Raw genomic sequence first — 48,499 nt, 5'->3', positions numbered from 1 at the left:
CAGCGTTCATCCTGAGCCAGGATCAAACTCTCCAATAAAGTTAGTTTGTCTAGCATCTAAAAATAAAAATTGACGTTCACGTTGTTTGTTTCGTTCAGTTTTCAAAGAACTACTTGGTCGCTCATTTGCGACTTCCTTATGTTAACATCTTCGTTTTTCGATGTCAACTAAGTTTTTCAATTTCTTTTTTGTCGTTTTCTGCGTTTCCGCATCAGCGACGGTTATTAATATATCATGGCGAAAAATGAAATGCAACACCTTTTATAAACTTTTTTAAAAACCACCCACATTTCTTTTTTAATATCATATACTTAAACGAAATATCTCTTTCATGTATAAGTAATTCCTACATATATTCTATATAAAGTTACTCTATCCCAAAACGTTTCTTTCTATATAAATGTTTTATCCCTATATCATACAAGGAGGAATATATATGGACTACGCCGATTTATTACTCAAACTAGGTCTCTCAGCTATTTTAGGATTCGCCATCGGTTTAGAGCGTGAATTAAAACGGAAACCACTCGGTTTAAAAACCTGTTTAGTTATTTCTATAATTAGTTGCCTCCTGACAATTGTTTCTATTAAAGCAGCTTACAACTTACCTCATACCGATCATATGAATATGGATCCGCTTCGACTCGCCGCTCAAATTGTATCAGGAATCGGTTTTTTAGGTGCCGGCGTTATTTTACGAAGAGGAAATGATAGTATTGCAGGACTAACAACTGCAGCTATGATTTGGGGTGCTTCTGGTATTGGTATTGCCGTTGGAGCTGGTTTCTATATCGAGGCTACTTTCGGAATGTGTTTCCTTATGATAAGTGTAGAACTTATACCATTAACGATGAAATTTATAGGCCCTAGATCATTTCGTCAACGTGATATCGCAGTGAAACTCGTTGTGCGCGAGATGGACAATATCCCCGTTGTAATTGAAGAGATAAAAGAAATGGATATAAAAGTTAAGAATATGAAGCTCAAAACATTAGAAAATGGCGCTCACTATTTACACCTTAAATTATCTATCGATCAAAAAAGACATACTGCTGATGTTTATTATGCTCTTCAGCATCTTGAAAGTGTTCAACAAACTGAAGTTGAAAGTATGTAATATGAAAAAACTCTCTTTTTAATTAGAGAGTTTTTCTTTTTTCTATAATGGTAACAATGAATGTAGTCCTGCAAAGTAAGGAGGAATAGGAAATTGAAATCCCGTCCAAATTTAGTAGATACATTTCGTGATTCCATTATTTTTCGTTTAATTTGTTTTATTATTGTACTTACTGCTTTTTCTGGATTTCTTATACATAAATTAGAGCCAGCACACTTCACCACGTGGTTTGACGGAATTTGGTGGTCAATTGTTACTATTTTCACAGTTGGATACGGAGATTTTGCCCCCCATACAACAATAGGCAAGCTGATTGGTATAGGCATTATTTTATTAGGAACTGGATTTTGTTCTTATTATATGGTTCTATTCGCTACCGACATGATTAATAAACAATATATGAAAATAAAAGGAGAAGAAGCTGCAACAGCTAACGGTCATATGATTATCGTCGGCTGGAATGAGCGTGCAAAACATGTAGTAAAACAAATGCACATATTACAACCAAACCTTGATATCGTTTTAATTGATGAAACACTTTCTTTACTCCCAAAGCCATTTCATCATTTAGAGTTTATAAAAGGTTGTCCACATCACGACCAAACTTTATTAAAAGCTAATATTACAACCGCTCACACTATATTAATAACAGCCGATAAAGAAAAAAACGAAAGCTTAGCGGACACAGAGTCCATTTTAAATATTTTAACTGCAACAGGACTGAATCAAAACATTTACTGCATCGCTGAACTTCTTACTACTGAACAAATCCAAAATGCAATGAGAGCTGGCGCCTCAGAAATTATAGAAGGAAATAAATTAACGAGCTATGTATTTACCGCATCTCTTTTATTCCCTTCCATTTCAGGTGTATTCTTCTCACTTTACGATGAAATCTCTGATAACAAATTACAACTGATGGAGCTTCCCCCATCCTGCACTGGACAATCCTTTGCAAATTGTAGCTACACTCTTTTAAAACAAAACATTCTCTTACTAGGTATAAAGCGTGACGATCAATATATGATTAATCCAGTCCATTCCTTCATTCTTATCGGAGGCGATATACTCATTGTTATTCACCATTAATAAAATGTTTCTCTAGTTCCTGCATGAGCACTTTCCCAATATTAATATACTTTCTTTTTACATTTCCATCTGGATCTTTCGGTTCAGCAAATTGATCCATCCCACTCGTTCCTGCGGTTAAAGTGTTTACATTATCATCTAGTTCGTCTTGATATACGTGCGAAAGAATATACGGCGTTTCAAGACGGACTACTACACCAGGTACATCTAGTTCACCATCTACCGCTGTAAACGGCACTCGTAAAAATTGATACCCATCTTCTTCATCGATTTTGTAATCGAAGCATCCTTTATTATAATCCCAATTACCACCTATACTATATCCAAGTGGTTTCATAACCTCTTCTAACTTATATAACGCATATGTATGTCCTTCTAAATTTGATTGAATCGGAATCAAGCCCATCCCTCCTAGACTTTTCCTTTAGCATACCCATTCTAGTTTGAATATACCGATGGACATTTCAGTAAAATAATAAAAAGCGACCGGAAACCCGGTCGCTTTTTATTATTTTAAACGCTCTTCTAATTCTGCTTTTAATTCTTCAAATCCTGGTTTACCAAGTAAAGCAAACATGTTTTTCTTGTATGCTTCTACTCCTGGTTGGTCAAATGGATTTACGCCTAATAAGTAGCCGCTCATCGCACATGCTTTTTCGAAGAAGTATACAAGGTAACCGAATGTGTACTCATTTAATTCAGGAATATTTACGATTAAGTTTGGTACTCCGCCATCGCTATGTGCAAGTAATGTACCTTCGTATGCTTTTGTGTTTACGAAGTCTACAGTTTCACCAGCAAGGTAGTTTAATCCATCTAAATCGTTGTCTTCTGATTCGATTTTTAGTTCATGTGTAGATTTACCTACTTTAAGAACTGTTTCAAATAAGTCACGACGACCTTCTTGAATGTATTGACCTAATGAGTGTAAGTCAGTTGAGAAGTTTGCTGAAGATGGGAAAATACCTTTTTGATCTTTTCCTTCACTTTCACCAAATAACTGTTTCCACCATTCAGAGAAGTATTGAAGTGCTGGCTCATAGTTAACAAGCATTTCAATTGTTTTTCCTTTATTGTATAAAGCGTTACGAACTACTGCGTATTGGTAAGCTGGGTTTTCTTCTAGTTCTGATGTCCCGAAGTCGTCATGACCAGCAGCTGCACCTTTCATCATCTCTTCAATATTTAAGCCACTTACTGCGATTGGTAATAAACCAACTGGCGTTAATACAGAGAAACGTCCTCCAACATCATCTGGAATTACGAATGTTTCGTAGCCTTCGTTATCAGCTAATGTTTTTAATGCACCACGCGCTTTATCTGTAGTTGCATAAATACGTTTGCGAGCTTCTTCTTTTCCATACTTCTCTTCTAATAACTTACGGAAAATACGGAATGCGAGTGCCGGCTCTGTTGTTGTACCTGATTTAGAAATAACGTTAATAGAGAAGTCTTTACCCTCTAATACATCCATTAAATCTTTCATGTAAGTGGAGCTAATGTTTTGTCCAACAAATAGCACTTGTGGAGTTTTACGTTGTTCTTTAGAAAGCGTGTTGTAGAAAGAATGGTTTAACATTTCGATTGCTGCGCGTGCTCCCAGGTAAGAACCACCGATACCTACAACAAGTAAAATGTCAGAGTCATTTTTAATTTTTTCTGCGCATTTTTGAATGCGAGCAAATTCTTCTTTGTCATATTGAAGCGGAAGCTCTACCCAACCAAGGAAATCGTTCCCAGCCCCAGTTTTTTCGTGGATTGCATGATGTGTTACTTTCACTGCATCACGTAAATAAGTGATTTCATGTTCACCGATGAAGGATAACGCTTTAGAATAGTCGAACGTTACATGTGTACTCATCTTTTTCCCTCCAATTATGGATATGTATTTCTGTATTCACTTTAGCGAAACTGAAGTTGTAAATCAAGCGATTCAACCAGTGTAAACGTAACCAATATATATTTTTTAGAAAAAGTTCATTTTTTGCATAAAAATTCGCATTTTTCGGTATAGATGTATATACATCCTTTTTTCACACATTTTTTATGTATAAAAACAACATAACTGCACCATTCTATAAAAGAGTTGATTAACTCAGCGCTTGCTCATGCTTCACAATTAAGGGGGGCTTTTTCATGAGTACATTGCAACGTATCGCATTAGTCTTTACTGTAATTGGTGCAGTAAACTGGGGACTAATCGGGTTCTTCCAGTTTGACTTAGTAGCAGCCATTTTCGGCGGACAAAACTCAGCTCTCGCACGTATTATTTACGGCATCGTTGGTATATCTGGGCTTATCAATCTTGGTTTACTCTTTAAACCATCTGAAAATCTTGGTACACACCCAGAAACAAACGAAATTCGATAACCAGTATGTCCTCTTCACCTCCGACATACGAATATGATTGCATGCAATCATATTTGCAAATATATATCATAAGATAAAGTAAAAGAGGAACGCTCATATGCGTTCCTCTTTTACTTTGTTAACTCGGACTCTTCAATCCATTCTGTCAGCTTTTCTCGCAACGTATTAAATCCGTCCTTAGATGGATTCGGTATAAGAATCCTTCCTTGTTTTCTTTTCGCCGCTTTTAACGATAAACTCATTTTTCTGTGCTCTTCATCAATCGAAAGTACTTTTACTTCTACTGTATCGCCGACTTTCAAAAAGTCATGAATATCCTTTACATATCCATTTGTAATTTCAGATATATGCACAAGTCCTTGTGTTTCTGCATCTAACGCTACAAATGCACCGTAATCTTGAATTCCAGTCACTTTCCCTGTTACAACCACTCCTGTTGTATATTGTTCTGACATATGAAACACTCCCATACGTTTACCATTTTCTCTACAAATGTAGATTGCAAAACAGATGTACTTATTATTAAATATCCGATTGGTGAATAAGTACCTTAAATAAAATACCGAGGATACTCACACCTTATATTAGTAAATTATACCACTATGATAGAACTCATTCAAAATTCACGAAAAAATTTCCTGCAATACGTATAATTCTCCAATATTGGGATAGAATACTAACACATGGCTTTCTAGTATTCCCCCCCTTTTATGGACAAAACGTATTATGTTTTGTCCTTTTTTTATTCTCTATGAACCGTTCCATTCTCTTCATCGCTTCCATAAGCTGTTCAAGCGATGTTGCATATGAGCAGCGAATAAATCCTTCACCACTCTCACCAAACACACTTCCAGGAACAACAGCCACTTGTTCTTCTAATAATAATTGTTCTGCAAATTCTGCTGAAGATAGTCCGGTTGATGCTATAGAAGGGAAAACATAAAATGCCCCACCTGGTACATGACATGTTAAGCCCATTTCATTGAAAGATGTCGCCATAAAGTTACGACGTTTTTTATAGCTATCTCTCATTCGAATTACTTCATCATTTCCCCCGCGCAATGCTTCAAGTGCAGCAAATTGAGACATCGTTGGTGCACACATCATTGAATATTGATGGATTTTGAGTATTAATTCTGAAAATTGAACAGGGGCTGCAATCATCCCGAGGCGCCATCCTGTCATCGCAAATCCTTTTGAAAATCCTGAAATTAATATCGTATGTTCACGCATGTTTTGAATGCTCGCGAAGCTTGTATACACTTCGTCATATACAAGCTCTGCATAAATTTCATCAGATAACACGATTAAATTATACTTCTCAACAATAACTGCCAGCTTTTCTAATTCGGATTTGTTTAACGTTGCACCTGTTGGATTATTGGGGGAGCAAAGTAATATTGCCTTTGTTTTCGCTGTAATAGCCGCTTCAATTTTTTCTGGTTGTACTTTAAACTCGTTTTCTAAAGTAGTCACTACAGGAACTGGAACTCCTCCAGCCAATGATACAAGCGGTGCATAAGAAACGAAGCTTGGTTCAATAATGAGCACTTCATCATCAGGATTTATAATGGCGCGCATCGCTACATCTAACGCCTGGCTTGCTCCAACCGTAACGATGATTTCATCGTTTGGATCATAAGATACTGCAAATTGTTTTTTTAGATACTTTGCTATTTCTCGGCGGAGCTCCAATAATCCTGCATTTGCTGTATATGACGTATATCCTTGTTCTAAAGAACGAATACATGCTTGCCTTACATTCCAAGGTGTAACAAAGTCTGGCTCTCCTACCCCAAGAGAAATAACACCTTTCATATTTGCTGCTAAATCGAAAAACTTTCGAATACCAGATGGTTGTAAAGATTCTGCCGCTCTAGATAGTTTAAATTGCTTCATGGTGTCACCACAATTCGCTTATCATCATCGTTTTTTTCATAAATAATTCCTTCATGTTTATACTTCTTCAAAATGAAATGTGTTGTCGTAGAAACGACAGATTCAATCGTTGCTAATTTCTCAGAAACAAACATCGCTACTTCTCCCATTGTCTTCCCTTCTAATGTAATAGAAAGATCATATGTCCCTGACATTAAATACACTGATTTCACTTCTGAATAACGATAAATTTGTTCAGCAACCGCATCAAACCCCACGCCGTGCTTTGGCGTAACTTTCACATCAATCATCGCTGTTAAACCAGTATGTTCTTTCACTTTTGTCCAATCAATATGTGTTACATAGTCCACAATAATCTTTTCACTTTCTAATTTTGCAACAATCTTCTTCACTTCTTCTACTTCTATATTTAACAGCTTCGCTAATGTATCTACAGATAAACGACTATTCTTTTCAAGACAAGCTAATAACTCTAATTCTTTCTCTGTCACCATATAAATCATCCTTCCTTTTAGTTTGTGTCTAAATTATACAAATACTTTTTCATGTTTGGAAAGAAGCTTTTTTTAGAGAATTATGTCAAAATAAAGTGAAACTTTAATCAGCGGGGGTTTTGTTCATCCCCACTGATTATTAGCTGTACCAATCGGGATAAAGAGGAAAGGGGATGGAACCGTGAAACCAAAAGTATATATTGCCGAACCAGTTCCAACATTTGTAGAAAACTATTTATCAAAACACTGTGATTTTGAAAAATGGGATCAAAACGAGAAAGTACCTCGTGATGTTCTATTGGAAAAAATAAAAGATAAAGATGGGTTATTAAATTTCGGATCTGCTATTAATGACGAATTGTTAGATGTAGCTCCTAACTTAAAAGTGGTGAGTAACATTTCTGTTGGCTACGATAATTTTGATTTAACAGCGATGGAAAAGCGAAATGTCATCGGAACGAATACACCATATGTATTAGATGATACAGTAGCAGATCTCGTTTTCGCTCTTATGTTATCTGCTGGTCGCCGTGTTTGCGAACTCAATTCCTATGTAAAAAATGGTGAATGGAACGCTGAAATCGGAAAAGAACACTTCGGACTAGATGTACATCATAGTACGATCGGTATTATCGGAATGGGACGAATTGGAGAAGCTGTCGCAAAACGAGCGAAATTCGGATTTGATATGAATGTCCTTTACTATAACCGTCGCCGTAAAGAAGAAGCTGAGCAAAAATTTGATGCTACATATTGTGATTTACAAACTCTAATCAAGCAATCTGATTTTATTATTCTTCTTACTCCATTAACAGATGAAACGTATCATCTTATCGGTGAAAAGGAATTTTCACTAATGAAGGAAACAGCAATTTTCATTAATGCTTCTCGCGGGAAAACAGTAGATGAAGCTGCATTAATTCATGCCTTAACAGAAAAGAAAATATTTGCAGCAGGCATTGATACCTTTACACAAGAGCCGGTTCAAAAAGATAATCCGCTCTTATCATTACAAAACGTTGTAACTTTACCGCACATCGGATCTGCAACATTAAAAACTCGGCAGCAAATGGCAATGACAGCTGCTGAAAATTTAGTGGCAGGATTACAAGGAAAAACACCACCAAATATTGTTCGTGGGTAATTATAAATAAACGAAAGGCAAGATGACGATGTCATCTTGCCTTTTTTTGTTAACATATTTTTTTCGCCCTTGGAGATGATATGAACAAAAATCAATGGAGTGAAAAAAAATGAACCATGAATGCAAATGCCCTTACTTCACTTTTTCCACTCGCGGCACTACTATTCATTACGAATTGTATGAACATAATAATAAAAAAGAGCGACCTACTTTCGTACTCGTTCACGGCTTCCTATCTTCCTCATTTAGCTATCGACGACTCATTCCTTTACTAACAAAGGAAGGTACAGTAATCGCCCTTGATTTACCACCATTCGGAAAAAGTGATAAATCTCATCTCTTTAAGTATTCTTATCACAATTTAGCAACGATTATTATCGATTTAATTGAACATTTATCTCTCTCAAATATTGTATTAGTTGGTCATTCTATGGGTGGGCAAATTTCTCTCTATGTAAACCGTATACGTCCTGAACTAATCTCAAAGACGATTTTACTATGTAGCTCTAGCTATTTAGCACGCGCAAACTTACCTTTAATGTATTCTTCTTATTTACCGTTCTTTCATTTATACGTAAAGAACTGGATTATACGGCGCGGTATTGTTCACAACTTAATGAATGTCGTTCATGATCACTCATTAATTGACGATGAAATGAAAGAAGGTTACTCCGCCCCTTTTTATGATGATCGTATATTCCCTGCCCTAACTCGAATGATAAGAGACCGTGAAGGTGACCTATCTTCAACTGAATTACAAAAAATCGAAACACCAGTATTACTCATTTGGGGTGAAAAAGATCGCGTCGTCCCTGTACATGTAGGACACCGTCTCCATAAAGATTTACCTAATTCAACATTTATCTCTTACGAAAATACAGGGCACTTACTACCAGAAGAAAAGCCCGAGCATGTTTATGAAGAAATCATGACGTTTTCCGCACTGTGAAGCGCAACTTTAATCAATCCGAACGAACTAAAATAAACAAAAAGGCTGTCGTAAATTCCGACAGCCTACAATGAACAACTTCCGCCTTCTTTTATTACAAGTAATTCCACAGCTAACTTCTCACATTTTTCAAGCGCTGGTACTTCCTCAAAAGACATAAAGTATATATGTTGAATCTTTTTGGCGATGTATTTTGGATCGTCAAACACACTTACGACGTTCACAACATCGCTCGCTTCTGTTTCATAAAACTCCGGCCCCATTTGAAACGGATCCCAATTCTTCACAAACTCTATCATCTTTTCATATGTACCCATTCGCTTCCCGCCTTTTCACTTTTTAATACTTTTCTTTATCCTATCACATCAGCTATTCTATAAGAAGAGAGAGAACTTTCATAACTTTAACGGTTTTACAGAAGAAGGGGGCAAACATATGCAACTATTTCATAAAACGGTAAATCGGCGTGGTACACACAGTACAAAATGGGATACATATAAAAACGAGGAACTTCTCCATGCCTGGATTGCAGATATGGATTTTGAAGTACCAAAACCAATTCAAACTGCATTACGACAGCGTATAGAACATCCTATTTTCGGCTATACAATTCCTCCAGAAAATATTGGGGATATTATTTGCGATTGGACAAAAAGCCAATACAATTGGGATATAAAAAAAGAGTGGATTGTATTTAGTGCAGGCATCGTTCCAGCTCTTAGTACGAGCATACAAGCATTAACGCAAGAAGGAGAATCTGTACTCGTACAACCTCCTATTTATCCACCATTTTTTGAAATGGTCAAAACAAATAATAGACAATTATGTGAGAGTCCCTTATTTAAACAAAATGGCACATATAAGATAGACTTCGAACATCTAGAAACTCAATTTAAACAAGGTGTAAAACTAATGCTTCTTTGTAGCCCTCACAATCCTATTGGACGTGTTTGGACGAAAGATGAACTAACAAAACTCGGTTCGTTATGTACGCAATATAATGTAACCGTTGTCGCCGATGAAATTCACGCCGATATTATTTATAAAGGCCATACTCATACACCGTTTGCTTCTTTATCTGAAGAATTAGCAGCATGCACTATTACTTGTATGGCTCCGAGCAAAACATTTAATATCGCTGGATTACAAGCATCAATCATTATTATTCCGAATGAAAATCTCCGTAATGCCTTTATGTCTATCCAACATAGACAAGGATTCCACGGATTAAATACATTTGCTTATACAGCAATGCAAAGCGCGTATACAGAATGTAATGATTGGCTAAATGAAATTCGATTGTACGTTGAAGATAATGCTCAATTTGCTTGTGAGTATATTCAAAATCACATACCAGCTCTTTCTGTAATTAAACCAGAAGGCAGTTTTTTACTGTGGATTGATTGTTCCCGCTTGAACCTTTCTCAAGATGAACGAACAGCATTACTTGAAGACAAAGGTAAAATCATCGTTGAACCTGGTGAGAAATACGGGACAGGCGGGGAAACCCATATCCGAATTAACATCGGCTGCCCAAGATCTGTTTTAGAAGAAATTTTAAACAGACTACACCATACATTCTCATAACAACAAAAGCTACCTTTCACGGTAGCTTCTACTTTTTCTTCATATCCGACGCTTTTTTAACAATAACACCACAAGCAATTCGGTCACCAGATTTTCCTACTGGTTGTGTCATGCCATCATCAGCGTTTTCTGTAATAATAATAGACGCCCCATCTTTTCTATGAATCGTCGTTTTTCCTTCTTCAAGCGTTATATGCGGCGCATCGATTTCTGCTTTAATCTTCCCGGAACCATCCGCCACTACATTCGGTAAATCACCATTTTCCGCACCTTTTGGATTGAGAAGCCCATGTTTTTTATTATCTGGATTAAAATGATTCCCAGATGATTCGAAACTAGGCGCTTTACACTCTCCGATTTCGTGTACATGTAGCCCGTGTGGCCCTGGTGTAAACCCTTCCGCTTTGATCGTAATTTTCACTCCACTTGTTTGCTGAGCTACTTTTGCAGTCCCAACTTCATCACCTGAAGCATTATGTAATTTCACATCAATTTCTTTCGGCTTCCCTTGGTCACAACCCGCCATTAGAAATAATAAACAAAAACTGAAAAAAAGCCGTTTTTTCATTCTATTCCCTCCAAAATACTTTCTGCCTTTAGATTGTCCGAGCATAGAGGGAAACATACAAAAATGAATTACTGTTTCTTTTCAGCTAAAAGCTTTTCTTCTACTTTCTGCAATCGCTCTGCTTCTCGTTTTGATACACGAATAAACATACGCCACGTAACAACCGCACCGACGATAAATAGAACGCAAACAATCCCTGGAATAATATATTCTGTTTTATCTTCCGGAAAATATAAAGGCATCATATGAAACACTCCTTATTATAGGATTTAAAAATCATCGGAATTTTCTGTTATATCACTTTAAATTATAGTTGAACCCCTTCACATTCTCAAGGACATTCCTTAAGCGAATGATTTCTTTGACTCCTTCGCGCACTTTCCTTACTATAAACTTGAGGTGAAAAATATGAGAGAAACATTTGAAATTGGTGAAATCGTTACGGGTATTTATAAAACGGGAAAATACATAGGCGAAATTACAAATAGCCGTCCTGGCAGTTACGTCGTAAAAGTATTAGCTGTTTTAAAGCATCCGGTGCAAGGTGATTTACATAATGTAAAACAAGCTGACGTACCATTCTTCCATGAAAGACGCGCTTTAGCTTTTCGTGAACAGACGAACATTCCAGAGCAAATGGTGAAGAAATATGAAGGAGAAATTCCGGATTATACAGAGTCACTAAAATTAGCATTAGAAACACAAATGAATTCATTTTCTGAAGATGATTCACCTTTTGCGGGGCGTAGTCTAGAAACACTTCAGCAATTGAAGCAAGATTACAAGCTTTAAAAAACAAAACGACCAAATTACATGTTGTGCAATTTGGTCGTTACTGTGTACTCACCTTCTTTAACACTTTCGAAAAATCAACAAGTTCTCCTAATGTCGGAGGTGCTGGTTTGACTAAATACTCTTTATCTTTTTCTACTAACTTAAAAATATTATATGTCGTCATCGCATCATCAAGCGCACAATGATGCTTTCCTGTTCCTGCTTTTCCATACGCCTCAATTGCTTTCCATAGTCCTGTTTGATTTCTCTCTCCAAAAAACTTCTTATACTCAAGCGATAAATCACGACACTGTCCAAAGAATGGAAATTCTAAGCCCGCCATTTCACAGTTATGCTTTAAGACTTTCATATCCATATTTCCCCACGTTACAATTGTCGGTTTACACCTCTTTTCATATTCTGCAAGTTTCTCAACAAGTTCATGAAAAGAAATTCCTTTGTCCACTACTTCCTGTTTAATTCCTAAAAATTTTTTACATCGATCCGTTAAAGACGGAAATGTTTTTGGCCTGACATGTGATGCATACGTATCTTCCACCTTACAACCAACAACTGAAACGAGTCCTACCTCAATAATTTCCGGGAAAAAACCTTTTGGCTTTTTTCTATGCTGGGGCATCGTAAACTCAAAGTCTAAAAACAAAAATCGTTGTTCATCCATACGATCCCTTCCTTATCATCTTTGTCATTCCTTTCTATTTGACACTCTTACACGAACAAGCTCGAATGCTGATTCCATTTGAAATATTCAGATTGGATGTATCTTATATATATGTCAAATGCCCACAAATATTTTTAAAAATAAGAAAAAATGACCTATGCAGAAAATATGACAAAATAAACCCTTTCATTTACATCCGCCATTTTTCTACTTTATAATGACGTTATGTGTGTTTCATCTAGTTAATTTTTTGACACACTAAGAAAAGTGAATGAAAGGAGATGAGAGTTTTGCACGAAACAACGCAAGAGCTCGCAAACTGGCAGTATTATTTCGCTATCGCAGTCTTTTTAATTACATATGCCATTATTATTTCTGAAAAAATTAACCGCGCTGTCATCGCACTTCTTGGTGCAGCATTCATGGTGATTGCAGGGGTCGTTGACTTACACAATGCCTTTACGAAACATATTGAATGGGGAACTATTACGTTACTCATCGGTATGATGATACTGGTAAACATTACAAGTAAGTCAGGTGTCTTCCAATACGTTGCCATTAAAGCCGCAAAAGGAGCACAAGGAAATCCAATTAAAATTTTAATTTCACTTTCCTTACTTACCGCGCTTGGCTCCGCATTTTTAGATAACGTTACAACAGTACTTCTTGTTGTTCCAGTTACTTTATCTATTACGCGCATCTTGCAAGTAAATCCTGTTCCGTATTTACTTTCTGAAATTATTTTTTCAAATATCGGAGGAACAGCAACATTAATTGGTGACCCACCGAATATTATGATTGGTTCTGCAAATAAGCATTTAGATTTCAATGCTTTCTTACTAAACTTAGCACCAATCGTAATTATTATCATTGCAGTAACAGCAACAATGCTTTACTTCATGTACCGTAAACAATTAATTGCTGATCCTGTACAAATTAAGAAATTAATGAGCTTAGATGAAAAACAATACATTAAAGACCCAGTATTAATGAAAAAATCTTTAACAGTACTTGGACTTACAATTGTAGGTTTCATGACTCATTCTATTTTCCATATTGATGCAGCTATCATCGCCTTAACTGGCGCTACTGTCCTTATGTTAATCGGTGTGAAAGAACATGAAATTGAAGAAGTATTCGCTAGCGTAGAATGGGTAACAATTTTCTTCTTCGCGGGACTATTCGTACTCGTTGGAGGACTTATCGATATCGGTCTTATCAAAACGTTAGCTCAAAAAGTAATCGGAATAACAGGCGGAGATATTTCTCAAGCCTCTATCCTTATTCTATGGGTATCTGGTATCGCCTCTGCAACAATCGATAACATTCCATTCGTTGCAACAATGATCCCACTTATTAACGATATGGCAGTTGGGCTAGGTTTATCACCTTCTGACGCACAAATCGACGTACTATGGTGGGCATTAGCATTAGGTGCTTGCCTAGGTGGAAACGGAACATTAATCGGCGCTTCTGCTAACGTAATCGTAGCCGGAATCGCAAGTCGTGAAGGACATAAATTTAGCTACATGGAATTCCTTAAAGTCGGCTTCCCGATTATGATCGTTTCATTAATCATTTCTCATATTTATATTTATTTACGCTATCTTATGTAGTAGAAAAAGGGCTGTCCATGTGGCAGCCCTTTTTCTCTTGGTAAATGAGATTATATTAACGATTCTTCGAATATATCTATCACAACTTACAATATATCAACGATTTTAAACGAAATATCGATTTACTGACAAAGAGCGACAAAGAGCCGTTCCAAAAAACCTTTGGAACAGCTCCCCACATATATCTACTCGTTATATCTCACCGGCTCATTCCGAATAATGAACAAATGAATCGGCAAGAAAACCGAAAACGTGATTGTATGAATAATTGTAAATAATATAGAGTTCGTTCCGTATCTGTCTAAAATAGCGTAGATGAGATAAATGGACAACACAATCGATACAGCTGTTGCTAGTAAACTTATAATTGGTACGAAATTAAAAATAAAACATGCGACATATATACCGAATACTTTCCACCCTGCTTCTTCTTTTAAGAAATCTGGTAATTTGTCTTTTGCCAAGTCCCCCCACGTTTTACTATTTAAAAAAGGAATAAAAGCAAGAACACCATCAGTTGCACCATCATTTTTCGCCATCGTATAAAGTGCAAAAGCCGTTAACAAATACGAAATAATTGCCCAAATTAATATAACAACAATAAACGCAAAACTAAGAGCAAAGAAACCTGCTAGTACGCTTTGATCTTCCATCTTATCCTCTCCTCTCTACTCTCAACATATTTCATTACATTGCAAGTTATGTTTTAAAATTCACCCAAACTCTCTGTATAATAAAATAAGAAAGATAATAAGAGAGGAGAACGTACTTATGCATCCATTTGTAAAAGCATTACAAGAGCACTTCACAGCAAATCAAAACCCAGAAAAAGCAGAACCAATGGCACGTTATATGAAAAATCACTTCCCGTTTCTCGGTATTCAAACACCTGAAAGAAGGCAATTATTGAAAGACGTTATTCAAATACATACTCTCCCAGATAAAAAAGACTTCCAAATTATCGTACGTGAGCTTTGGGACTTACCAGAACGAGAATTTCAAGCTGCTGCACTCGATATCATGCAAAAATATAAAAAGCATATAAACGAAACTCATATCCCATTTCTAGAAGAACTTATTGTCACAAAATCTTGGTGGGATTCTGTTGATAGCATCGTCCCTACCTTTTTAGGTGGTATCTTTTTAAAACATCCAGAATTAATTTCTGCCTATATTCCAAAATGGATTGCATCAGACAACATATGGTTACAACGCGCTGCAATTTTATTCCAGCTAAAATACAAACAAAAAATGGACGAAGAACTTCTTTTCTGGATTATCGGACAACTCCACACCTCAAAAGAATTTTTCATTCAAAAAGCAATCGGCTGGGTCCTTCGTGAATACGCAAAAACAAAGCCAGATGTCGTTTGGGAATACGTTCAAACTAACGAGCTTGCCTCGCTTAGTAAACGCGAAGCAATTAAACATATTAAACAAAACTACGGAATAAATAACGAAAAAATAGGCGAGACTCTATCATAGATAGACGCGTTCCTCTATTGAGATTTAAAAAAGAACGTGTTAGAATATGTTCATTATTATTAATATAAGTAGCGATGACGGACTTATAAGTACTTGCACAAAAAGCGATTCAGGGGTAGTGAAAGCCTGAAGCCGCAAGGAAACGGCAGTCTCGAGCAATACGTGATAAAGTGGATGCACCTTTTGTGTATCAACTAGGGTGGAACCGCGGGCAAACGCTCGTCCCTAGGCAATTAAGCCTTGGGATGAGCGTTTTTTTATGTTTTTCAAAGCATATACTGCTCGTTTCACAAGTACCCATCACGTCATCGCCAATACGTTAACTTTCAAAAGGAGGATTTTATTATGTACTCAATGGAACAAGTTGTAAACTTAGCGAAACATCGCGGTTTCGTTTTCCCTGGTTCTGAAATTTACGGTGGTCTTGCAAACACTTGGGATTACGGTCCACTTGGAATCGAATTAAAAAATAACGTTAAAAAAGCTTGGTGGAAAAAATTCATTCAAGAATCTCCACACAACGTTGGTTTAGACGCTGCTATTTTAATGAACCCTAAAACTTGGATCGCTTCTGGTCACGTTGGTAACTTCAACGATCCAATGATCGACTGTAAAAAGTGTAAAGCTCGTCACCGTGCTGACAAATTAATTGAAGATGCATTAGATGCAAAAGGCATCGAAATGGTTGTTGATGGTCTTACTTTCGAACAAATGGCTGATTTAATGAAAGAACATGAAGTAAAATGTCCTGATTGCGGCAGTGAAGAGTTCACTGAAATCCGTCAGTTCAACTTAATGTTCAAAACATTCCAAGGTGTTACAGAGTCTAGCACAAACGAAATCTTCCTTCGTCCTGAAACAGCACAAGGTATTTTCGTAAACTTCAAAAACGTACAACGCTCTATGCGTAAAAAACTTCCATTTGGTATTGGCCAAATTGGTAAGAGTTTCCGTAACGAAATCACGCCTGGTAACTTCACATTCCGTACACGTGAATTCGAACAAATGGAACTTGAATTCTTCTGTAAGCCTGGTGAAGATTTAGAGTGGTTCGCATTCTGGCGTGAAACTTGTAAAAACTGGTTACTTTCACTTGGTATGCATGAAGAGAGCATGCGCCTTCGTGACCACGGTGAAGAAGAGTTATCTCACTACAGTAACGCAACAACTGACATTGAATTCAAATTCCCATTCGGTTGGGGCGAACTATGGGGCGTTGCATCTCGTACAGACTTCGACTTAAAACGTCACATGGAACACTCTAACGAAGACTTTAACTATATCGATCCACAAACGAACGAGCGTTACGTACCATACTGCATCGAGCCATCTTTAGGCGCAGACCGCGTAACATTAGCGTTCTTATGTGATGCATATGAAGAAGAGCAATTAGAAAACGATTCTCGTACAGTTCTTCGTTTCCACCCTGCTTTAGCACCATACAAAGCAGCAATCTTACCATTATCTAAAAAGCTATCTGAAGGTGCTACTGAAGTATTCGCAGAACTAGCTAAAGACTTCATGGTAGACTTTGATGAAACTGGTTCTATCGGTAAACGTTACCGTCGTCAAGACGAAATCGGTACACCATTCTGTATCACATACGACTTCGACTCTGTTGAAGACAAAGCTGTTACAGTACGTGACCGTGACACAATGGAACAAGTTCGTATGCCAATTAGCGAACTAAAAGGTTTCTTAGAAAAGAAAATCCAGTTCTAATTATAAAAAAGAGGCTGCTCTAATGAGCAGCCTCTTTTCTATTTTTCACGCTTTTCTTTAATTGCTACTGTACATCTTGAAATACATATTAAATCATCATTTTCATCAATGATACGAATATCCCAAACCATCGTTGAATTTCCTCTATGTATCGGTGTCCCGATTGCTGTTACGATTCCATCTTTCTTTGAGCGAATATGATTTGCATTAATCTCTAGACCGAAGCAAATACATTTCTCTTGATCAATTAAATTATATGATCCAACACTTGCTACCGTTTCTGCTAATGCAACAGATGCACCACCGTGTAAAAATCCAAATGGCTGGTGCGTGCGCTCATCAACAGGCATCGTAGCAACCACCTTATCTTCTGTCATCTCTAACAACTCAATTCCAAGTGAATCCATTAAAGTTTTTGACATATCGTTTCCCCCTTTTCCTCACTTTTAATTAAATGTATATTTTTACCTATTTACTTTCAAACTACCTATAACACTTATATAAGGAGGTTTCACCTAAATGAAACAGAAATTTTGTATACTACTGCTTATGTTCTCCTTGCTCACTATTGTACCAAATTGTGCACTAGCAGCCAAAGCATCTAACCTGACAATCGATGTTCAGACTGTAACGCAAAAAGGTAAGAAACCTTATATAGAATATCAAATTAATAGGCCTTCCTTTCACAACTTTTCTGACTCGAAATTTCAAAATAAGCTGAATTCCTATTACAAAAACTCTACTGCCAAATTTAAAAGTAAATTAGAAAAAGAAGCGAAGAAATATTATAAAGAAACAGAAGGGTCTAGTACACCTTTCCATCCATACGTTGCAAATGTTGACTATAAAGTAGCTTTAAACAAACTACCTTTCCTAAGTCTATATGTGAATTACTATCAATATACAGGCGGAGCACACGGTCTTTATACGTGGAAGGCACATACATTTGATTTGAATGAGAGAAAATTATTACACTTAGACGACCTATTCCAACAAGAGGATAAATATAAAGAAATAATTCGCACAGAGATTGTAGGGCAAATTAAACAAAATGAAAGCATTTATTTTCCTGATGCAGTCGAAAAAGTAACGAGCGCGAAAAAGTTTCACTACTTTTTAGAGCCCGATAATCTCGTTATTTATTTTCCATTATATGAAATTGCTCCTTATTCAAGCGGAATCCCGCAATTTCGTATTCCATATACGTTGCTAAGAGACTATTTAAAGCCTTCTTATCAAAATATTTTGATTGACAACAAGTAAATATTTTCGCTACGATAATGTTAACATAAAAACAACAGGAGGTTAACATTATGAGAAGATTTCATGTTTTAGATTTAGCATTAGCTGCCATGTTCGTCGCTCTTATGGCTATTGGTGCAAATATTGTATCTTGGGCACCATTCTTACAAATAGCGGGCGTTCCATTATCTATGCAACCATTTTTCGCAATTTTAGCAGGGCTTCTTCTTGGAAGTAGACTTGGCGCATTATCAATGACTGTTTACATGCTTGTTGGAGTAGCAGGTGCGCCAATCTTCGCTAACTTCAAAGCTGGATTTGGAGCACTTTTAGATCCTACTGGTGGTTTTATTATCGCATTTATTATCGTTGCTTACGTATCAGGAAAAATAGTAGAACAAAAAGAACGCCCAACATTCAGCACCTTTGCAATTGCTTCTTTCGCCGGAATCATTTTAACGTATATTATCGGTACTACTTACATGTACGGAGCAGTCAATATTTTCATGGGTGGTAATATGAGCTATAAAGCTGCTTGGATGATTATGATGTGGTTCGCAGTAAAAGATATTACATTTACAATTATCGGCGCTATTATCGCACCTCGCATATACTATGCTGTACGTCGCTCGGCTTATCAGCATTCTCATTCGACGATTTCATAATAAAAAAGGAGCTGTTCCTATAGGAACAGCTCCTTTTTTATTATGTTAAGACTCTTGCTTCATTTGCTCGTCTAAAATTTTCTTCATCATTACTATCATATCATCACGTAATTCTTCGTGTTGCAACGCCATTTCAATTGTTGTTTGAACAAATCCTAATTTTTCACCAACGTCATAACGCTTTCCTTCGAAATCATATGCAAATACACGTTGAATTTCATTTAAGCTTTGAATTGCATCCGTTAACTGAATTTCGCCACCTGCTCCAACTTGTTGCTGTTCCAAGAACATAAAGATTTCAGGAGTTAAAATGTAACGTCCCATAATCGCTAAGTTTGAAGGCGCAGTACCTTGCGCTGGTTTTTCAACGAAATTACGAACTTGATAACGACGTCCCTCTTGCTCTAACGGATCAATAATTCCGTAGCGATGTGTTTCTGCTTCAGGAACAGTTTGTACACCAATAACAGAAGAAAGTGTTTTGTCATACTCGTCCATTAATTGACGTAAACATGGTTTTTCAGCTTGAACGATATCATCGCCTAATAATACTGCAAACGGCTCATCACCAATGAATTTACGCGCGCACCAAACAGCATGTCCTAATCCTTTTGGTTCTTTTTGACGAATGTAATGGATATCTACCATTTTAGAAGAAGCTTGTACTTTTTCAAGTAACTCATACTTTTTCTTCTCTAATAAGTTTTGCTCTAATTCAAATGCGTTATCAAAATGATCTTCGATAGAGCGCTTTCCTTTACCAGTAACGATAATAATATCTTCGATGCCTGATTTTACTGCTTCTTCTACGATGTATTGAATTGTTGGTTTATCTACAATTGGAAGCATTTCTTTTGGCATTGCTTTCGTTGCTGGTAAAAAGCGTGTTCCTAATCCCGCTGCCGGGATAATTGCTTTTCTCACTTTTTTCATGACAAATACCCTCGCTTTTCATTCTAATTCTCTTAGTAAGGTGCAAATTTATAACATTAGCTCATAATAATCCTCTACATCAAACAAAACTACAAGAAAAGAGGAGGCCGTTCTCCGTTCTCCCCTTTTCCTATCAGTAGCACTCTATTCTATTATAAACGATTCATAATATCTTCTTTAATAGTAAGTAACTTTTGTTCACTATTTTGTAAGGAATCATCTTGTACACCAAAGTAGAATTTAATTTTTGGCTCTGTTCCAGATGGACGTAAGCAGAACCAAGAACCATCTTCTAATTGATATTTTAACACATTTGATTTCGGTAAGTGAATCTCTTCCTTATTTCCATCTTGTAACGTTGTAATGATACTTTCCTTATAATCCTCAACTGCAACGACTGTTAAACCAGCTACTTCTTTCGGAGGATTCCCGCGGAATGTTGCCATCATCTTTTGAATCTGTTCGGCACCGTCTTTTCCTTTTAACGTTAACGATACAAGGTCCTCACGGAAGAACCCATACTTCTTAAATACTTCTAATAGACCATCATATAACGTTTTACCTTGTGATTTGTAGTACGCAGCTACTTCACATGCAAATAGAACAGATTGCACCGCATCTTTATCACGGCAGAATGGACGGATTAAATAACCGTAGCTTTCCTCATAACCGAATTGGAATTCATATTGTCCGCTTTCTTCATACTGTTTAATTTTCTCACCGATAAATTTAAATCCAGTTAACGTATCAACTGTATCTAAACCGTATGCTTTTGCGATTGTACGGCCAATTTCAGACGTTACGATTGTTTTTAAAACAACACCGTTTTCTGGAAGCGTTCCGTTTTCTTTCTTTTGTGATAATAAGTAATCAAGCATTAACGCACCTGTTTGGTTACCAGTTAACACTTGGAACTCACCATCGTGATTGCGAACTGCTACACCTAGACGGTCTGCATCAGGATCTGTTGCGATTAACACGTCTGCGCCTACTTTTTCACCGTCGCGAATTGCATACTCAAACGCTGCATGCTCTTCTGGGTTTGGTGATTTTACTGTAGAGAAGTTTGGATCTGGTAACTCTTGCTCTTTTACAACTGTTACATCTGTAAATCCAACTTCTTCTAAACCACGGCGTACCGAAATGTTTGATGTTCCATGTAATGGTGTAAAGACGATTTTTAAATCTTTTCCTACTTCTTTCACCATCTCTTTATTAATAATGACATTGTTCAATTCTGCCGCATATGCATCATCTACTTCTTGTCCAATTATATGTAATAAACCGTCAGCTTTTAATTGCTCAACATCAGCAACTTCAACTGTTAATTCATTTTCTACTGCATTTACGTAGCTAATTAACTCATCAGCTTCCTTTGGAGGCAACTGGCCACCATCTTCACCATATACTTTATAACCGTTATATTCGGGCGGATTATGGCTTGCCGTAAGAACGATTCCACTTGCTGTATGTAAATGACGAACTGCGAAAGAAAGCACTGGTGTTGGACGTAAGCTTTCAAACACATATGTTGTAATACCGTGTGCACCCAGCGTAGCAGCTACTTCCATTGCGAATTCAGGTGATTTATGACGAGAATCATACGCGACAACTACACCGCGTTTTTTCGCTTCTTCACCTAATTTTTCAATAAACATAGCTAGTCCTTTTGTTGCTTTACGAACTGTATATACATTTAAACGGTTCGTACCAGCACCAAGTTCACCACGCATACCACCTGTGCCGAACTCTAGATTTTTATAAAAGCTATCCTCGATTTTCTTCTCATCTTGCTTCATGTTTTCTAGCTGTTCTTTTAATTCTGCGTCTAATTCTGCATATGAAAGCCAGCGACTAAATTCTTGTTTCCAATTCATACTTCCATCTCCTCTCGCCTGTCATACCTTCATTATATGAAAAAAACAACCTGCATCTCAATATTTTTTAAAATCTAGCAGGATTTTACTATAAATTTTTGTGTACACTATGGTTAAATACTCCACCAAAGGGAATGAGGATTATGCAAGAATGGGGCTTGTCAGAAGAGCTCAAAATACAAACAAAACAAATGATTGAAATTGCTGAAAAAGAATTATCAATTATGAGACAGGCAATTGATAAAGAAGATGAATGTATTTTATGCAAAATGGAAGATATTCATCATATGTTAGCAAATGTACAAACATTGGCAGCTACATACTATATTCAGGCTTATTTATCACCTTATACGGAAAGCTCACAGTTTATCACAAGAGCTGTCCAACATTTAAGCGCCCGAAAGCACGGTGCCCTAATCGTTGTAGAGCGAAACGAGACACTCGAATCTTTCATTCAAACTGGTACAACATTAAATGCTCATTTAACTGCACCGTTACTTGAATCAATTTTTTATCCAGGTAACCCTCTTCATGATGGAGCCATTCTCGTGAAAAATAATCATATTGTCTCAGCTGCTAATATTCTTCCGTTAACGAAAAGTGCAGATATTGATCCTGAGCTAGGAACACGTCACAGGGCAGCAATTGGCTTATCAGAAAAAAGTGATGCACTTATATTAGTTGTCTCTGAAGAAACAGGTCGTACTTCATTCGCTTTAAATGGTACGTTATATACGATTTCTTTATAAGGCGAATCTTTCACTATGTAACACTTTTTTTGAACAGTACAATAATAAATGAATGATATCGACTTACCGAAAAAAATTGACAATAATCGTACCATGTCAATAATAAAGGGCTGCCTCAAAAAAATTTGAGACAGCCTTTTTCAAAAATTATTCTTCTCCAAAACGTTCAACAAGTGTTGCAAGTGTACGAACCATTGCACCTGTTGCTCCAGATGGGCCTAAATCATGCGCTCCTGTTGTTTCAGATGTTCCAGCGATATCTAAGTGTACCCATGGTGTGTCTTCAGCGAATTCACCTAGGAATGTCCCAGCCATAACCGCATGTCCTTCGCGGCCTGGTGAGTTATTTAAATCAGCAAATTTACTGTTTTTGACACGTTCTTTATCGCGCTCGAAAATCGGTAATTGCCAAATTGGCTCATCCGTTTCCATTGATGCTTCTAATACTTGTTCAAACAACTCTTCATTATTTGTCATCGCGCCTGTTGTATGATTTCCAAGTGCAACAATTACACCACCTGTTAATGTTGCAACATCAACTAAGTAATTTGCACCAAGCTTCTTCGCATACGTAATACCGTCAGCTAACGCTAGACGACCTTCTGCATCTGTATTTAATACTTCGATTGTTTTTCCGCTCATAGATGTAATCACATCATCTGGCTTGAATGCAGTACCACTTACAACGTTATCCGTTGATGGAATTACAGCGATAACATTTTGCTCTGGGCGAAGTTCACCAATAATTTCCATCGCACCAAGAACAGCTGCTGCACCGCCCATATCACCTTTCATACCAACCATGCCTTCACGTGGTTTTAAAGAGTAGCCGCCTGTATCGTATGTAATCCCTTTTCCAACGAATCCAATTACATCTGTCCACTCTTCTTTTCCTTTATAAATAAGAGCGATCATTTTTGGTGGCTCTGTACTACCTTGGTTTACTGCAAGTAGCGCTCCCATACCAAGGTCTTCCATTTCTTCTTTCTCAAGAACTTTATAGTCCATATCGTATTTTTCCGCTAATTCAACCGCATACTCAGCAAGTTTTGTCGCTGTTAATACGTTTGGCGGCATATTTACAAGTGTACGAGCTGAATTTGTTGCACGTCCATGTACGTATCCTACTGTTAATGCAGCTTCAATTTCTTGTGCATCTTCTGCTGTAATAGCCGTGAACTTCTCTAGCTCTACACGTTCCTTTTTATCTGATTTATACGTTTGTAATTCATATGTACCAAGACCTTGTACCTCTGCTGCAATATGGGCAACATCAATCGCGTCTAACTTCTCTGTTACGAAAGAATCAAGTAAGATTGCTGCATCTTGTACTTTTGCTGCCTGCAGTGTTTTAAACGCCTTGCCAAGAGCCGCACGTAATGTTTCCGTCGTATAAGATTCTTTCTTTCCTAAACCAACGAAATAATAACGTTTCACATTTGTTTTCCCTAAACTATGGACTTTTGAAATAGCTTTCTTCTTAGTAGACAGTTCTCTCTCTTCTAATAAAACTTGTAATTGTCCTTCAAACGCTTTGTCCAGTTCTTGTACAAAACTACTCGTTTGTTCTTCTTCAAATAAGGCAACAATCACCGCTTCATGGCTTGCTAATTCTTTTTGTACTTGAAACATGTTCAGACCCCCTAAATTTCTCTACTCTACCTTTATTATAACTTTATTTTCGATAAAATGCGACAATTCTAACTTCTGTTACATCCTTTATAATCCATCTTTCTGCCATTTCTTCTATTATAAAATAAAAAAGTCTAGCGTTATTACCACTAGACTATCTTTGCTTTAAATATTGGCCACGAAACACTTGCATCGTTTGGTCTTCATTTAACATCGTTAACTCTTCTTCTGTAAACTTACCATTTCCTACCTTAACTACATATACATTTACTTTTTTTTTACCCCATTGGCTATAAACATCTTTCACCGTATCATAATATAAATCGAGACGATTTCCTTTTATAGCACCGCCCTTATCAGCGACAACCCCATATCCGTAATCTGGCACGAATAGAATCGTTCCAATCGGGAATACACGTAAATCCGCAGCAATTGTAGAATATAAATCCCTTTTCGCTTTAACACCTGAATATGTAATACCATACTCTGGATGTCCTGGACTCTTACCAGTTGACTCCACTCCTGACGTATAACCAGTTGCTGTCATTTCAATTGAACGATATTTAGACCAGTCGTTTGCCTGCTCTAAAGCATTTATCACTTCTTTACTCGGAGCAACATTTCTCTTAACTTGTGCTGCATGTACTTCTTTTGCACTCGTTCCCTCATATTTCTTTACAATCTCTAATAAAGAAACTCCTGTGAAAGCATTCCATGTTACGCATAATGCGGATACAAGTAAACAAGTCATCATAATGCGAATACAATATCGTTTTAACATTTTTATATTCCACACTCCTTCATCGTTAATCATTCCCTATACAATGAAGGAATATGCAAAAAAATAATCTCCAAATGAATTGGAGATTAAAACATTTGATATCCGCTTTTCCGAAGTTTCTTAATTACGATTCCTGCTAAAGCAGCACCTACTAACCCAGTAGATAGAATAAACATATCTGCTTGCCCTAAATGCGATACACTTGTCCCAAATGAAGAAAATGTTTCTTTTGGCTTTGAAAAATAATCCCACACACTCGCCTTATTAATAATAAGCATACAAACAATCGGATACACAATAACCATTACCCATGTCGCTCGCAATATCATGTTGAGTAAAAATCCAATTCCAAAAAACAAAATAAAAAATAACATCATTGAAATAAGCAGTACCGGTATACTCACTCTTTCTCCCTCTCCTTCTCATGCGCCGTAAATACGTGGTAAGCCGTATAACCAAATTGTTCTCCTGGATTTAATGTTTTGTCCATTTCAAGATGGAATTCTGATTTTCTTTCTAACAAATATTTAATAAGTACAGACGTATTTGGATCGTCTGCAATCGTATCTGGATGTAGAAACGCTACTTCAGACAATTCCTTCTCCTGTACAATAATATTTTCCCCTTCAGGTTCCAAAAGGAAAATAATCATATTATCACTAATTTCATTGCGAATCACGCCCGATCGAACGCCAATAATTCCCTTCACATGAGCGACAATACCTGTCTCTTCTAACACTTCACGTTTCACAGCTTCATCAACCGTCTCACCTTCATTTACAAAACCAGCCGGCAAAGACCATTTCCCCTTTAATCCACTGTATTTCTTCTTAACGAATAGCCACCTGCCATCTTTTGTAGCTACTAGGCCACTAACAGCTAACCATACTTTCCCTCGCTTCTCCATGATGCAACCTCCTCTACTAGAGAGAACAGAATATTCTTTCTTTTTTATATATTATACTATATTTTTAAGTACACTGTGATTTTTCCTTTCTTAGGGCAATGCCCCATTGCCATCAACTTAAAAAATTGGCATTTCCCCATATCGAAAAAATGTGCTGAATTATTATAAATAACTCTGGAAAGATAAAATTTTCATTTTGGGGATACTTCAAAATATTAGCCTGATGGACATAGGTATCACCACATGTCCATCGATTAAAGAAAGAGCCTATTATTAAACTGTGCCCTACTCTTTGGGTCGGAAGAGGTGCTATAGATGAATATAAAAACATATAGGGCTCAAGTGTTTTCTTGGTCTAAGGAGGCCAAGGTAGAAATAGTAGAACTCATTTCCGCCGGCATAGGTATGGCCGGACCTGTTCTGTTCGCCACAGTTCTAGGCTATACCGCTCTTGGTTTTGCTGCATCGGTCGGCAGTTTGGCAGTCAGTAGCGTGAAAGTCGGTTCAAGTTTTATAAATCACGGGGAAAAGTTGGCGTCAGCGCTCATATCAGTAGCACTCGCTGCAATTGCTGCTGGTCTCTCTTTCGGACAAGGCTACCTGACATTCGGAGTCTTGACCCTGCTGGTAATCCTTGCTACGTTAATTGGCGGATATAGTCGGGCTTTGGCCGTGGCAACAACACGCTTTGTCATATTCCTGATCATCATCCTCAATATGTTAGACCAGACGGAGTACCCGATGGCACTAATTTTTTCAATCTTAGCAGGAGCGATTTGGACCATCAGTATCAGCTTGGTACTAGGCATCTGGGTACACCGCTGTTTTAAATCATCGCTGGATGGAGCTATGAAAGGGCCAACATCGAAAAAAATCATTCTATGGTGGAATTCTCTTGCACACCTATCCAGTTGGCAATTCCCAATCAGGCTCGCATTATGTCTAGTTATAGCTGAGGGATTACGAATACTTTGGCCCGAGCACCACTTCTATTGGATTGCAATTACTGTAGCGATCCTTACTCAGCGGAAAATAGAATTCTTTCCAATCAAAACAACACAACGAGTGCTTGGTACAATAATCGGTGTGATTGTTGCGAGCTTGCTTCTCGCAACTAGTCTACCAATTTGGGGATTAGTTATAAGTATCGGTCTATTCGCAAGTGTTCGACCTCTTCTAAAGGTTCGAAATTACCTTGTATACTCTGCAACCATGATTCCGCTCATTATTTTGATCATGGAAGCCGGCAAGCCGTTCCAGTTTATCATTCTGTTCGACCGTGTATTTGCAACCCTTATCGGTGCAGTCATCGTGATTGCAGTGAACCTGATATTCAGTAGAGCGATGGCGAAATCAGTGTAAAGGTGGTTATCTAGCGAAAGATTCTTTAATATTTCAGGTATCTTTTCCAGTTGAACAAAATCCCCCCAAAAATGAAAAAATTCGCCATCCTTTCTGTAGAATCATAAGAAAGGATGGCGTTTTTGTATGTCTATTTCTGTATCTGATGAATTACAACTATTTGCTAAAGAACTATATGGAAGGGAAAGTAAGTATGAAGAAAACGAAACAGTGGCCTCGCGAATCTGCATTTCTTTCTTCGGAAACGCAATTATTCTATATTTAATTCTTTCACTTTTCACCCTCTTTTTATTACTATATCGAAAACGTGTATTATGCAAAAAAGCAGAAACAGCTCTTAGCCGTTTCTGCTTTTCTCTACTATATATTAAAATAACTTCAATTTACCTTTTTTAAGAACTAATAAAGGTCCACCTAATAAGAATAGGTAACGGTTATCAATAACTTTCTTCATGAAGGAAGCTTTCCAACCTGTTAACTTTTTGCCCATAACAACGCCCATTGCATCGTCATGACCTAAAGAACATACAGATCCTTTATTGTCGAATGCGAATGTTTTCATTTCGCCTTTGCCACGAACTAACACAGTTAAGTTGTGTGCAATGTTGTAACCTTGTTGAATTGCGATTTGTGCTGTTGGTGGGTATGGACGGTTAATTTCTTCGTTAATGATTAACGCTGCGTCACCAACCATGAATACATCTTCGTATCCTGGAGCGTGCATGTACTCATCAACTTTTACACGTCCGCGCATTGCTTCAAAGCCAGACTCTTCCACAATACCGTTACCACGAACACCTGCAGCCCAAACTACTGTTTCAGACTTAATTAATTCAGTATCATCACCATTTGCAACGATAATACCTTCTTCAGTTCCTTCTTTAATTGCTGTACCGATGCGGAATTCTACGCCTTTTTTCTCAAGTTGTTTTACAGCGTATTCTACTAATGCTGGATCGAAACCTGGAAGTGCTGTTGGAGCAGCTTCAACACAGATAATACGTGCTTTTTCACGTGGTACATTGTACTGTTTGCAAAGTTCAGGAACACGGTTTGCAAGCTCACCTACGTATTCGATACCAGTAAATCCAGCACCACCAACAACGATTGTTACTAACTCATCGCGTTGTTCAGTTGCATATTTAGCGAAACTAGCTTCCATATGCTCACGAATTTGACGAGTTGCATTAATGTTAGCGATTGAGAATGCATGCTCTTTTAATCCTGTAATTCCGAATGTTTCTGATTCGAAACCAAGACCGATTACTAAGTAGTCATACTCTAACTCGCCGTCTTTTAAGATAATGCGTTTTTCAGCAGCTTTAATTTCTACTACTGTATCTTGTACAAAGTTCACTTTATTTGTATCGATAACGTCTTGAATATCTAGACAGATTTTTTCATCTTGTAATGTACCAGCTGCGCTCTCGTGTAACCAAGTCGCTTGGTAGTGATAGCTGTTGTTGTTTACTAACGTAATTTCAGCTTCATTTACAGATAATGCTTTTTGCAGACGAACAGTCGTAATCATCCCGCCATAACCTGCACCTAAAACTACGATTTTTGGAGTCTTCACCAAATCACAACCCTTTTCTTTATATAATAGTAATGAAAAATAATACCAAGTACTAAAAACTCTATTTGTCAAGAATGTGGAATTTATCACATTCTACATCATAACAACACGCATTCAAAAAATCGTACGAAATTTGTCATAGAAATTTAACATAATACTTCCCTATATTAGTCGGTTTTATTCCAGAATTCAAGCACCTAGCGAATTATCAATATTTTAAAATAACATAGCGTTTTCAAGGGTTTTTCAGCCTTTTTTTCATGTATTTTCCTTTCCCTCTATTTTATACAATTAAAAAAGCATCCATGCGAAAACTTACACATAATTCAGTCGTTTTCAGAAGTATTATAAACTCAAATATGCTATCATTTATTTGAAAGTGTCATCATTTGCAGGATTTTCGTGTACATATGAACAATATATGAAATCAATATCAAAATTCCATCTATAGGGGGAATGAAAGTGGCAGAAAATCAAAAAGTTTACGACATAACAATTATTGGTGGTGGTCCAACAGGACTGTTCACCGCATTTTATGGCGGTATGAGACAAGCAAGTGTAAAAATCATTGAAAGCTTACCTCAACTTGGAGGGCAATTATCCGCACTCTACCCTGAAAAATATATTTATGATGTAGCTGGATTTCCAAAAGTACGCGCACAAGAGTTAGTTGATAACTTAAAAGAGCAAATGAAGAAGTTTGATCCAACCGTTTGCTTAGAAGAAGCTGTTGATACTCTTGAAAAACAAGCTGACGGTATATTTAAACTTGTTACAAATAAACAAACTCATTACTCTAAATCTGTCATTATTACTGCTGGTAATGGCGCTTTCCAACCACGCCGCTTAGAATTAGAAGGCACAGCAAAATATGAAAAGAAAAACTTACATTATTTCGTTGATGATATGAATAAATTTGCTGGCAAGCGTGTTGTTGTATTTGGCGGCGGCGACTCAGCGGTAGACTGGACAATGATGTTAGAACCGATTGCTGACAAAGTTACCATCGTTCATCGCCGTGATAAATTCCGTGCACATGAGCATAGCGTCGAAAGCTTAATGAATTCTCGTGCAGAAGTAAGCACACCGTACGTTCCAGTTGAACTTATTGGTGATGATAAAATTGAACAAGTCGTTCTTCAACACGTAAAAACTGAAGAGAAAATTATCATAGATGTTGATGACGTAATCGTAAACTACGGCTTCGTTTCTTCTCTTGGCCCAATTAAAAACTGGGGCTTAGACATTCAAAAGAACAGCATCCTCGTGAATTCAAAAATGGAAACAAATATTCCTGGCATTTATGCTGCCGGTGACATTTGTACATATGAAGGAAAAGTAAAACTCATCGCTTGCGGCTTTGGTGAAGCACCGACAGCAGTAAACAATGCAAAAGCTTACTTCGATCCAAACGCAAAACTCCAACCAATGCATAGCTCAAGTATGTTTTAATATAGAAATGAAAAGAACTCCTTTTACATGAAAGGAGTTCTTTTCATTTAGAGATTCCTAATCGAAATTCCTCCTTTTCCTAAATAAAATACATTTCAACTTAATAAAAAACACTACTACCTTCCAAAATATGTTACAATAAAACAGAACGTATGTTTCGTCCAATGAAGGGAGGTTTTATTAATGAAAGAACCAATCATAGTAACAAAAGAAGCTTTCCAAGCAATCGGCGTTTCGATTACGACGACAAACGAAAAAGAGGCATCTACTGAAGGAGAAATTCCAAAACTTTGGAATCGCTACTTCCAAGAACAAATCATGCATCACATCCCAAATCAACAAACAAAAGAAACATTCGCTTTCTACTCAAACTACGAATCAGATGAAACTGGTACATATCAATTTACAATCGGTATGCCCGTTTCTTCATTAGAAGACGTTCCTGAAAATATGACAACTTTAACAATACCTGCCGCGACATATGCGGTATTTACAACGAGAAAAGGCCCTGTGTCTGAAGTCGTGTGCGAGGCTTGGGAATATATTTGGCAATGGTCGAAAGAAAACAAACGTGCTTTTACAACAGATTTCGAACTGTATGATGAAAAAGCAACGGATCCAAATAACGTACAATTGGATATTTATATTGCTTTAGCTTAAAAAAGGTGCCCTTCGGCATCTTTTTTTGTCGTTAAATAGCCACTGTGCAAATCCAACATTATTGTCTACAATGAGAAAGTGCAGTATAGAAATATTAGAAACTGTATAAAACGATTGTTAATAGGTTTTTTAGTCTAAATTTGGTACATAGAAAGGAAGCAATATGGAGGAACTACAACAAAATAAATCTGCTTTAGAAGGAAGCGGAAAACCGTTATTAAAAAATACAAACTTCCTTTTTCTTTGGGCAGCTACTCTCTTTTCAAGTTTTGCTTTAGCCTTTTTTACTTTTTCACAAACATGGTACATAGCAAAAACATTAAACCTTGAGGCTTCACTCGGTATTGTTTTCGTGGCTCTTAGTGTTCCAAGGCTCATTTTTATGATTATTGGCGGAGCATTAGCTGATAAATTCCCGAAAAAAAACATTATGTTTTACTCAAATATTATTCGTGCTATTCTTGTCGCAACAATTCTCACTTGGTTCATCGTCGGTGATGTAACACTATATACATTTGCTTTGTTCGCTTTGTTCTTCGGACTTGCTGACGCTTTCTTCTGGTCAGCAGACGGCTCTATTCTGCCTGAACTTGTAGAAAAAAGCCGTTTAACACAAGCAAATTCACTTACTCAAATGACAAACCAAGCATCTGTCATTTTAGGACCTGTACTTGGCGGCATTCTCATTAAATTTACGAACTATGAAACAATTTTTTCAATTACAATCCTGCTACTCATTATCGCTGCGATACTCGTTCAAAAAATACAATTTACAGTACCCGAAAAAAATGAAACAGACAAAGGCATGTTTACTTCTATTAAAGAGGGAATTTCATATGTAAAAGAATCACCGTTTCTTTCAACTTTCCTATTATGTAGCGCCTTTTTAAATTTATTTTTAATCGGTCCGATGCAAGTTGGCTTCCCGCTCTTCGTCAAAAACGTTCTGCACGGTGACTCACTGCAGTTTAGTTACTTAGAAGCGGCTGTTGGCGGCGGGATGGCGATAGGAGCTGTCATTGTCGGATTAAAAAACATTAACCGCAGACGTGGTTTATTTTGTATTATCATGATGCTACTTTCTGGTGTATTCTTCCTATCCATCAACTTTAGCACTGTACTTTGGCAAGCATTATTAGCTGGAATGTTTTACGGTATTACAATCGCGATGGCGATCGTTCCACTTATGGCGATGATTCAATCAACAGTAAAAGAAGAAATGATGGGCCGCGTTATGAGTTTACTCATGCTTTCATCGATGGGATTCATTCCGCTCTCTTATGCATTTACATCGATTGCACTTTGGGCAGGCATTCCAATTGTAACGATTATGAAAAGCGGTGCGATTGCTGTTATCGTCTTCGTACTATTTGTCGCGATTCGTGTTCCAGTTGTAAGAAAGTTTGATTAACTACTTGGAGTCATGTATTATACGCATGGCTCCTTTTTAAACGGATCAAATAACGGTATTCCCTTACTCCTTCTCAAAGCTGCTCCCCATTCTAATCCAACCTCTAAAAATAAATCTCGGACTGTACTATACAAAAGTGCCCTAACGTCTTTACGAATTCCCCCATATTTATACGCTCTCACAACACTTTTCACGCGCCAAATTAAATTTCCATACACTTCTTCGTCAGCTAATATTTGCTCTTATAAAACACCTTGCTCTAGTAATCCACTCTTTTTATAAGCAAGTTCCACCTTACTCCAAAATATATTAATCTTTTTCGGATTACTCGTCATCGGCACCAATGCGTATATAAATGGCTTCGGTATATCGTGACGACAATACGTTTCATCAAGCTCGTACGTTACTTTTCTTTTCTCTTTTATTTGTGGAATGTTTTTAGAAAGAATTGTTTCCCGCTCATTTTTTTGCTCGTTTCCACTACAGCCATCTGCACAATCATCACTTTCACATGCGGACATTTTCATACGGTCATCCCTGCGGTCAATTGCAGATTTAAGAAATACATATAAGTTTGCACTATATCCCCCGCGCTTATATCTTTCTTTTGTCGCAACACGCTTTATAATTCCTAGTTCCTCTAACTTTGCAATTGAGCGGCGTACTGTACGAATACTTTTTCCAACATTTGTAGCAATCGTCTCCATCAATGGACACGCAACTCCCACTGTTTTCTGTTTCTCATTCACTGCATACTTTCCTAAAAAATGAATAATGACAGCATCCTTTTTATTCAATTGAAATCGATAGCACTTCAAAACTTGTTTTTGATACGTATTAAACTCTTCTTTACTTCGAAATTCACTGTATGGTTTCATTAAATTATATAAGCTTCCCATTTTTATCACCTCACTTATAGGTAAAGAGCAGGAAGAGAAATTGGCGTGATATTTAATATTTTTTTAGTGGAGATGACAATATGATTATAATTAGCGCTTGTTTAGGTGGTATCGCTTGCCGTTATGACGGTAACGATAATCTCGTTTCAAAAATAGAAGAGTTATTACAGAGGGAAGATACTATCCTTGTTTGTCCCGAAGTATTAGGTGGTTTACCTACACCACGCCCTTCTGCTGAAATTATTGGTGGGAATGGCGATGACGTTTTAGATGGAAAAGCAAAGGTAATGACAAAAGACGGTGAAGATGTCACAGAATCTTTCGTGAGTGGTGCTTATAAAGCTCTAGAACAAATAAAAGATTTACACCCAGAATATATTATTTTAAAAGAACGCAGTCCATCTTGTGGTAGTTCTACGATTTACACTGGAGAATTTAATGGCAATAAGCAAACTGGTTATGGGGTGACGACTGCTTTATTTAAAAGACATGGATTTAAAGTCATTTCAGAAGAGGATTTTGAGAACGAAAAAAGGAATTGACCCTGTTCGTCAATTCCTTTTCTATCTGTCTTATTTCACGCCTAATTTTTCTTTCACTTTCGCTGGAAGCTCGTCTTTCTTCACTTCTTCCCAAGCCGTTACACCTTTTTTATCTGAGTGGAATACACGTAAGAATGCTTCTTTGCGAAGATCTTTCACAGCTGTAAATTCTAACTCTTTTTCTTTACCTTCTTTATCAAATGCAGGTAACTTATACTCAAATAATTTTAATGGCTGACCGCCATCATCTTTTTCATTCTTCTCAATTCCATCAGTCGTAATTTGAACGTAATACTCATCTTTACCCATACGGTTAATATCACAACCAACTAACAAACTTGCAAATACAACTAAAATACTAAACAATGCAATGTATCTTTTCATTTCCTTCACCTCATATGTTTTTTCTTATATTCTTATCTTAAAGCCCAGAGCTTAAAGAAGAAATTCAAAAACATGACATGAACATTACACTTTTGTAAGATAATAATTATTACTTCACTTTAGAAACCGTCATCCCGTCACCAATTGGAATGAGTACAGATTCTAAATTCGGATGAGTTGCTACCACTTCATTAAACTTCTTCATAACTTCTGTATAACGTTTTGATTTCACACTTTCATCAGCTACACTACCACCAGCTAGAACATTATCTGTAACAATTACAGCTCCTGGCTTAGCAAGTCGGATGCAGTATGTTAAGTAATTTTCATAATTCTCCTTATCAGCGTCGATAAAGAAGAAATCAAATCGCTTATTACCTGCGGCTAATTTTTCAAGACTTTGTAAAGCAGCACCAGTCATATACGACACTTGTTTTCCAAATCCCGCTTTATGTAAATTGCTGTGCGCTACCTTTGCATATTTCTCTTCTAGCTCAAGTGAAGTTAACGTGCCTTCTTCTCCAAAACCTTTCGCAAGACAAATTCCGCTATACCCACCTAATGCACCTATTTCTAAAATATCTTTCGCTCCAGAAATGGAAACTAACATCGTTAAAAGTTTACCCGAAGAAGGTGATACCGATATCGGTGGCATTTCGTTTTCTTTTATGGAAGCAATCACTTCATCCAAAAGAACATCTTGACCACAAAATACAGAATCAATATAACGATTAATTTGTTTCATCAGGTGTAGTCCCTTTCTCTAGATCTGCCTTCTCATCTAACATAGGCGCTTCTTCCGTTTCACTCTCATGTATTTCAAATAGTTGTGTAAATTCATTAATAACCATATCAATTGCCTTTAATTCCCCGATTAAAATTTGCTGAATGGACTGGAATTCTGGCTCACTTAACTGTTGCTTAATCGTAGCACGCTTTAAATTCATCATTTCTAAAAAGGCAATCGCTCTCCCGAGGCGAAATGTTTTCGGCCCGCGATGATGAGATCCATCTCTCCCCTATGACGCTCACCACGGTGACGGCCTTCTTTCATGAACTTATCTTCTCTCATTTTAAATCCCCCTTTGTATACACAATGTCAAAAGAAAAAACCTTACGGAAGATGAATTTTAAAATTCATCTTCCGTAAGGTTTTTTCTTCTCTATCTCTTTACTGCCAATTTTTCTATGTACCTATTACCGCCAATAACGTCTTTCACGCCAGTTTCGCCACTTATCACGGATTTTATCAAGTAATTTCCCTATACCGTTTATTACACCTTCTATTATGCATTCTATTATAATATTTATCACAAGGTATCTTATACATCTAAAAATAGAACCTATAACGTACTTCAATACAAATTCAAAAATATCTTCCAGCATATATCCCCTCCTCTTTCTATCCTTCAATTATACTTGTAAGAAAGAGAACGATTAAAGCAAAATAAAAGACCTCCTTAACGATTTTATTCCATCGCTAAAAAGGTCTTTTTCTATTTCGGCCAAAAACTTAGCACTCTTCTGGCTTACCAGCATTCGACGCTGTACGGAAAGATGAGCCACATCCGCATGATGCGATTGCGTTTGGATTGTCGATTGTGAATCCGCCGCCAAGCATTGATTGTTTATAATCAACTTTTACTCCTTTAACAATCGGAGCACTTTCTTTATCGATAACAAATTCAACACCGAAAAATTCAAGAACTGTGTCGTCTTCTTTTGGTTCTACTTCAAATCCTAAGCCGTAAGAAAGACCGCTACATCCGCCGCCGTGTACAGCAAGGCGCACGTACTTCTCTCCATCTTCAGCATCTTTTAACATATCTTTAATTTGAAAAGCTGCTTGCTCTGTTACTTCAATCATGAAATACACCATCCTTTCTGTTCTCGTTCTATTATACATCTTTACGCTTCTATCTTGTAATCATACACTCCGCGGCAAATTACTTCCGCAGGTCCTTTCATTAACACATTTCCTTCTTCTGTCCATGCAATCATTAAATCGCCACCTGCTAAGTGAACTGTAATTTCTTTACTACGTTCCATTTTTCCATTGAGAATTGTCGCAACTACAGCTGCGCATGCTCCTGTCCCGCAAGCTTGCGTTACACCAGATCCACGTTCCCAAACGCGGAAATTCATTTCTTCATCATTCAAAATCTCGATGAACTCAACATTCACTCGCTCCGGGAACATTTCATGCGTCTCAAGAACTGGCCCTAACGTTGTAAGAGGCGCTTTTTCTACATCATCAACAAAGATAACCGCATGTGGATTCCCCATTGAAACAGCTGTAAATGCGTAACGGTGATTATTGTATAAGAAGTTTTCACGAATAAATGGTGTTTCTCCTTCACCAAGCATCGGTATCTCTTCGCGTGTTAAACGAGGTGCTCCCATGTCTATTTTCGCTAATGTAACTTTGTCATCTTCTACCGTTACTTCTGCCGTAACGATACCAGCTAACGTTTCAATTGTGAAAACTGTATCTTCTACCAGTTTATGCTCATACGCATATTTCGCTACGCAGCGTAAACCATTTCCACAGCTCTTCCCTTCTGAACCATCGTTATTAAACATGCGCATTTTTACTGGTGCCACATCAGAAGGACAAATTAAAATCATTCCATCTGCACCAATACCAGTATTAATATTTGAAACCTTTTCCGCTACAAGAGCTAACTCTTCTTCCCTAATTTGTTCTTCAAACATATTTACATATATATAACTATTGCCAAGACCATGCATTTTTGTAAAAGAAAATTGGCTCATTTTTATTCACTCCAAAAATAATTTATTATTTCAAGTATAAAATGCATGCTTTTAGAACACAATATGAATGTCCCCCGTTTCTCATATTTGACAACATTTTGGCGATAAGTCATTCTTACACAAATCGTGTAAGAAAAAAGCCCTTCTAAAAGGGCCTTTTTTTATTTATATTCCGTATTATCCTACCCTGCGAAATAACGTTTTATCTAATGAAAAAGGTGTTGCCGATTTGCAACACCTTAAAACATTGGATTTTCATCCAAATACTCATATACATTATTAACAAGTTCTTCTACTGTCGCACCTTGTACTACTTCACCATTCACAAGGGCAAATGGTCCTTCAAAACAAATGCCACAATATCCTAAACAACCATACTCCATTACATCTAAATTCGGATCTTTTTCTAATTTCTCTAAAGCTGCTTGTGAACCACTCGCAAGGTTACCTACACAAAATTCAATTAATGGTTTAATCAAAATTCTCCCCCCCCTGTACTACAAAAAAATTACCTTCTGACTTCATCTATAAGAAGAAAACTAAGCTGTTTCTTGTTGTTTTCGTTACATATTCTAAACTATTTAGTTACTTCATTACTTCACTTCAAAGTAGATGACTGTTTCTATGTAACATGCTATTCATAATGAAATAGTAACTAGCAAATGAAAACAGTTTACTTTACTTTTCTTCTTATTGTACAACAGAGTATTCATTCATGCATTGTTATTTGTTCACAAATTCGATATAATTTGATTGAGTAAAGTCGAAATATTTTATTAATATAAAATTTTAGGATTAGGGGATATTTCAACAGAAAAGGGGTAATCCATCATGAAACACCTCGTAATACTAGGTGGCGGCTACGGTGGAATGAGAATTCTGCAACGGCTACTTCCAAGCAACCAACTTCCAGATGATGTACAAGTGACATTAATCGACAAAGTACCATACCATTGTTTCAAAACTGAATATTATGCATTAGTAGCGGGTACAATTTCAGAAACGCATATTCGCATACCGTTTCCTGAGCACCCACGCCTTAATATTCAATACGGCACAATAACAAATATTGATCTCGAAGAAAAAGCTGTTCATCTTGATGGCGGCGAAGCAATCCAATATGATGATTTAATTATTGGACTTGGCTGTGAAGATAAATATCATAACGTTCCTGGCGCAAAGGAATATACACACAGTCTACAATCGATTGAACAAACGCGTAAGACATATGAACAATTAAATGGCCTAGAACCGAATGCAACAGTTGCTGTTGTTGGCGCTGGCTTAAGTGGCGTTGAAGTAGCAAGTGAACTTCGCGAAAGCCGTTCTGATTTAAAAATCTATTTATTTGATCGAAAAGATAGAATTTTATTCCCATATCCAGAGAAATTAAGTAGATATGTAGAAGAATGGTTTGTAAAGCATAACGTTAACATTATACGAAACTCTAACATTACAAAAGTAGAACCGAATATTGTGTACAACCACGATGAACCACTTGAATGTGATGCAATCGTCTGGACAGCTGGTATTCAAGCAAATGAAGTTGTTCGAAACCTTCCAGTTGAACAAGATGGTAGCGGACGGGTTGTTTTAACAAAATATCACAATATTCCAAATAACGAGCATGTTTATGTTGTCGGGGATTGTGCAGCACTTCCACATGCACCATCTGCTCAACTTGCTGAAGGTCAAGGAGAACAAATTGTCCAAATATTATTAAAACGTTGGAATAATGAACCACTTCCTGATGAACTGCCGGTTATAAAATTAAAAGGTGTTCTCGGTTCTCTCGGCAAAAAACACGGATTTGGTTTACTAGCAAACCAACCATTAATGGGGCGTGTACCGAGATTATTAAAATCCGGTCTTCTTTGGATGTACAAATATCATAACGGTTAATACTTTAAAGGCTGTCTACTATGTAGACAGCCTTTTTCTATTCATTTTTTAAAAAATAACTTTATCAATATAGTTTCATAAATTTATTTATTTTAATATAAAAATCTCTACTTAGAAGTGTATACTATATGTAATAGTTATTTCATTTTATTATTTTCTTTAGGACCGAATACGTTCGGTCTTATTTTGTATGCTATAAGTACTACACATAATAGGAGGCATTTCATTTCACTTATGAACTTAACAAAACTAAATAATCGAATAGAAGTGAAAAAGAGGGAATTAATCCACCTCGTTGAAAAGTATGGATTTACTCACGATAAAGTCATTTCTCTCAGTCAAGACTTAGATCGCTTGCTAAACTTATTAACGAAGCTAACTTCCGTCTCAAGACGATCTAATCCTACAAACAAAGAAAAAAGATGTTCCCTCTGAATAGACTTTATTTTTCTATTTTTCTCTCTTTTTGATACGATATAACTAGAATCAGAAAGGAGCAATTTATGTTTATATTAAAAGACATCAAATATAAAAATATTCTACACATTCCTTATTTACAAATTCAACAAGAAAAAATAACTTGTATTATCGGTGAGAGTGGTAGTGGAAAAAGCACATTACTTCGTATGTTAAATGATTTACAATCACCAACATCTGGCACAATTAAATATAATGGAAAATCTATTTTAGATTATCCTCCCATTCAATTACGACGTGAAGTTGTCATGCTCGGACAAACTCCACCTATTTTTGATGGAACAATTAGAGATAATTTATTAATGGGACTGCGCCTTTCTGAAAAGCCATTTCCAAATGACGATGCCCTGCGGGGCGCATTAACGACTGTTAGCCTAGATAAAAAATTAGAAGATAGCGCCTCTTCTTTATCAGGCGGTGAAAAACAAAGACTTGCTTTCGCTCGTATTGTACTAATGGACCCACCCGTCTATTTATTAGATGAACCAACTTCGGCACTAGATAGTGACACAGAAAGACGCGTTATGAAACAATTCACTCTATTGGCAAGAGAAAAGAAAAAAACAGTTATCTTCATCACGCACTCACAACAACTTCCAGAAGAAATCGCAGACGATATTATTGAAATTAGTAAAACAAACGGTGCAACTAGAAAGGAAGTGCTCTCAATTGAAGGGCGTTATTGAACTACAAATTTGGCAACTTGCAGCTGCATATATTTTCATTCTTATTTTAATCGGGCTTGTGAAATTAAAAGGAATACCGCGTGAGAAACAAATTACAATTGCTACATTACGTATGACAATTCAGCTCGTACTAGTCGCATATGTCCTTACATACATATTTGAAAATAGTAATCCGTTTTATACAATAGCTCTCATTACTTCTATTACTACATTTGCGATTTTCAATATTTATAAACGAGTTAATATTCCAATGTCAAAAGAATTAAAACGAGTAGCCGCCCTCTCCATGATTGCTGGATCAATTGGCCCTCTTCTACTATTTATCTTTGTTATTATCGGACACGATCCTTGGTATGCTCCGCAGTATATCGTTCCTATTGCCGGTATGCTAATCGGTAATGCTATGACAGGCATTTGCCTGGGGGCAAATACCTTTTTAAGCAGCATGAAATCACAAAGAGACCATATTGAAGGTGCACTTATGCTTGGGGCAACTCCAAAACAAGCAGCTGCCCCGCTCATACGGGACGCTTTCGATTCTGCTATTTTACCGACAATCAATTCTATGGTCGGAATGGGAATTATAAGTCTTCCAGGCATGATGACAGGACAAATTTTATCCGGTGTATCACCATTTACAGCTATCCAATATCAAATCGCAATTATACTTGGTATTTCTGGAAGTACAGCTTTCTCTGTTATTATCTTCTTGCAACTTGGATATAAAACGTTTTTTAATAAGCGGTGTCAGTTGAAAGAAGTTGAAGTCCAATCATAAAAAAGACGCTCTGCAAGTTACTTACAGAGCGTCTTTTTTCTTTGCTAATCTTACGCCTTCTTAACGAACTGTGATTTTAACTTCATAGCTCCGAAACCGTCGATTTTACAATCAATATCGTGGTCTCCTTCAACTAGACGAATACTCTTTACTTTCGTACCAATCTTTACAACTGAAGAAGTTCCTTTTACTTTTAAATCTTTAATTACAGTAACAGCATCGCCGTCTTGAAGAACGTTTCCGTTCGCATCTTTTACAACTTTTGCACCATCATTATTTTCAGCTTCTGCTTCTTGGCCCCACTCATGAGCACATTCTGGACATACGAAAAGAACGCCATCCTCATACGTGTATTCTGAATTACATTTTGGACAATTTGGTAAAGTAGCCATAAATTCATTTCCTCCGTTCATTATTTATACGTAAAAATCAAAATTGACGTTTACATCTCGATAAATAAAATTTGTATAGCATTTCTTTATACTGCCATAGTCTCGCGTTATTGACAAGCCTACCTCAAATTCTCATTTTTTATTGTATTTTACAAAATTTCAATTCGTATGGTGTTTTGTATTCACATTTTTCGTTAATTAGCTTATTCGACATGTACTTCTTCCATCCAGCTGCTTGTCTTGGATTTCACTACTATTAAGTGCTCATTTTCCCATTTTAGTTTGCCTAAAAATCTAGAATAGACTACTGCATTCCCTACTTCTTCTACGAGTAATGTATTTACTACTCTTAGCCCTTTATCGTTATACACTTCACACATTAGCTGAAATCCTTCCGAACGATGAATTCCTTTTAATATAGCCGTTTTCTTTCGACTTGGGCTCTTCTTCGGTGTTTTATCCACTAAAAACACAATCTCGTAATTCTCTTTCTCTATTTCTTGAAGCGCTTCATTCACATACTCTTTAATCATTTCTAATGATATTTTTGAATACTTTTCAATAGCTGGCACGACATAGAGGTAAACCAACTCACAAAAATGCTTATACTTCTCCTCAACTGATTCCAAATTTAAAAATTGCATATAATCATAAGGCACGGATATACAAATCTCCCCTAGGACCTCATGTAGTTCATAAGAAATATCTTTATTCGGATTTGCTAGACAGTAGATATCAATATTTTCTACATTTTCTAATCCAAGATCCCACTTACTTAATTCCTTTGAAAAAATCAATTCAAAAATTCTCATTTCATGTAATCGATTATAATGTTTTTTAGGACGTTTCTTAGCCCAATCATAAAAATGTACATCCATCATACTCTCTTTTCCTCCTAATATTATTTGCTTTTCTAATATATAAAAAGAAGAACCCTCACAAGATTCTTCTTTTTAAAATGAACGAGTTTCTCTCTAGAAAAACCACATATTTTCTTCAACATAGATTTGATACTCTTCAGCTTCTTCTTCACTCAACTTTTTATTATTTAAATACACTTCTTGCCATTCAAAGTAATCATCATTTAAATATACAGCGAATTTAATTTTCACATTTTTCTTTTCTTCATAATCATAACCAGTAAATTCTACTACATCATAATCTTGTTCTTTCTTTACATACTTCCAATTTGGTTTATCTGTGATAGACTCTAAAGCCTCTCCTTCAAGACTTAAGCGAACAACGTTTTTAATATTAGGTTCAGTTGGTATAGAAGCTAAACCGAAACTAGCGCCTGCAAAGAATACAAATACTATCACCTGTAAAGCAATCATAAGCCCGATATGAGCGCCACCTTTTGATTGTAAATAATACTCTTTCTTATACTCAGGCACATCTTCTTCCTTATGAAAAATACAGATAACATGCTTATAATATAATCGGTTTCCTTGCCATCCAGTAAACAGCATCGTTCCAGCATATATAATAAAATCTATCCACATTGGTATATCAATAAAAGTAGCTATAATTAAAGTAGGTACTGCCAATAACGTAAGTATAATAAACAACTTATACATTTTACGATAAGCTAACCAAAAAGTTGGGAAGAAAAAGGCTACCCAATTCCACGTATTCCCTTGCGCTGGATTTTCTACTTTGCCCCACTTAAAGTCATAATAAGCTGTATTCTTTTGAACAACTTTATGTAACTCTTGTGGAGAAATTGTTTCTTGTAAAACTGTTTCCTTCACGTACATCATCCTTTTCTTATTTCTACATCAATTTATTTTATAGAAATAAAAAGAAGTAATCTAACAAAAAGGGCATATATTTCACAAAATTGAACGGAAATCGAATATATTCCGACAATTACCCACTTATTATTTTATTTTACTTCTAAATGTATTAAAATGATCATATATCATATCTTTAATACACTAAGTTAATTATTTTATATATTCACTAAAAGTGATGTTAATGAATCACTTTTAGTGAATATATAAAATACTATTGGAATATCGCCAAATCTAAAATCTCGACTTAAGAGACTTCACAAATTAGCTTTCTACTATTTCAAACATATTTCCACTTACACAACTAATGAATAATCTATCATTAACTTCCTCAATCGATACAATAAAATCTATTTCGACTACATTTTTAGGCAGTTTAATAATACCTTTTACTTCGCCACATTCAGCATCAAGTATTATCAATTCTAAATTTGAAGTAGCAATATAAATTTCACCATCTTTATATAACAGAACCCTTGCAATATCATGTAGAGTAGTACGGCTCCAAATCACTTTACCCGTTTGAATATGAACACCATAAATTCTGCCTTCTCCTAAGGATAATACCATCATCTCTCCGATAAGAAACGGAGGCAATTCAATTTCAGAAGGTACATTTACTTCATATAACTTTTGACCGTTCTTATGATCATAACATTGTATTTGTGTACTTACACCTTCGTATCCATACTCAGTTCTTGTTACTACTATTTTTGATTCCTTTGATACAATGTAAGAGTATTCTACTTCATCAAGGACTTTTTCAAAGATTACGTTACAACCTTCTTTACCATATTCCCATTTTTGTAGTAAATCTGCTGCTATACATATAAAATTTTCATTGTCTAAAACAACTGGATCATTCGGATAACAATCTTCTATCATTTGTTTCCATAGTGTAGAAGCGTCTAATAATTGAATTGCAATTGCAACGTTACTATATGCATCAACTTCCCCATCTTCATCAAAAGGATTTCCTGCTAATACATAGTAATCTGAGTCAAAATGACACTGCAACTTTTCTCCTCCGACTCGGACATTCTTTTCCCACACTTTCACTCCACTTTCAAGCTCTAATAAAACATTGTAGCCTTCCTGTGTAATAACTAATAAACGTGGTAATTCTTCCCTCGTAGTTTTTACATCTTGTATAATATGCCCTTCTATTTCTAAATTCCATAGAAACTCTCCAGAACTTGATGAAATAGCGTACAATTTCGCAATATTTTTTCCAAATCTATTCGCATGCCAAATAATTGTGACCCCATTCACAGTTATGCAATTACAATCTTCTACTAGTGGAAGATTGCACTGCCAAATCTCTTCTTTCGTTTCACTATCGAGTTTACGAATTTCGTGGTTATTTTCCTCCACATAAAAGATACTCTTCTCATTATGAGATAGTACCGGAGTAAATATCGGTTCAACCTCTATTCCTTTTACATACTGCCAATTTAATTCATATTTATCACTTGTAGCATGATAAATTCGATACATAATTGTGTCATTTCCATTTACAAGTTTAGAAACAAATGGTTCAATTTCTAACATTCTATGATAAGCATCTTTAATTCGAAAAGAATCCACCCCACTTACGTAAATCTGCTCTATCTCCTTTTTAAGAAACGCAAAGATTACTCGTAAAAATTGCTCACTATCAACACTAGCTAACTTCTTTCCTCTCTGATTAAGAATAAGAAATTCCCCATCCTTCTTCTTAAATTCCACCTTTTTTTCATATTCATTCAAAAAAATCACAGCATCATCATATTTAAAAAATCCAACCCAAGCGTCAAACAACCAACAAATCGGGTCTATTATGTCTGTTTTTTCTTGAAACACAATACTTTCATCTATACTAAGTACTATTTCTCCAGCATTTTCTGTTGGCAATTTATTTAGTTCAATTTGAAACTTTTTCATTATTTTCTCCCTCTTAATCACGTTGAAATACTATGTTTATTTACCCCACATTCCCCTGCACTTTCTCAATAACATCTTCTATACGTTCCGCTATACATTCTTTCTCCCAATCTCCCTCACCATGCATAGCCGTATAAACCGGACAATTCTCATCGTTACTATCTACAAAAATCGGATCTCCAAGATACGAATCTATCCCTATTACAATCCATCCTTCTTTCCAATCTCCTTCTTCATTCCCGGCTAAGCTTTGCCCTTCTTCATCAAAACTATAACCAAGTTGCCCTTCTTCTATTTCTTCACTATTAAACAATTCTATCGTCATAGGTTCAGATTCATACTCTAACTCAATTTCATTATCCTCAGCACGATCTACATATGCTAAAAGTTGTTTAATTTTATTATGGTTAATCATGATATTTTCTCCATTCTATCTTTTAAAAATTTAATTTTATTCATAATGAGCTGCCGCAAGTAACATTTGAGCAATGAACTTCCATGGAATATTTTCTGGAATCTTCTCCCCTTGATTTATATAAACACCTTCATAATCACCTAACCAACCATTTAATGCCTCTAAATAAGTCTCTACCTCTATATTCTCCCATTCATCCTTATTCACTTTAAAATCCTTTTGAAGATATACAAGAAATTTCAACAAGTCTTCTTTAGAATTTACATGATCAACGTATTCAAATACATCCATGTTTTGTCCCTCTTTCTATTGCTCGTCATTTAAACTAACTATAATATATGAAATAAGATTCTTAAAACTATTATTTGAGGTGATCCAATATGAAGACTACAATTTGGGCAGAAGATGATTATTTAAAACTAGCCCCCATTAACAACGAACTAATAAAAAAAGCAGAAGAAGTACTGAACGTAAAGCTTCCAGAATCGTACATAAATCTTCTAAAAGGACAAAATGGAGGAACACTTCGCCTTGATGCTCACCCTACTTTAGAGCCAAATTCTTGGGCAGACGATCACGTTAATGTGTCTGGCTTATACGGCATTTCTTTTGATGAAAATGAATCTAGTATTTTAGAGAGCCATTATTTAATTCAGGAGTGGGAAATGCCTGAGAAGCTCGTACTTTTATCTGGGGACGGCCATACATGGATTGCATTAGACTATCGAAATGTTGCTGAAAACCCTCCAGTTATATTTATTGATAATGAAGTTGAGCAAATAATTGAATTAGCACCTAACTTTGAAAGCTTCTTACAAAACTTAACTACGTACGATTATGACGAAGAGTAAACCTCTCTAAAGGAGTACGCAATAGTGCAAGATTTCATTATTAATTTACACACTGCTTTAAAACCGCTTGGATTTAAGAAAAAAAGACATACATTTTTCAAAGCTGATAATGGATTTTATAAGCTCATTAACATACAAAAAAGCCAGTTTGGAGATGACTTCTATATAAATATAGGAGTTCATCCTATCGGCCTCCCGTAGCTTATCACGGACCAATTACAAATAAAAGAAAACATCTCAATATTCGATTGCATTCTACAAACGAGAATAGAGCCTATACATATGAAACAGAACCCGTTATTGCATAATGTTTCACATGAAACTATCGATATTCCTGATTATCCTTCTACCATTTCCGACTGGTTTCAAGTGTGGGCGTCTTATGCGAATTTAGCAAAAACAAATATACACTCTATCACTCCGGTACTAGCTGTCGTTCCAATATTACAGGAAAAAGCGTTTCTGCTTCTTACTTGTTTCTCTTTCTATAACTTAAAACAGTACGAGCAAGCTAATCACTATTTACAGCAATATTTACACTGCGCCGTGCATCTGAATACCGAGGAAAAGGAGCCGTTATTCTTTCATGAAGTTGATATGTATATGAAAAAACTAGTAGAAAATGCAATGTGATTTCACATTGTACTTTCTACTAGTGCTTTATCAAACTTTTTATATCCTTCCCCTACAACTCCCAAGTAATATTCATCTCTTCAAACGACGCTTTACTAACTTTTAATCCTTCACTATCATCCGTCTCAATCATCGCTACTTCTTCTTTAGACAACTTAATCTCCTCATTTGGATGTTTGATTTTTCTCTCATATACAAGTTGTAAAAGCTCTATTTGCTCTTCTGTCAGCTCATACTCTTCTTCTAATCTTTCCATTGCTGATTCAAGATCAAGTAGTGGGATTTCTAATAAAAATCCACCATGCTCTTCCATCTCTTCAAATGAATCGATTGAGTATGCACCGCTATCCTCAATCCAAAAAGCTGTTGTAATGAAAGGAACTGTTTCGCCTTCTACTTCTTCTAATACGTATTGAAGTGCTTCCTCTTTCGCAATGTCTATTACTTCCGAAGGTGCCCCTTCGAAATAATTTGCTGCATCAATCCACTCATCAATTCTCTCACTATTCACATCTTGAAGACATACAATCGTGTAATTCGGATGGAAAGTAATTGTCCCTTGTCCGCCTTGACTATCTTGCATACTATAGTTAAATCCATCCCATGAACTTTCATGTGAGAAATCAGGAGCATGTGCTACAAAAATTGCATCTGCAATCGACTTTAAAATACATCCTTTCCATAGTTGTTCTTTACTTATATGAAAGTTATAGTTACTCATTCTCTTCCCCCGCATATATGTTTTTTAATATTATCTTTCGACTTCTCATTCTTTGTAAAGCGTTTTTTCATTATATAAAAATAGTAAAGCACCCTTTATCTAAAGGATGCTTTACTATTCATCTACCACTTCCCCCTGCACTCCTCAATCAAGCACAGCAAGTACCCCTTCGTCATATCTGCCCTTCTCCACCTTGAGAGCATTCGCTTTTCTTTTGGACTCTGCCGTATTCTCTCTACTTCTTTTAATAAAGGGTCCCATTCTTTCGCTGAACGTTCTAATAAGTATTGTAATCCTCTATCTTTTGAAACAATTGTTTTATGATCTAACGTATATAAAATACGTCCCATAGTAACGACAGCTGATTCCACCCATTCTTCTATGAAAAATAAATAAGGACGCTTCGCTTTTTCACTCCAGTAATGTTCTACGTTGTATTTCATTGTATTTACTACATCGTCCCACTTTATTTGAAATGGAAAGTCTTCTACTTCTTTCCCGATAACTGTAATGCCTTGGTTTTTCAACGTCCACCATGTGACCGCATTAATATCCCAATGACCAATATCGACCTTACCATCTGCA

General features: G+C 36.4%; 55 protein-coding genes and 3 pseudogenes (1 of these 58 running past the window's edge). 24 read left to right on the top strand and 34 right to left on the bottom strand.

The window, feature by feature from the left end:
- The first annotated feature begins 436 nt into the window (after nucleotides 1–436).
- Nucleotides 437–1,117 (top strand): MgtC/SapB family protein, encoded by a 681-nt coding sequence (locus JDS80_RS21165; protein ID WP_071743966.1) that lies wholly within the window; start codon nucleotides 437–439, stop codon nucleotides 1,115–1,117.
- A 93-nt stretch (nucleotides 1,118–1,210) separates the two neighbouring features.
- Complete coding sequence (locus JDS80_RS21160; RefSeq protein WP_199639910.1) at nucleotides 1,211–2,206, top strand: ion channel; 996 nt, start codon at nucleotides 1,211–1,213, stop codon at nucleotides 2,204–2,206.
- Here the strand turns inward: JDS80_RS21160 and JDS80_RS21155 are convergent.
- Complete coding sequence (locus JDS80_RS21155) at nucleotides 2,193–2,606, bottom strand: YugN-like family protein (RefSeq protein ID WP_199639909.1); 414 nt, start codon at nucleotides 2,604–2,606, stop codon at nucleotides 2,193–2,195. The two genes, JDS80_RS21160 and JDS80_RS21155, sit on opposite strands and share 14 nt — an antisense overlap.
- Before the next feature lie 108 nt (nucleotides 2,607–2,714).
- Nucleotides 2,715–4,067, bottom strand: coding sequence for a glucose-6-phosphate isomerase (locus JDS80_RS21150; protein WP_071743963.1), 1,353 nt, complete (start codon nucleotides 4,065–4,067; stop codon nucleotides 2,715–2,717).
- 275 nt (nucleotides 4,068–4,342) lie between these two features.
- Between JDS80_RS21150 and JDS80_RS21145 the strand changes: the two genes are divergently transcribed.
- Complete coding sequence (locus tag JDS80_RS21145; RefSeq protein ID WP_000105788.1) at nucleotides 4,343–4,576, top strand: DUF378 domain-containing protein; 234 nt, start codon at nucleotides 4,343–4,345, stop codon at nucleotides 4,574–4,576.
- Between the two features lie 110 nt (nucleotides 4,577–4,686).
- Here JDS80_RS21145 and yugI read toward each other — a convergent pair whose 3' ends face one another.
- The 3 genes from yugI to JDS80_RS21130 all read right to left on the bottom strand — a co-directional run bounded on the left by yugI (nucleotide 4,687) and on the right by JDS80_RS21130 (nucleotide 6,969).
- Nucleotides 4,687–5,031 carry a S1 domain-containing post-transcriptional regulator GSP13 gene (yugI, locus tag JDS80_RS21140; protein ID WP_000003767.1) on the bottom strand — a complete coding sequence of 115 codons (345 nt, stop codon included), beginning with the start codon at nucleotides 5,029–5,031 and terminating at the stop codon, nucleotides 4,687–4,689.
- Nucleotides 5,032–5,284: 253 nt separating this feature from the next.
- On the bottom strand, nucleotides 5,285–6,475 hold the full coding sequence (locus tag JDS80_RS21135) for an aminotransferase (protein ID WP_199639908.1): 1,191 nt from the start codon (nucleotides 6,473–6,475) through the stop codon (nucleotides 5,285–5,287).
- A complete protein-coding gene (locus tag JDS80_RS21130) occupies nucleotides 6,472–6,969 on the bottom strand; it encodes an Lrp/AsnC family transcriptional regulator (RefSeq protein WP_000255687.1) in 498 nt (165 codons plus the stop codon). The genes JDS80_RS21135 and JDS80_RS21130 overlap by 4 nt, the downstream gene beginning before the upstream one ends.
- A 151-nt stretch (nucleotides 6,970–7,120) precedes the next feature.
- Here JDS80_RS21130 and JDS80_RS21125 point away from each other — a divergent pair, with 151 nt between their 5' ends.
- Together JDS80_RS21125 and JDS80_RS21120 are read left to right on the top strand one after the other, a co-directional pair.
- Nucleotides 7,121–8,113 carry an NAD(P)-dependent oxidoreductase gene (locus JDS80_RS21125; protein WP_199639912.1) on the top strand — a complete coding sequence of 331 codons (993 nt, stop codon included), beginning with the start codon at nucleotides 7,121–7,123 and terminating at the stop codon, nucleotides 8,111–8,113.
- Between the two features lie 109 nt (nucleotides 8,114–8,222).
- Complete coding sequence (locus JDS80_RS21120; protein WP_001015152.1) at nucleotides 8,223–9,062, top strand: alpha/beta fold hydrolase; 840 nt, start codon at nucleotides 8,223–8,225, stop codon at nucleotides 9,060–9,062.
- 65 nt (nucleotides 9,063–9,127) lie between these two features.
- Here JDS80_RS21120 and JDS80_RS21115 read toward each other — a convergent pair whose 3' ends face one another.
- The gene (locus JDS80_RS21115) at nucleotides 9,128–9,379 is read right to left on the bottom strand and encodes a YugE family protein (protein WP_000537628.1); all 252 of its coding nucleotides are present in this window, start codon (nucleotides 9,377–9,379) and stop codon (nucleotides 9,128–9,130) included.
- A 118-nt stretch (nucleotides 9,380–9,497) separates the two neighbouring features.
- Here JDS80_RS21115 and JDS80_RS21110 point away from each other — a divergent pair, with 118 nt between their 5' ends.
- Nucleotides 9,498–10,649: a MalY/PatB family protein gene (locus JDS80_RS21110; protein ID WP_199639907.1), complete on the top strand. Its 1,152-nt coding sequence runs from the start codon at nucleotides 9,498–9,500 to the stop codon at nucleotides 10,647–10,649.
- A 28-nt stretch (nucleotides 10,650–10,677) separates the two neighbouring features.
- Here JDS80_RS21110 and sodC read toward each other — a convergent pair whose 3' ends face one another.
- Nucleotides 10,678–11,217, bottom strand: coding sequence for a superoxide dismutase [Cu-Zn] (sodC, locus tag JDS80_RS21105; protein ID WP_071770889.1), 540 nt, complete (start codon nucleotides 11,215–11,217; stop codon nucleotides 10,678–10,680).
- A 68-nt stretch (nucleotides 11,218–11,285) separates the two neighbouring features.
- Nucleotides 11,286–11,462: a hypothetical protein gene (locus JDS80_RS21100; RefSeq protein ID WP_199639906.1), complete on the bottom strand. Its 177-nt coding sequence runs from the start codon at nucleotides 11,460–11,462 to the stop codon at nucleotides 11,286–11,288.
- A 163-nt stretch (nucleotides 11,463–11,625) separates the two neighbouring features.
- Between JDS80_RS21100 and kapB the strand changes: the two genes are divergently transcribed.
- Complete coding sequence (kapB, locus tag JDS80_RS21095) at nucleotides 11,626–12,009, top strand: kinase-associated lipoprotein KapB (RefSeq protein ID WP_001209324.1); 384 nt, start codon at nucleotides 11,626–11,628, stop codon at nucleotides 12,007–12,009.
- A 40-nt stretch (nucleotides 12,010–12,049) separates the two neighbouring features.
- On the opposite strand, the gene kapD is transcribed toward kapB, so the two are convergent.
- Nucleotides 12,050–12,673, bottom strand: a complete 624-nt coding sequence (kapD, locus tag JDS80_RS21090) for a 3'-5' exonuclease KapD (protein ID WP_071743955.1) — start codon at nucleotides 12,671–12,673, stop codon at nucleotides 12,050–12,052.
- A gap of 290 nt (nucleotides 12,674–12,963) precedes the next feature.
- Between kapD and JDS80_RS21085 the strand changes: the two genes are divergently transcribed.
- Nucleotides 12,964–14,289 (top strand): ArsB/NhaD family transporter, encoded by a 1,326-nt coding sequence (locus JDS80_RS21085; RefSeq protein WP_128856443.1) that lies wholly within the window; start codon nucleotides 12,964–12,966, stop codon nucleotides 14,287–14,289.
- 185 nt (nucleotides 14,290–14,474) lie between these two features.
- Here the strand turns inward: JDS80_RS21085 and JDS80_RS21080 are convergent, their stop codons facing one another.
- A complete protein-coding gene (locus JDS80_RS21080; RefSeq protein ID WP_000390113.1) occupies nucleotides 14,475–14,942 on the bottom strand; it encodes a hypothetical protein in 468 nt (155 codons plus the stop codon).
- A gap of 118 nt (nucleotides 14,943–15,060) precedes the next feature.
- On the opposite strand from JDS80_RS21080, the gene JDS80_RS21075 reads away from it, so the two are divergent.
- Both JDS80_RS21075 and JDS80_RS21070 read left to right on the top strand, forming a co-directional pair.
- On the top strand, nucleotides 15,061–15,774 hold the full coding sequence (locus tag JDS80_RS21075; RefSeq protein WP_071743953.1) for a DNA alkylation repair protein: 714 nt from the start codon (nucleotides 15,061–15,063) through the stop codon (nucleotides 15,772–15,774).
- Between the two features lie 345 nt (nucleotides 15,775–16,119).
- The gene (locus tag JDS80_RS21070; protein ID WP_199639905.1) at nucleotides 16,120–17,496 is read left to right on the top strand and encodes a glycine--tRNA ligase; all 1,377 of its coding nucleotides are present in this window, start codon (nucleotides 16,120–16,122) and stop codon (nucleotides 17,494–17,496) included.
- Nucleotides 17,497–17,534: 38 nt separating this feature from the next.
- Here JDS80_RS21070 and JDS80_RS21065 read toward each other — a convergent pair whose 3' ends face one another.
- The gene (locus JDS80_RS21065) at nucleotides 17,535–17,918 is read right to left on the bottom strand and encodes a hotdog fold thioesterase (protein WP_071743951.1); all 384 of its coding nucleotides are present in this window, start codon (nucleotides 17,916–17,918) and stop codon (nucleotides 17,535–17,537) included.
- 97 nt (nucleotides 17,919–18,015) lie between these two features.
- On the opposite strand from JDS80_RS21065, the gene JDS80_RS21060 reads away from it, so the two are divergent.
- Together JDS80_RS21060 and JDS80_RS21055 are read left to right on the top strand one after the other, a co-directional pair.
- Nucleotides 18,016–18,759 carry a DUF3298 and DUF4163 domain-containing protein gene (locus JDS80_RS21060; protein ID WP_199639904.1) on the top strand — a complete coding sequence of 248 codons (744 nt, stop codon included), beginning with the start codon at nucleotides 18,016–18,018 and terminating at the stop codon, nucleotides 18,757–18,759.
- Nucleotides 18,760–18,809: 50 nt separating this feature from the next.
- On the top strand, nucleotides 18,810–19,403 hold the full coding sequence (locus tag JDS80_RS21055) for a biotin transporter BioY (protein ID WP_071770894.1): 594 nt from the start codon (nucleotides 18,810–18,812) through the stop codon (nucleotides 19,401–19,403).
- A gap of 45 nt (nucleotides 19,404–19,448) precedes the next feature.
- Here JDS80_RS21055 and galU read toward each other — a convergent pair whose 3' ends face one another.
- Both galU and JDS80_RS21045 read right to left on the bottom strand, forming a co-directional pair.
- On the bottom strand, nucleotides 19,449–20,336 hold the full coding sequence (galU, locus tag JDS80_RS21050) for a UTP--glucose-1-phosphate uridylyltransferase GalU (RefSeq protein ID WP_071743948.1): 888 nt from the start codon (nucleotides 20,334–20,336) through the stop codon (nucleotides 19,449–19,451).
- A gap of 152 nt (nucleotides 20,337–20,488) precedes the next feature.
- Nucleotides 20,489–22,213 carry a phospho-sugar mutase gene (locus JDS80_RS21045; RefSeq protein ID WP_098888339.1) on the bottom strand — a complete coding sequence of 575 codons (1,725 nt, stop codon included), beginning with the start codon at nucleotides 22,211–22,213 and terminating at the stop codon, nucleotides 20,489–20,491.
- A 143-nt stretch (nucleotides 22,214–22,356) separates the two neighbouring features.
- Between JDS80_RS21045 and cdaS the strand changes: the two genes are divergently transcribed.
- Nucleotides 22,357–22,962 (top strand): sporulation-specific diadenylate cyclase CdaS, encoded by a 606-nt coding sequence (cdaS, locus tag JDS80_RS21040; RefSeq protein WP_199639903.1) that lies wholly within the window; start codon nucleotides 22,357–22,359, stop codon nucleotides 22,960–22,962.
- Nucleotides 22,963–23,109: 147 nt separating this feature from the next.
- Here the strand turns inward: cdaS and pepA are convergent, their stop codons facing one another.
- The 4 genes from pepA to JDS80_RS21020 form a co-directional block, all read right to left on the bottom strand.
- Nucleotides 23,110–24,594, bottom strand: a complete 1,485-nt coding sequence (gene pepA / locus JDS80_RS21035) for a cytosol aminopeptidase (protein ID WP_199639902.1) — start codon at nucleotides 24,592–24,594, stop codon at nucleotides 23,110–23,112.
- Nucleotides 24,595–24,748: 154 nt separating this feature from the next.
- Nucleotides 24,749–25,375 (bottom strand): 3D domain-containing protein, encoded by a 627-nt coding sequence (locus JDS80_RS21030; RefSeq protein ID WP_199639901.1) that lies wholly within the window; start codon nucleotides 25,373–25,375, stop codon nucleotides 24,749–24,751.
- A gap of 86 nt (nucleotides 25,376–25,461) precedes the next feature.
- A complete protein-coding gene (locus JDS80_RS21025) occupies nucleotides 25,462–25,779 on the bottom strand; it encodes a YuiB family protein (protein ID WP_000027018.1) in 318 nt (105 codons plus the stop codon).
- Nucleotides 25,776–26,282, bottom strand: a complete 507-nt coding sequence (locus tag JDS80_RS21020) for an NUDIX hydrolase (RefSeq protein ID WP_098612762.1) — start codon at nucleotides 26,280–26,282, stop codon at nucleotides 25,776–25,778. The genes JDS80_RS21025 and JDS80_RS21020 overlap by 4 nt, the downstream gene beginning before the upstream one ends.
- 315 nt (nucleotides 26,283–26,597) lie before the next feature.
- Between JDS80_RS21020 and JDS80_RS21015 the strand changes: the two genes are divergently transcribed.
- Nucleotides 26,598–27,644: an FUSC family protein gene (locus tag JDS80_RS21015; protein WP_199639900.1), complete on the top strand. Its 1,047-nt coding sequence runs from the start codon at nucleotides 26,598–26,600 to the stop codon at nucleotides 27,642–27,644.
- 367 nt (nucleotides 27,645–28,011) lie between these two features.
- Here the strand turns inward: JDS80_RS21015 and JDS80_RS21010 are convergent, their stop codons facing one another.
- Nucleotides 28,012–29,220 (bottom strand): NAD(P)/FAD-dependent oxidoreductase, encoded by a 1,209-nt coding sequence (locus JDS80_RS21010; protein WP_071770899.1) that lies wholly within the window; start codon nucleotides 29,218–29,220, stop codon nucleotides 28,012–28,014.
- 462 nt (nucleotides 29,221–29,682) lie between these two features.
- Here JDS80_RS21010 and JDS80_RS21005 point away from each other — a divergent pair, with 462 nt between their 5' ends.
- The 3 genes from JDS80_RS21005 to JDS80_RS20995 all read left to right on the top strand — a co-directional run bounded on the left by JDS80_RS21005 (nucleotide 29,683) and on the right by JDS80_RS20995 (nucleotide 32,743).
- Nucleotides 29,683–30,672 carry an NAD(P)/FAD-dependent oxidoreductase gene (locus JDS80_RS21005; protein ID WP_000829779.1) on the top strand — a complete coding sequence of 330 codons (990 nt, stop codon included), beginning with the start codon at nucleotides 29,683–29,685 and terminating at the stop codon, nucleotides 30,670–30,672.
- 183 nt (nucleotides 30,673–30,855) lie between these two features.
- A complete protein-coding gene (locus JDS80_RS21000; RefSeq protein ID WP_071743940.1) occupies nucleotides 30,856–31,332 on the top strand; it encodes a GyrI-like domain-containing protein in 477 nt (158 codons plus the stop codon).
- A 163-nt stretch (nucleotides 31,333–31,495) separates the two neighbouring features.
- Nucleotides 31,496–32,743, top strand: a complete 1,248-nt coding sequence (locus tag JDS80_RS20995; protein WP_002124385.1) for an MFS transporter — start codon at nucleotides 31,496–31,498, stop codon at nucleotides 32,741–32,743.
- Between the two features lie 17 nt (nucleotides 32,744–32,760).
- Here JDS80_RS20995 and JDS80_RS20990 read toward each other — a convergent pair.
- Nucleotides 32,761–33,642: pseudogene (locus tag JDS80_RS20990) on the bottom strand (helix-turn-helix domain-containing protein).
- An 80-nt stretch (nucleotides 33,643–33,722) separates the two neighbouring features.
- On the opposite strand from JDS80_RS20990, the gene JDS80_RS20985 reads away from it, so the two are divergent.
- Complete coding sequence (locus JDS80_RS20985; RefSeq protein WP_199639899.1) at nucleotides 33,723–34,184, top strand: 2-thiouracil desulfurase family protein; 462 nt, start codon at nucleotides 33,723–33,725, stop codon at nucleotides 34,182–34,184.
- A gap of 30 nt (nucleotides 34,185–34,214) precedes the next feature.
- On the opposite strand, the gene JDS80_RS20980 is transcribed toward JDS80_RS20985, so the two are convergent.
- The 7 genes and pseudogenes from JDS80_RS20980 to JDS80_RS20950 all read right to left on the bottom strand — a co-directional run bounded on the left by JDS80_RS20980 (nucleotide 34,215) and on the right by JDS80_RS20950 (nucleotide 37,822).
- On the bottom strand, nucleotides 34,215–34,568 hold the full coding sequence (locus JDS80_RS20980) for a YxeA family protein (protein ID WP_199639898.1): 354 nt from the start codon (nucleotides 34,566–34,568) through the stop codon (nucleotides 34,215–34,217).
- Nucleotides 34,569–34,677: 109 nt separating this feature from the next.
- A complete protein-coding gene (locus JDS80_RS20975) occupies nucleotides 34,678–35,313 on the bottom strand; it encodes an O-methyltransferase (protein ID WP_199639897.1) in 636 nt (211 codons plus the stop codon).
- A pseudogene (locus JDS80_RS20970) lies at nucleotides 35,300–35,640 on the bottom strand (hypothetical protein). Before JDS80_RS20970 ends, JDS80_RS20975 begins: the two are co-directional and overlap by 14 nt.
- Before the next feature lie 125 nt (nucleotides 35,641–35,765).
- On the bottom strand, nucleotides 35,766–35,954 hold the full coding sequence (locus tag JDS80_RS20965; RefSeq protein WP_071743933.1) for a hypothetical protein: 189 nt from the start codon (nucleotides 35,952–35,954) through the stop codon (nucleotides 35,766–35,768).
- Nucleotides 35,955–36,081: 127 nt separating this feature from the next.
- A complete protein-coding gene (locus JDS80_RS20960; protein ID WP_000573823.1) occupies nucleotides 36,082–36,435 on the bottom strand; it encodes a HesB/IscA family protein in 354 nt (117 codons plus the stop codon).
- Nucleotides 36,436–36,476: 41 nt separating this feature from the next.
- Nucleotides 36,477–37,343, bottom strand: a complete 867-nt coding sequence (dapF, locus tag JDS80_RS20955) for a diaminopimelate epimerase (protein WP_199639896.1) — start codon at nucleotides 37,341–37,343, stop codon at nucleotides 36,477–36,479.
- A gap of 239 nt (nucleotides 37,344–37,582) precedes the next feature.
- Entirely contained in the window at nucleotides 37,583–37,822 is a 240-nt protein-coding gene (locus tag JDS80_RS20950; protein ID WP_000595026.1) for a YuzB family protein, read from the bottom strand.
- Nucleotides 37,823–38,174: 352 nt separating this feature from the next.
- Between JDS80_RS20950 and JDS80_RS20945 the strand changes: the two genes are divergently transcribed.
- The 4 genes from JDS80_RS20945 to JDS80_RS20930 all read left to right on the top strand — a co-directional run bounded on the left by JDS80_RS20945 (nucleotide 38,175) and on the right by JDS80_RS20930 (nucleotide 41,186).
- The gene (locus JDS80_RS20945; protein WP_199639895.1) at nucleotides 38,175–39,245 is read left to right on the top strand and encodes an NAD(P)/FAD-dependent oxidoreductase; all 1,071 of its coding nucleotides are present in this window, start codon (nucleotides 38,175–38,177) and stop codon (nucleotides 39,243–39,245) included.
- Between the two features lie 234 nt (nucleotides 39,246–39,479).
- Nucleotides 39,480–39,680, top strand: coding sequence for an aspartyl-phosphate phosphatase Spo0E family protein (locus JDS80_RS20940; RefSeq protein WP_071734578.1), 201 nt, complete (start codon nucleotides 39,480–39,482; stop codon nucleotides 39,678–39,680).
- A 68-nt stretch (nucleotides 39,681–39,748) separates the two neighbouring features.
- Nucleotides 39,749–40,408 carry an ABC transporter ATP-binding protein gene (locus JDS80_RS20935; protein ID WP_098888348.1) on the top strand — a complete coding sequence of 220 codons (660 nt, stop codon included), beginning with the start codon at nucleotides 39,749–39,751 and terminating at the stop codon, nucleotides 40,406–40,408.
- Nucleotides 40,392–41,186 carry an ABC transporter permease gene (locus JDS80_RS20930; protein ID WP_097809355.1) on the top strand — a complete coding sequence of 265 codons (795 nt, stop codon included), beginning with the start codon at nucleotides 40,392–40,394 and terminating at the stop codon, nucleotides 41,184–41,186. The genes JDS80_RS20935 and JDS80_RS20930 overlap by 17 nt, the downstream gene beginning before the upstream one ends.
- 50 nt (nucleotides 41,187–41,236) lie before the next feature.
- Here the strand turns inward: JDS80_RS20930 and phnA are convergent, their stop codons facing one another.
- From phnA to JDS80_RS20900, 6 genes are all read right to left on the bottom strand, one after another.
- Nucleotides 41,237–41,578, bottom strand: a complete 342-nt coding sequence (gene phnA / locus JDS80_RS20925) for an alkylphosphonate utilization operon protein PhnA (protein ID WP_002174031.1) — start codon at nucleotides 41,576–41,578, stop codon at nucleotides 41,237–41,239.
- 203 nt (nucleotides 41,579–41,781) lie between these two features.
- Entirely contained in the window at nucleotides 41,782–42,459 is a 678-nt protein-coding gene (locus tag JDS80_RS20920; protein WP_199639894.1) for a hypothetical protein, read from the bottom strand.
- Between the two features lie 93 nt (nucleotides 42,460–42,552).
- Nucleotides 42,553–43,335, bottom strand: a complete 783-nt coding sequence (locus tag JDS80_RS20915; protein ID WP_199639893.1) for a DUF2628 domain-containing protein — start codon at nucleotides 43,333–43,335, stop codon at nucleotides 42,553–42,555.
- A gap of 300 nt (nucleotides 43,336–43,635) precedes the next feature.
- The gene (locus tag JDS80_RS20910) at nucleotides 43,636–45,294 is read right to left on the bottom strand and encodes an outer membrane protein assembly factor BamB family protein (protein ID WP_199639892.1); all 1,659 of its coding nucleotides are present in this window, start codon (nucleotides 45,292–45,294) and stop codon (nucleotides 43,636–43,638) included.
- Between the two features lie 40 nt (nucleotides 45,295–45,334).
- Nucleotides 45,335–45,709: a hypothetical protein gene (locus tag JDS80_RS20905; protein ID WP_199639891.1), complete on the bottom strand. Its 375-nt coding sequence runs from the start codon at nucleotides 45,707–45,709 to the stop codon at nucleotides 45,335–45,337.
- A 36-nt stretch (nucleotides 45,710–45,745) separates the two neighbouring features.
- The gene (locus tag JDS80_RS20900) at nucleotides 45,746–46,000 is read right to left on the bottom strand and encodes a DUF7660 family protein (RefSeq protein WP_199639890.1); all 255 of its coding nucleotides are present in this window, start codon (nucleotides 45,998–46,000) and stop codon (nucleotides 45,746–45,748) included.
- Nucleotides 46,001–46,089: 89 nt separating this feature from the next.
- Between JDS80_RS20900 and JDS80_RS20895 the strand changes: the two genes are divergently transcribed.
- Both JDS80_RS20895 and JDS80_RS20890 read left to right on the top strand, forming a co-directional pair.
- A complete protein-coding gene (locus JDS80_RS20895) occupies nucleotides 46,090–46,560 on the top strand; it encodes an SMI1/KNR4 family protein (RefSeq protein ID WP_199639889.1) in 471 nt (156 codons plus the stop codon).
- A 24-nt stretch (nucleotides 46,561–46,584) separates the two neighbouring features.
- A pseudogene (locus tag JDS80_RS20890) lies at nucleotides 46,585–47,193 on the top strand (DUF4304 domain-containing protein).
- 52 nt (nucleotides 47,194–47,245) lie between these two features.
- On the opposite strand, the gene JDS80_RS20885 reads toward JDS80_RS20890, so the two are convergent.
- Nucleotides 47,246–47,914: a hypothetical protein gene (locus JDS80_RS20885; protein WP_199639888.1), complete on the bottom strand. Its 669-nt coding sequence runs from the start codon at nucleotides 47,912–47,914 to the stop codon at nucleotides 47,246–47,248.
- Between the two features lie 122 nt (nucleotides 47,915–48,036).
- Nucleotides 48,037–48,499, bottom strand: the 3' portion of a protein-coding gene (locus JDS80_RS20880) for a nucleotidyltransferase domain-containing protein (RefSeq protein ID WP_346011390.1). The gene runs 347 nt beyond the window's last position; the window shows 463 of its 810 coding nt (coding positions 348–810); its start codon lies off the right edge, out of view; the stop codon is at nucleotides 48,037–48,039.

The sequence above is a fragment of the Bacillus cereus group sp. N8 genome (genome assembly GCF_016483685.1).
Taxonomy (GTDB): domain Bacteria; phylum Bacillota; class Bacilli; order Bacillales; family Bacillaceae_G; genus Bacillus_A; species Bacillus_A proteolyticus.
This window is presented reverse-complemented; position numbering and strand designations above follow the sequence as displayed.

Excerpts from the sequence above, each read along its gene's own strand:
- JDS80_RS21165 (WP_071743966.1), top strand. The coding sequence starts at position 437 with ATGGACTACGCCGATTTATTACTCAAACTAGGTCTCTCAGCTATTTTA.
- JDS80_RS21150 (WP_071743963.1), bottom strand. The coding sequence starts at position 4,067 with ATGAGTACACATGTAACGTTCGACTATTCTAAAGCGTTATCCTTCATC.
- JDS80_RS21145 (WP_000105788.1), top strand. The coding sequence starts at position 4,343 with ATGAGTACATTGCAACGTATCGCATTAGTCTTTACTGTAATTGGTGCA.
- yugI (WP_000003767.1), bottom strand. The coding sequence starts at position 5,031 with ATGTCAGAACAATATACAACAGGAGTGGTTGTAACAGGGAAAGTGACT.
- JDS80_RS21135 (WP_199639908.1), bottom strand. The coding sequence starts at position 6,475 with ATGAAGCAATTTAAACTATCTAGAGCGGCAGAATCTTTACAACCATCT.
- JDS80_RS21130 (WP_000255687.1), bottom strand. The coding sequence starts at position 6,969 with ATGGTGACAGAGAAAGAATTAGAGTTATTAGCTTGTCTTGAAAAGAAT.
- JDS80_RS21120 (WP_001015152.1), top strand. The coding sequence starts at position 8,223 with ATGAACCATGAATGCAAATGCCCTTACTTCACTTTTTCCACTCGCGGC.
- JDS80_RS21115 (WP_000537628.1), bottom strand. The coding sequence starts at position 9,379 with ATGGGTACATATGAAAAGATGATAGAGTTTGTGAAGAATTGGGATCCG.
- JDS80_RS21110 (WP_199639907.1), top strand. The coding sequence starts at position 9,498 with ATGCAACTATTTCATAAAACGGTAAATCGGCGTGGTACACACAGTACA.
- sodC (WP_071770889.1), bottom strand. The coding sequence starts at position 11,217 with ATGAAAAAACGGCTTTTTTTCAGTTTTTGTTTATTATTTCTAATGGCG.
- JDS80_RS21100 (WP_199639906.1), bottom strand. The coding sequence starts at position 11,462 with ATGATGCCTTTATATTTTCCGGAAGATAAAACAGAATATATTATTCCA.
- kapB (WP_001209324.1), top strand. The coding sequence starts at position 11,626 with ATGAGAGAAACATTTGAAATTGGTGAAATCGTTACGGGTATTTATAAA.
- kapD (WP_071743955.1), bottom strand. The coding sequence starts at position 12,673 with ATGGATGAACAACGATTTTTGTTTTTAGACTTTGAGTTTACGATGCCC.
- JDS80_RS21080 (WP_000390113.1), bottom strand. The coding sequence starts at position 14,942 with ATGGAAGATCAAAGCGTACTAGCAGGTTTCTTTGCTCTTAGTTTTGCG.
- JDS80_RS21075 (WP_071743953.1), top strand. The coding sequence starts at position 15,061 with ATGCATCCATTTGTAAAAGCATTACAAGAGCACTTCACAGCAAATCAA.
- JDS80_RS21070 (WP_199639905.1), top strand. The coding sequence starts at position 16,120 with ATGTACTCAATGGAACAAGTTGTAAACTTAGCGAAACATCGCGGTTTC.
- JDS80_RS21065 (WP_071743951.1), bottom strand. The coding sequence starts at position 17,918 with ATGTCAAAAACTTTAATGGATTCACTTGGAATTGAGTTGTTAGAGATG.
- JDS80_RS21060 (WP_199639904.1), top strand. The coding sequence starts at position 18,016 with ATGAAACAGAAATTTTGTATACTACTGCTTATGTTCTCCTTGCTCACT.
- JDS80_RS21055 (WP_071770894.1), top strand. The coding sequence starts at position 18,810 with ATGAGAAGATTTCATGTTTTAGATTTAGCATTAGCTGCCATGTTCGTC.
- galU (WP_071743948.1), bottom strand. The coding sequence starts at position 20,336 with ATGAAAAAAGTGAGAAAAGCAATTATCCCGGCAGCGGGATTAGGAACA.
- JDS80_RS21045 (WP_098888339.1), bottom strand. The coding sequence starts at position 22,213 with ATGAATTGGAAACAAGAATTTAGTCGCTGGCTTTCATATGCAGAATTA.
- cdaS (WP_199639903.1), top strand. The coding sequence starts at position 22,357 with ATGCAAGAATGGGGCTTGTCAGAAGAGCTCAAAATACAAACAAAACAA.
- pepA (WP_199639902.1), bottom strand. The coding sequence starts at position 24,594 with ATGTTTCAAGTACAAAAAGAATTAGCAAGCCATGAAGCGGTGATTGTT.
- JDS80_RS21030 (WP_199639901.1), bottom strand. The coding sequence starts at position 25,375 with ATGTTAAAACGATATTGTATTCGCATTATGATGACTTGTTTACTTGTA.
- JDS80_RS21020 (WP_098612762.1), bottom strand. The coding sequence starts at position 26,282 with ATGGAGAAGCGAGGGAAAGTATGGTTAGCTGTTAGTGGCCTAGTAGCT.
- JDS80_RS21015 (WP_199639900.1), top strand. The coding sequence starts at position 26,598 with ATGAATATAAAAACATATAGGGCTCAAGTGTTTTCTTGGTCTAAGGAG.
- JDS80_RS21000 (WP_071743940.1), top strand. The coding sequence starts at position 30,856 with ATGAAAGAACCAATCATAGTAACAAAAGAAGCTTTCCAAGCAATCGGC.
- JDS80_RS20995 (WP_002124385.1), top strand. The coding sequence starts at position 31,496 with ATGGAGGAACTACAACAAAATAAATCTGCTTTAGAAGGAAGCGGAAAA.
- JDS80_RS20985 (WP_199639899.1), top strand. The coding sequence starts at position 33,723 with ATGATTATAATTAGCGCTTGTTTAGGTGGTATCGCTTGCCGTTATGAC.
- JDS80_RS20980 (WP_199639898.1), bottom strand. The coding sequence starts at position 34,568 with ATGAAAAGATACATTGCATTGTTTAGTATTTTAGTTGTATTTGCAAGT.
- JDS80_RS20975 (WP_199639897.1), bottom strand. The coding sequence starts at position 35,313 with ATGAAACAAATTAATCGTTATATTGATTCTGTATTTTGTGGTCAAGAT.
- JDS80_RS20965 (WP_071743933.1), bottom strand. The coding sequence starts at position 35,954 with ATGCTGGAAGATATTTTTGAATTTGTATTGAAGTACGTTATAGGTTCT.
- JDS80_RS20960 (WP_000573823.1), bottom strand. The coding sequence starts at position 36,435 with ATGATTGAAGTAACAGAGCAAGCAGCTTTTCAAATTAAAGATATGTTA.
- dapF (WP_199639896.1), bottom strand. The coding sequence starts at position 37,343 with ATGAGCCAATTTTCTTTTACAAAAATGCATGGTCTTGGCAATAGTTAT.
- JDS80_RS20945 (WP_199639895.1), top strand. The coding sequence starts at position 38,175 with ATGAAACACCTCGTAATACTAGGTGGCGGCTACGGTGGAATGAGAATT.
- JDS80_RS20940 (WP_071734578.1), top strand. The coding sequence starts at position 39,480 with ATGAACTTAACAAAACTAAATAATCGAATAGAAGTGAAAAAGAGGGAA.
- JDS80_RS20935 (WP_098888348.1), top strand. The coding sequence starts at position 39,749 with ATGTTTATATTAAAAGACATCAAATATAAAAATATTCTACACATTCCT.
- phnA (WP_002174031.1), bottom strand. The coding sequence starts at position 41,578 with ATGGCTACTTTACCAAATTGTCCAAAATGTAATTCAGAATACACGTAT.
- JDS80_RS20920 (WP_199639894.1), bottom strand. The coding sequence starts at position 42,459 with ATGATGGATGTACATTTTTATGATTGGGCTAAGAAACGTCCTAAAAAA.
- JDS80_RS20915 (WP_199639893.1), bottom strand. The coding sequence starts at position 43,335 with ATGTACGTGAAGGAAACAGTTTTACAAGAAACAATTTCTCCACAAGAG.
- JDS80_RS20910 (WP_199639892.1), bottom strand. The coding sequence starts at position 45,294 with ATGAAAAAGTTTCAAATTGAACTAAATAAATTGCCAACAGAAAATGCT.
- JDS80_RS20905 (WP_199639891.1), bottom strand. The coding sequence starts at position 45,709 with ATGATTAACCATAATAAAATTAAACAACTTTTAGCATATGTAGATCGT.
- JDS80_RS20900 (WP_199639890.1), bottom strand. The coding sequence starts at position 46,000 with ATGGATGTATTTGAATACGTTGATCATGTAAATTCTAAAGAAGACTTG.
- JDS80_RS20895 (WP_199639889.1), top strand. The coding sequence starts at position 46,090 with ATGAAGACTACAATTTGGGCAGAAGATGATTATTTAAAACTAGCCCCC.
- JDS80_RS20885 (WP_199639888.1), bottom strand. The coding sequence starts at position 47,914 with ATGAGTAACTATAACTTTCATATAAGTAAAGAACAACTATGGAAAGGA.